The organism is Lacisediminihabitans changchengi, assembly GCF_016634425.1.
Lineage (GTDB): Bacteria > Actinomycetota > Actinomycetes > Actinomycetales > Microbacteriaceae > Lacisediminihabitans > Lacisediminihabitans changchengi.
Window position 1 is genome coordinate 56970 of record NZ_JAEPES010000006.1, and the last position, 55037, is coordinate 112006.

At 65.3% G+C, this 55037-nt stretch carries 58 protein-coding genes, 3 tRNA genes and 1 pseudogene (1 of these 62 only partly in view); 38 read left to right on the forward strand and 24 right to left on the reverse strand.

The features are described 5' to 3' along the window. Positions 1-202 precede the first annotated feature (202 nt). Both IV501_RS15220 and IV501_RS15225 read left to right on the forward strand, forming a co-directional pair. Complete coding sequence (locus IV501_RS15220; protein WP_200557185.1) at positions 203-1960, forward strand: AIPR family protein; 1758 nt, start codon at positions 203-205, stop codon at positions 1958-1960. Between the two features lie 304 nt (positions 1961-2264). Continuing rightward, complete coding sequence (locus IV501_RS15225) at positions 2265-2636, forward strand: GNAT family N-acetyltransferase (protein WP_307812341.1); 372 nt, start codon at positions 2265-2267, stop codon at positions 2634-2636. Between the two features lie 465 nt (positions 2637-3101). Here the strand turns inward: IV501_RS15225 and IV501_RS15230 are convergent, their stop codons facing one another. The 6 genes and pseudogenes from IV501_RS15230 to IV501_RS15250 form a co-directional block, all read right to left on the reverse strand. After that, positions 3102-3857 (reverse strand): hypothetical protein, encoded by a 756-nt coding sequence (locus tag IV501_RS15230; protein ID WP_200557186.1) that lies wholly within the window; start codon positions 3855-3857, stop codon positions 3102-3104. Further along, positions 3854-4429 carry an RNA polymerase sigma factor gene (locus IV501_RS16705; protein WP_372430759.1) on the reverse strand — a complete coding sequence of 192 codons (576 nt, stop codon included), beginning with the start codon at positions 4427-4429 and terminating at the stop codon, positions 3854-3856. Before IV501_RS16705 ends, IV501_RS15230 begins: the two co-directional genes overlap by 4 nt. A gap of 308 nt (positions 4430-4737) precedes the next feature. Continuing rightward, positions 4738-5286 carry a nucleoside/nucleotide kinase family protein gene (locus tag IV501_RS15240; protein ID WP_200557188.1) on the reverse strand — a complete coding sequence of 183 codons (549 nt, stop codon included), beginning with the start codon at positions 5284-5286 and terminating at the stop codon, positions 4738-4740. A 174-nt stretch (positions 5287-5460) separates the two neighbouring features. Further along, complete coding sequence (locus tag IV501_RS16710; RefSeq protein ID WP_372430760.1) at positions 5461-5643, reverse strand: HAD hydrolase-like protein; 183 nt, start codon at positions 5641-5643, stop codon at positions 5461-5463. After that, positions 5625-6170, reverse strand: a pseudogene (locus IV501_RS15245) (HAD family hydrolase); the annotation flags it as partial. The gene IV501_RS16710 and the pseudogene IV501_RS15245, both read right to left, overlap by 19 nt. Positions 6171-6492: 322 nt before the next feature. Continuing rightward, the gene (locus IV501_RS15250; protein ID WP_200557190.1) at positions 6493-7491 is read right to left on the reverse strand and encodes a LysR family transcriptional regulator; all 999 of its coding nucleotides are present in this window, start codon (positions 7489-7491) and stop codon (positions 6493-6495) included. Between the two features lie 77 nt (positions 7492-7568). On the opposite strand from IV501_RS15250, the gene IV501_RS15255 reads away from it, so the two are divergent. After that, entirely contained in the window at positions 7569-8660 is a 1092-nt protein-coding gene (locus IV501_RS15255; protein WP_200557191.1) for a 1-aminocyclopropane-1-carboxylate deaminase/D-cysteine desulfhydrase, read from the forward strand. Positions 8661-8953: 293 nt separating this feature from the next. On the opposite strand, the gene IV501_RS15260 is transcribed toward IV501_RS15255, so the two are convergent. Continuing rightward, positions 8954-9637, reverse strand: a complete 684-nt coding sequence (locus IV501_RS15260; RefSeq protein WP_200557192.1) for a DUF998 domain-containing protein — start codon at positions 9635-9637, stop codon at positions 8954-8956. Positions 9638-9696: 59 nt separating this feature from the next. On the opposite strand from IV501_RS15260, the gene IV501_RS15265 reads away from it, so the two are divergent. Beyond that, entirely contained in the window at positions 9697-10326 is a 630-nt protein-coding gene (locus IV501_RS15265; RefSeq protein ID WP_200557193.1) for a TetR/AcrR family transcriptional regulator, read from the forward strand. Between the two features lie 186 nt (positions 10327-10512). On the opposite strand, the gene IV501_RS16635 is transcribed toward IV501_RS15265, so the two are convergent. The 3 genes from IV501_RS16635 to upp form a co-directional block, all read right to left on the reverse strand. After that, on the reverse strand, positions 10513-11229 hold the full coding sequence (locus IV501_RS16635) for a 4'-phosphopantetheinyl transferase family protein (protein ID WP_200557194.1): 717 nt from the start codon (positions 11227-11229) through the stop codon (positions 10513-10515). Between the two features lie 63 nt (positions 11230-11292). Further along, positions 11293-12042, reverse strand: coding sequence for a winged helix-turn-helix domain-containing protein (locus tag IV501_RS15275; protein ID WP_200557195.1), 750 nt, complete (start codon positions 12040-12042; stop codon positions 11293-11295). A 324-nt stretch (positions 12043-12366) separates the two neighbouring features. Then, positions 12367-12999, reverse strand: a complete 633-nt coding sequence (gene upp, locus IV501_RS15280) for a uracil phosphoribosyltransferase (protein ID WP_200557196.1) — start codon at positions 12997-12999, stop codon at positions 12367-12369. A 64-nt stretch (positions 13000-13063) separates the two neighbouring features. Here upp and IV501_RS15285 point away from each other — a divergent pair, with 64 nt between their 5' ends. After that, positions 13064-13495 carry a nucleoside deaminase gene (locus tag IV501_RS15285; RefSeq protein ID WP_200557326.1) on the forward strand — a complete coding sequence of 144 codons (432 nt, stop codon included), beginning with the start codon at positions 13064-13066 and terminating at the stop codon, positions 13493-13495. On the opposite strand, the gene IV501_RS15290 is transcribed toward IV501_RS15285, so the two are convergent. After that, positions 13496-14458 carry a cation diffusion facilitator family transporter gene (locus IV501_RS15290; protein WP_200557197.1) on the reverse strand — a complete coding sequence of 321 codons (963 nt, stop codon included), beginning with the start codon at positions 14456-14458 and terminating at the stop codon, positions 13496-13498. Positions 14459-14499: 41 nt separating this feature from the next. On the opposite strand from IV501_RS15290, the gene proC reads away from it, so the two are divergent. Then, entirely contained in the window at positions 14500-15321 is an 822-nt protein-coding gene (proC, locus tag IV501_RS15295) for a pyrroline-5-carboxylate reductase (RefSeq protein WP_200557198.1), read from the forward strand. Between the two features lie 3 nt (positions 15322-15324). Here proC and IV501_RS15300 read toward each other — a convergent pair whose 3' ends face one another. Together IV501_RS15300 and IV501_RS15305 are read right to left on the reverse strand one after the other, a co-directional pair. Continuing rightward, positions 15325-15996, reverse strand: a complete 672-nt coding sequence (locus IV501_RS15300; RefSeq protein WP_200557199.1) for a potassium channel family protein — start codon at positions 15994-15996, stop codon at positions 15325-15327. Next, positions 15989-17407, reverse strand: a complete 1419-nt coding sequence (locus IV501_RS15305; protein ID WP_200557200.1) for a TrkH family potassium uptake protein — start codon at positions 17405-17407, stop codon at positions 15989-15991. The genes IV501_RS15300 and IV501_RS15305 overlap by 8 nt, the downstream gene beginning before the upstream one ends. 102 nt (positions 17408-17509) lie before the next feature. On the opposite strand from IV501_RS15305, the gene IV501_RS15310 reads away from it, so the two are divergent. From IV501_RS15310 to IV501_RS15330, 5 genes are all read left to right on the forward strand, one after another. Beyond that, positions 17510-18031 (forward strand): ArsR/SmtB family transcription factor, encoded by a 522-nt coding sequence (locus tag IV501_RS15310; RefSeq protein ID WP_200557201.1) that lies wholly within the window; start codon positions 17510-17512, stop codon positions 18029-18031. Positions 18032-18138: 107 nt separating this feature from the next. Continuing rightward, positions 18139-18333: a helix-turn-helix domain-containing protein gene (locus tag IV501_RS15315; RefSeq protein ID WP_200557202.1), complete on the forward strand. Its 195-nt coding sequence runs from the start codon at positions 18139-18141 to the stop codon at positions 18331-18333. 104 nt (positions 18334-18437) lie between these two features. Continuing rightward, a complete protein-coding gene (locus IV501_RS15320) occupies positions 18438-18536 on the forward strand; it encodes a 30S ribosomal protein bS22 (RefSeq protein ID WP_003792170.1) in 99 nt (32 codons plus the stop codon). Between the two features lie 12 nt (positions 18537-18548). Then, positions 18549-18812 carry a glutaredoxin family protein gene (locus IV501_RS15325; RefSeq protein ID WP_200557203.1) on the forward strand — a complete coding sequence of 88 codons (264 nt, stop codon included), beginning with the start codon at positions 18549-18551 and terminating at the stop codon, positions 18810-18812. After that, positions 18809-19108 carry a Dabb family protein gene (locus IV501_RS15330; RefSeq protein WP_200557204.1) on the forward strand — a complete coding sequence of 100 codons (300 nt, stop codon included), beginning with the start codon at positions 18809-18811 and terminating at the stop codon, positions 19106-19108. The genes IV501_RS15325 and IV501_RS15330 overlap by 4 nt, the downstream gene beginning before the upstream one ends. 65 nt (positions 19109-19173) lie before the next feature. On the opposite strand, the gene IV501_RS15335 is transcribed toward IV501_RS15330, so the two are convergent. Next, positions 19174-19737, reverse strand: a complete 564-nt coding sequence (locus IV501_RS15335; protein WP_200557205.1) for a hypothetical protein — start codon at positions 19735-19737, stop codon at positions 19174-19176. An 11-nt stretch (positions 19738-19748) separates the two neighbouring features. Then, positions 19749-21074: an aspartate--tRNA(Asn) ligase gene (aspS, locus tag IV501_RS15340; protein WP_307812342.1), complete on the reverse strand. Its 1326-nt coding sequence runs from the start codon at positions 21072-21074 to the stop codon at positions 19749-19751. A gap of 78 nt (positions 21075-21152) precedes the next feature. Here aspS and IV501_RS15345 point away from each other — a divergent pair, with 78 nt between their 5' ends. From IV501_RS15345 to ccsB, 5 genes are read left to right on the forward strand one after another with little or no spacing between them, the layout of a single operon-like run. Beyond that, complete coding sequence (locus tag IV501_RS15345; protein WP_200557207.1) at positions 21153-21791, forward strand: histidine phosphatase family protein; 639 nt, start codon at positions 21153-21155, stop codon at positions 21789-21791. Beyond that, a complete protein-coding gene (locus tag IV501_RS16280; protein WP_200557208.1) occupies positions 21788-22384 on the forward strand; it encodes a TlpA family protein disulfide reductase in 597 nt (198 codons plus the stop codon). Before IV501_RS15345 ends, IV501_RS16280 begins: the two co-directional genes overlap by 4 nt. Beyond that, the gene (locus IV501_RS15355) at positions 22381-23121 is read left to right on the forward strand and encodes a cytochrome c biogenesis CcdA family protein (protein WP_200557209.1); all 741 of its coding nucleotides are present in this window, start codon (positions 22381-22383) and stop codon (positions 23119-23121) included. Before IV501_RS16280 ends, IV501_RS15355 begins: the two co-directional genes overlap by 4 nt. Further along, complete coding sequence (gene resB, locus IV501_RS15360) at positions 23105-24796, forward strand: cytochrome c biogenesis protein ResB (protein WP_200557210.1); 1692 nt, start codon at positions 23105-23107, stop codon at positions 24794-24796. The genes IV501_RS15355 and resB overlap by 17 nt, the downstream gene beginning before the upstream one ends. After that, positions 24793-25773: a c-type cytochrome biogenesis protein CcsB gene (ccsB, locus tag IV501_RS15365; protein WP_372430761.1), complete on the forward strand. Its 981-nt coding sequence runs from the start codon at positions 24793-24795 to the stop codon at positions 25771-25773. The genes resB and ccsB overlap by 4 nt, the downstream gene beginning before the upstream one ends. 39 nt (positions 25774-25812) lie before the next feature. On the opposite strand, the gene IV501_RS15370 is transcribed toward ccsB, so the two are convergent. Next, positions 25813-26217 carry an LbetaH domain-containing protein gene (locus IV501_RS15370; protein WP_200557211.1) on the reverse strand — a complete coding sequence of 135 codons (405 nt, stop codon included), beginning with the start codon at positions 26215-26217 and terminating at the stop codon, positions 25813-25815. Between the two features lie 125 nt (positions 26218-26342). Continuing rightward, on the reverse strand, positions 26343-27371 hold the full coding sequence (locus IV501_RS15375; RefSeq protein ID WP_200557212.1) for an LLM class flavin-dependent oxidoreductase: 1029 nt from the start codon (positions 27369-27371) through the stop codon (positions 26343-26345). A gap of 26 nt (positions 27372-27397) precedes the next feature. Here IV501_RS15375 and IV501_RS15380 point away from each other — a divergent pair, with 26 nt between their 5' ends. Then, positions 27398-27739, forward strand: coding sequence for an ATP-binding cassette domain-containing protein (locus IV501_RS15380; RefSeq protein WP_200557213.1), 342 nt, complete (start codon positions 27398-27400; stop codon positions 27737-27739). Here the strand turns inward: IV501_RS15380 and IV501_RS15385 are convergent. Continuing rightward, complete coding sequence (locus IV501_RS15385; RefSeq protein ID WP_200557214.1) at positions 27691-28698, reverse strand: o-succinylbenzoate synthase; 1008 nt, start codon at positions 28696-28698, stop codon at positions 27691-27693. The genes IV501_RS15380 and IV501_RS15385 overlap by 49 nt on opposite strands. A gap of 51 nt (positions 28699-28749) precedes the next feature. Here IV501_RS15385 and IV501_RS15390 point away from each other — a divergent pair, with 51 nt between their 5' ends. Genes IV501_RS15390 through IV501_RS15405 form a run of 4 tightly spaced genes read left to right on the forward strand, consistent with a single transcriptional unit; the run spans position 28750 to position 32163 of the window. Then, positions 28750-29094: a hypothetical protein gene (locus IV501_RS15390; protein WP_200557215.1), complete on the forward strand. Its 345-nt coding sequence runs from the start codon at positions 28750-28752 to the stop codon at positions 29092-29094. Positions 29095-29116: 22 nt separating this feature from the next. After that, entirely contained in the window at positions 29117-30019 is a 903-nt protein-coding gene (locus IV501_RS15395) for a 1,4-dihydroxy-2-naphthoyl-CoA synthase (RefSeq protein ID WP_200557216.1), read from the forward strand. Then, a complete protein-coding gene (locus IV501_RS15400; protein WP_307812344.1) occupies positions 30007-31149 on the forward strand; it encodes an AMP-binding protein in 1143 nt (380 codons plus the stop codon). Before IV501_RS15395 ends, IV501_RS15400 begins: the two co-directional genes overlap by 13 nt. Positions 31150-31185: 36 nt before the next feature. After that, a complete protein-coding gene (locus IV501_RS15405; protein WP_372430762.1) occupies positions 31186-32163 on the forward strand; it encodes a 1,4-dihydroxy-2-naphthoate polyprenyltransferase in 978 nt (325 codons plus the stop codon). A gap of 30 nt (positions 32164-32193) precedes the next feature. Here the strand turns inward: IV501_RS15405 and IV501_RS15410 are convergent, their stop codons facing one another. Next, positions 32194-32472, reverse strand: a complete 279-nt coding sequence (locus tag IV501_RS15410) for a DUF4229 domain-containing protein (protein ID WP_200557217.1) — start codon at positions 32470-32472, stop codon at positions 32194-32196. 65 nt (positions 32473-32537) lie between these two features. Between IV501_RS15410 and IV501_RS15415 the strand changes: the two genes are divergently transcribed. From IV501_RS15415 to IV501_RS15425, 3 genes are all read left to right on the forward strand, one after another. Continuing rightward, entirely contained in the window at positions 32538-32873 is a 336-nt protein-coding gene (locus IV501_RS15415; protein ID WP_200557218.1) for a PLD nuclease N-terminal domain-containing protein, read from the forward strand. After that, a complete protein-coding gene (gene menD, locus IV501_RS15420) occupies positions 32873-34546 on the forward strand; it encodes a 2-succinyl-5-enolpyruvyl-6-hydroxy-3-cyclohexene-1-carboxylic-acid synthase (protein WP_200557219.1) in 1674 nt (557 codons plus the stop codon). Before IV501_RS15415 ends, menD begins: the two co-directional genes overlap by 1 nt. A gap of 64 nt (positions 34547-34610) precedes the next feature. Further along, positions 34611-35510 carry a PPK2 family polyphosphate kinase gene (locus IV501_RS15425; protein WP_200557220.1) on the forward strand — a complete coding sequence of 300 codons (900 nt, stop codon included), beginning with the start codon at positions 34611-34613 and terminating at the stop codon, positions 35508-35510. 119 nt (positions 35511-35629) lie between these two features. Here IV501_RS15425 and IV501_RS15430 read toward each other — a convergent pair whose 3' ends face one another. Further along, complete coding sequence (locus IV501_RS15430) at positions 35630-36805, reverse strand: isochorismate synthase (protein WP_200557330.1); 1176 nt, start codon at positions 36803-36805, stop codon at positions 35630-35632. A gap of 152 nt (positions 36806-36957) precedes the next feature. Between IV501_RS15430 and IV501_RS15435 the strand changes: the two genes are divergently transcribed. From IV501_RS15435 to IV501_RS15445, 3 genes are read left to right on the forward strand one after another with little or no spacing between them, the layout of a single operon-like run. Further along, positions 36958-37701, forward strand: a complete 744-nt coding sequence (locus IV501_RS15435) for a demethylmenaquinone methyltransferase (RefSeq protein WP_307812346.1) — start codon at positions 36958-36960, stop codon at positions 37699-37701. Then, positions 37698-38777 (forward strand): polyprenyl synthetase family protein, encoded by a 1080-nt coding sequence (locus IV501_RS15440; RefSeq protein WP_200557221.1) that lies wholly within the window; start codon positions 37698-37700, stop codon positions 38775-38777. The genes IV501_RS15435 and IV501_RS15440 overlap by 4 nt, the downstream gene beginning before the upstream one ends. A 51-nt stretch (positions 38778-38828) precedes the next feature. Then, complete coding sequence (locus tag IV501_RS15445; RefSeq protein WP_200557222.1) at positions 38829-40175, forward strand: FAD-dependent oxidoreductase; 1347 nt, start codon at positions 38829-38831, stop codon at positions 40173-40175. Between the two features lie 56 nt (positions 40176-40231). Here the strand turns inward: IV501_RS15445 and cls are convergent, their stop codons facing one another. Both cls and IV501_RS15455 read right to left on the reverse strand, forming a co-directional pair. Next, complete coding sequence (gene cls, locus IV501_RS15450) at positions 40232-41695, reverse strand: cardiolipin synthase (protein ID WP_200557223.1); 1464 nt, start codon at positions 41693-41695, stop codon at positions 40232-40234. A 28-nt stretch (positions 41696-41723) separates the two neighbouring features. Then, complete coding sequence (locus IV501_RS15455) at positions 41724-42212, reverse strand: YajQ family cyclic di-GMP-binding protein (RefSeq protein ID WP_200557224.1); 489 nt, start codon at positions 42210-42212, stop codon at positions 41724-41726. Positions 42213-42254: 42 nt separating this feature from the next. On the opposite strand from IV501_RS15455, the gene IV501_RS15460 reads away from it, so the two are divergent. From IV501_RS15460 to IV501_RS15480, 5 genes are all read left to right on the forward strand, one after another. Further along, positions 42255-43019 (forward strand): lytic transglycosylase domain-containing protein, encoded by a 765-nt coding sequence (locus tag IV501_RS15460; RefSeq protein WP_200557225.1) that lies wholly within the window; start codon positions 42255-42257, stop codon positions 43017-43019. An 84-nt stretch (positions 43020-43103) separates the two neighbouring features. After that, positions 43104-43188: transfer RNA gene (locus IV501_RS15465), tRNA-Tyr, on the forward strand. A gap of 79 nt (positions 43189-43267) precedes the next feature. Next, positions 43268-44095 (forward strand): inositol monophosphatase family protein, encoded by an 828-nt coding sequence (locus IV501_RS15470; RefSeq protein WP_200557226.1) that lies wholly within the window; start codon positions 43268-43270, stop codon positions 44093-44095. Positions 44096-44479: 384 nt separating this feature from the next. After that, positions 44480-45547, forward strand: a complete 1068-nt coding sequence (locus IV501_RS15475; RefSeq protein WP_200557227.1) for a peptidoglycan DD-metalloendopeptidase family protein — start codon at positions 44480-44482, stop codon at positions 45545-45547. A 230-nt stretch (positions 45548-45777) separates the two neighbouring features. Then, the gene (locus tag IV501_RS15480) at positions 45778-46611 is read left to right on the forward strand and encodes a M23 family metallopeptidase (protein ID WP_200557228.1); all 834 of its coding nucleotides are present in this window, start codon (positions 45778-45780) and stop codon (positions 46609-46611) included. A 60-nt stretch (positions 46612-46671) separates the two neighbouring features. Here the strand turns inward: IV501_RS15480 and IV501_RS15485 are convergent, their stop codons facing one another. Then, positions 46672-48348, reverse strand: a complete 1677-nt coding sequence (locus IV501_RS15485; RefSeq protein WP_200557229.1) for a glycoside hydrolase family 13 protein — start codon at positions 48346-48348, stop codon at positions 46672-46674. Between the two features lie 123 nt (positions 48349-48471). On the opposite strand from IV501_RS15485, the gene IV501_RS15490 reads away from it, so the two are divergent. From IV501_RS15490 to IV501_RS15500, 3 genes are all read left to right on the forward strand, one after another. After that, complete coding sequence (locus IV501_RS15490; RefSeq protein ID WP_200557230.1) at positions 48472-50349, forward strand: glycoside hydrolase family 13 protein; 1878 nt, start codon at positions 48472-48474, stop codon at positions 50347-50349. Positions 50350-50599: 250 nt separating this feature from the next. Next, positions 50600-50671, forward strand: a tRNA-Thr gene (locus tag IV501_RS15495). Positions 50672-50700: 29 nt separating this feature from the next. Then, positions 50701-50774, forward strand: a tRNA-Met gene (locus IV501_RS15500). Positions 50775-50976: 202 nt separating this feature from the next. On the opposite strand, the gene IV501_RS15505 is transcribed toward IV501_RS15500, so the two are convergent. Continuing rightward, positions 50977-51975 carry a LacI family DNA-binding transcriptional regulator gene (locus IV501_RS15505; protein WP_200557332.1) on the reverse strand — a complete coding sequence of 333 codons (999 nt, stop codon included), beginning with the start codon at positions 51973-51975 and terminating at the stop codon, positions 50977-50979. 167 nt (positions 51976-52142) lie between these two features. Between IV501_RS15505 and IV501_RS15510 the strand changes: the two genes are divergently transcribed. The 3 genes from IV501_RS15510 to IV501_RS15520 all read left to right on the forward strand — a co-directional run. Beyond that, on the forward strand, positions 52143-53249 hold the full coding sequence (locus IV501_RS15510; RefSeq protein ID WP_200557231.1) for a substrate-binding domain-containing protein: 1107 nt from the start codon (positions 52143-52145) through the stop codon (positions 53247-53249). Between the two features lie 84 nt (positions 53250-53333). Then, on the forward strand, positions 53334-54386 hold the full coding sequence (locus IV501_RS15515) for an ABC transporter permease (RefSeq protein ID WP_200557232.1): 1053 nt from the start codon (positions 53334-53336) through the stop codon (positions 54384-54386). 2 nt (positions 54387-54388) lie between these two features. After that, positions 54389-55037 carry the 5' portion of an ATP-binding cassette domain-containing protein gene (locus tag IV501_RS15520; protein WP_307812366.1) on the forward strand. Its footprint extends 146 nt past the window's final position, so only the first 649 of its 795 coding nucleotides appear in the window; the start codon lies at positions 54389-54391; the stop codon falls past the right edge of the window.

Consider the following 55037-nt stretch of genomic DNA (forward strand, 5'->3'; position numbering starts at 1 on the left):
AACTAGCAGTGAGTGCTGAAATTCAACCACATGGTTACGACACATAGTTACGAGAATCGTGGACCTGCCGAATTGCGGCAATTTGACCCGATGATTTTTGCGTGCGGTGAGACGTCTCGAAACCGTAGGGATACGAGGCCTCCACACATCCCGTGCATACGAGGTACCGATAGAGTCGAGATGAATTCACATCGGAGAAAAGATGAAAACTGCTCTGGACGTTCTAGCTGGCCGAAAGGATCTTCAGGCGTATGGGGACAATTCGATAATCCTGTTCGCTCTTGAATTGGCCACGGGAGTGGAGGACATTGACTCCGTCGCTTCGTCAGCGCTGACCGACCACAGCAACGACAAGTCTTGTGACCTGCTTTGGGTGGATACGGCGTCCGGGCGGGCGGTTTTAGCGCAAGGCTATTTCTCGCAAAAGTATGATCGGGCGCAGGCGCCCGCGAATAAAGCCGCTTCCCTTCATCAGGCCGTGGGGTGGATTCTGGGCCGAAACAAACAAGGAATTCCCGACCAATTACTATCCGCAGCTGAAGAGTTATGGACAGCTCTCGACGAGAACGAGGTCAACTCGCTCGAGATCTGGTACTGCCACAACTGCCCAGAATCGGCGAACGTCGGGGGCGAAATAAACTCGACGGTGAACACAGCCAAAGCTCTCTTGACCCAAAACTGGCCTTCGCTAGCCATAGATGTCTCTGGCAGAGAAATCGGGCAAACAAGACTTCAGGAAATGTTCGAAGCAACGCAACTAGAAATTGCGGTCCAAGACGAAATTCGATTTTCGGTACCGGGCGGCTTTGAGGATTCAGGCGACGACTGGTCAGCCTTTTGCACCACTATTTCAGCCGAAGAGCTGAAGTCGATGTTCGCCGAGCATGGCAACCTCTTGTTTGCCCTCAATGTCCGGGACTACCTCAGCCTGATCCGCAGCGACAAGAACATCAACCACAACATGCACCGAAGCATCGTGGACGAGCCAGGTCGGTTCTTCGCATACAACAACGGTCTGACGATCCTCACATCGGACTGGGACTACAAACCGGGCAAGGCGGGCAAACCGGGCGCTTTATCCGTCCAGGGCGTAGCCGTCGTGAACGGTGCTCAGACCACCGGCGTCATCGGTAATTTGCAGGATAACGAAACGCACGGACTTTCGCAGGCAAGGGTGCTCACTCGATTTGTCAAAAGCTCTAATCGGGAGGTGCTCGAATCGATCATCAAGTACAACAACAGCCAGAACCAGATCGAACCTTCAGATTTTCGATCAAACGACGAGATCCAGGACCGCCTTCGTCGAGAGTTCGGCGCGATACCGGACGCCGACTATCGAGGCGGCCGCCGCGGCGGCGAGACGGACATCATCGTCCGGCCTGCCAATCTGATTTCGACCAAGACCGCGGCGCAAGCGCTGTCCTGTTTTCATGGGGAGCCGACTGCGGCTTATCACGAGATCGCGAAGATCTGGTCCAACAACGATTACTACATCCGCACATTCGATCCGTCTGTCACCGCTCGCCACGTTCTTTTCTGTCACTCGCTCATCAAAGCCATTGAGCAATACAAGCTGAACTTGAACGAGCAAGACCAGGCAACTGCCCAAGATAATTCGATCCTCGAATTCCTTCGTTTACGTGGAGCCGGCTTTATGCTCGCTGCGGCGATTGCCGCGAACATCGAGCAGATCTGCGGCTTTGCCGCTCCAAGCTCTTGGGGTATTCGGTTTAAGGAAAATATCTCCCCGAATGCCGCCCGAGATCTCTGGCTCGAAATTATTCCATCTCTAGCTCAGTTCAGCGGACCACTGAACGGCGCCGTAACCCCGAATTTCCGAAGTGCCATTCGTCGCGATACTGCCTTAGAAAGCTACAGGGGCGTCTTGAGCGCAATTCTCGCTATGCAGCCCACGGTCTATAGGTCGTTCGCTGATCGAGTCGAATACGTCGCCGTTTAAATTCCTCGGCCCCGTTATCGGTCACGCCGCGTTTCAGTGTCTCAAAACCTAAGCGTGCCGTGACCCATGGGCTGCACCAGGCCGCGCCGAGCTGTCCGCCGTCGACCTAGGCTGGACGAGACGCGGCGTATCTCTAGGAATACGAGACGAAAAAGTCTGTTGAAGTTATCCCCTAGTCACCGTTAATCGTCACCGTACGGGGTAAACGCGCATCTTTATGCCTGCGGGCATCCGACTCGAGTGGGCAGCCAGGAACGAGCGGTAGCCGACCGGCTAACGGGCGTGCGCGTGAAACACTGGATTTATGATTTCGGGCCTGGACCTTCCCATCGCGTTGAAAACGTCGACGTCGATTCTCATGCTCCGACGCGCTCGTGTCGATGACCTTCCCGCATTGATGAAACTACTCGCCGACGATCCAGTCAGCGCTAGTCGTGGCGACCGATCTGACCCGGCTGATATGCCCGCCTACGAAAGGGCGCTTGCTGAACTGATCGCGGACTCGTCCAACGAGATCCTGATGGTCGTAAGCGACACAGACGATCCAGTAGCGACCATGCAGCTCACGAAAATTCCTAGGATGGCACGCCGCGGTTCCACACGGCTGCTCGTCGAAGCGGTGCGAGTCGCTAGTGAACATCGGTCGGGTGGGGTCGGCTCCGCAATGATGCGTTAGGTAGTTGAGTCGGCAGTTCAAGCTATTGGGGCGTCCCTCGTTCAGCTCACATCTGATGAAGCACGGGTTGATGCTCATCGCTTCTATGAGCGTCTGGGGTTCGTAGGATCCCACCGCGGATTCAAGTTTCGCGTCGAATAGGGTTACACCCCACGGCGCCCGCTGAGGGATCCCCTTCGTGCACCCCACGTGTCTCATAACCAGAGTGTGCCGAAACCCATGCGGTCCAAGACGGTTCTGCTCGGAGATACGACACAGAGCGATCACAGAACGCCGCCACCAAGCGATAAACTTCACAACCCTAGGGATGCGAGAGGCCAGCAAAGCCCCGCACTGCGCTGGAGCTCGTGCGCATGAGGCCCGAACATCGGGCTTAGTTTCGGGACACCTAAACGGCGATCCGCGAACAGTGTCAACAAGGTTCCTGCGAATAGGAAAATGTGCCCGCTGGCCGTCCGGCTCGCCTTACGGGGACGGTGTGCCGATTTGGAAACGTCCGATTACGGTTGTGCCGTCTGATTCGTAGACGGGTATGGATCCGCTTCCTCGCAGCGCATCCATCTGTTTGAGGAGTACGAACCCGGTTTTGTGGTTGGTGGCAAGGGCGCCTATCAGGTCAGGGCAGCCGTTGACGTTGCACTGCCCGAAGCTTTGTCCTTTGGCATTTTTGCCCCAAGGGGTCGTCTTCGAATTGGCATACTGTCCGGTCACCTTCCATCGAGTGCCCGGATCTGCGGTGATCGTGATCGAGGTGTTCCCTCTATCGGGTAGCGATGCATCGTTCATATGCCACGGGTGCACGATGCCGTGGGAGTTCACGCGCCCCCCGTCTTTGCAATAGAACGTACCAAGATCACCAATGTCGCCCGGATTTTGTGGGAGTGACGATATGGAGATTGATCCTTCCGAGTTGAGGCATTGGACGATGACGATGACGCGGGTCGCGCTGGCAGGTACAGGTCCCAGTTCGAGGGCACCGGTCCCTGTGTGCGTGGCGGAGTGGAGTCCGCCGAGAGGAGTCACGATCGTTGATCCGGGGAAGTAGTTGACGACGATCGCGGCGGCGGTCGATAGTCCCGCCGCGGCGATAAGGGCGAAGGTGACGGCCACTTGCCGAGCGCGGCGCTGATGGCGTTGGAGGCGGCTGTTCTTCGTACCGATCGCCAGAAGCTCGGCTCGCACAGCTTCAGCAACTGCAGGGTTCATTCCAACGGGTGTCATGAAACACTCCCTTCCATGGCGGGACGCGTATCGGGCTTGAGGTCGCCAAGTTCTGCTCGAAGTCGGGCCCGAGCGCGATGGAGGCGGACGCGCGCTGTCCCCGGCTTCAGGCCGATCGTTTGGGCGGCGTTGGCGACCGAGAGACCTTCGAGGGCTGTAAGAACGAAAAGCGCGGCGTCGTCTGGCGCGAGCCGCCCGAGAGACGACGCAAGCCTCAGGCTCGCTTCCCCTTGCTCCGCGTTATGTGCCAGGACAGGCTCCGGGTGTGGAAGGGACTGGAGTAGCCGTCGGTAGCGCGCGGTGCTCCGCCGGGCGTTTCGTGACAGGTTGACTGTGGCGACGAGGAGCCAGGGCCGGACTGAGCGGTCGACGAGGACCACGGTGCGGCGCTTGCGCCATAACTCGAAAAACGCTGCTGCGACAATTTCGTCGGCGTCATGCAAATTCCCCATGAGGGACAGTGCGTGCCCGTGGATCCGATCCCGGTGGAGGTCGAAGATCTGCGCGAACGCCCACCCATCGTCTTGGCGCGCTCGTTGCCAGAGTTCCGCCTCGTTGTCTATCACACCCATGAATGTCCGCTGTGGCCGTATCCGTTACATCAGGTTTCTTGAAGGGGCTGGTAGCGGCCAAATGGGCGACATGAAAGGCGCTTTGCGCCTCGACGCTCTCCTCAAGGCCTGACCGATCGACGCCGCCATCAGTGCGATCGTGACACCGCCTGTCATGCGACGCGGGTAAGCCACTGCGGCCCGCCGCGGTGAGTCTGATCCACGCGTCAGAAACGATGGGATTCGAGACACTTACGTTACGAGATATTTTGCTTGGGGCTTGCTGCGATTGAGTGCCCCTAAGACGATCCCGTTGGGTGCGGTGGCTTTCAGTCGGGGCGATCCTGCGTATCTAGCCACCGGGTGAGCGACACGAGATCGTGGGCAATCTCATTCACCGTCCGGCTGTCGGTGTTCACGCGATGAACGGCGGGGCCGGCCTCGGTCGCGAGTTGCCGGGCAGCAGCAGAGCTTCGCTGCACATGTTCGTCTAGTGCTGAACCGATTTCCCGCCGTGTGAGACGGGATCGCGCCGTCTCGTCGCTCGCCACTAGCAAGACACCCACCCCGCGGACCTTGCCACCGAGTGCCGCGACCAGTGGTCTCATTTGAAGGACGCTGACTGTGTTCGTGTAGATGAGCCGTCGGTACCCGGCGTTGCGGTAGTTCTTCCACATCGCTGCCAGATTCTGTTCGGCCAGGTCCACGCCCTCGCGCCACGGCTCCGGGTACGCCTGATCGAGGTTGTCGCCCTCGATCAGCGCATGATGGACCGTGTTGGAGGCGAGTAGATGCGACACCTCAGCCGCGACAGTCGACTTCCCCACCCCCGCTCTCCCGCCAATGAACAGCACATCAGTTGGCAGGTCAGCATCCACACCTCAAGCGTGACACACGCTTCGATCCGTTTACGCAACGCCATCCACCCGAACCGGTTCCACGACGCGGCCGCCCGCTGAGAGGTCGATCCGCGGGCGCGCTCGGAACGATGCAAGTTCTGCTTCCGCGTCGCATCAGCGCGAGCGTCTCGAGCAACGTCCGGAAACCGTTCCCTAAACGGCGTTTTCGAGGGCGGCCCTGAGGTCGACAGTTGGTGCTGCATATCGTTCCACTAAGCCCGCCCGCATTCCCGCGGCTCGTGCGCCAGCAATATCGTGGCTGGGGTGATCGCCGACGAACACAACTTCACCTGTGGCCCTACCGAGGCCGCGAGCGAGGGTTTCAAACGCTCGCACGTCGGGTTTCTGAAAGCCAGGGTTTCAAACGCTCGCACGTCGGGTTTCTGAAAGCCGATGTCTTCCGAGATGCAGACCACATGGAAGGCATCCGCAAGACCGATCGCTGCGAGTTTCTTCAACTGTTGCTCTCGCGTTCCGTTAGTAAGAACACCTACGGCGACACCACCATCTCGCAGCTTCTTTATCAGCTCTACGGCGTCGGGGAAGGCACGCCACCCCGATTCGTAGTCAGCAAAATATTGGTCAAAGATGCCGTCGAGGTCCCGAGTCGCAGGAGGGACGCTCACGCCGATTGCGGGAAGAAACGTTCGCATTCTGGCTTGCCGTTGCTCCGCGAAGCTCAGGCGTCCGGCTCGCCACTCTTCGTAAAAGCGGTCCTCGATATCGATCCAAAGCTCAATCGCGTTGGGTTCGGGTGCCGCACCCAACTGCCTCGTCAGCGCAGCCACCGCATCAGTCGCTGCACCCCGATGATCGAACAGGGTGCCATCCAGGTCAAAACCGACCGCCGCATAGTCACCCACCTGGCCAATTTATCGCGGGCAGCTCTGATCGCCACAGCAGGTTCCTCTTTCGGCGGCCGCGGCTCCATTCAGCTCGAATCGACACATTCCGATGTCTCATAACCGAAATGCCTCGTAACCCATGCGATGCAAAACGGCTCTGCCCGGAGATACGACACGGAGCGATCACAGAACGCTGCCACCAAGCAATCAACTCCACACCTCAGTGAGCCCGTTGCTGCCGATCTCGGCAATGTGTCAGCGAACGCGTGCCCGTAAAGGGTCTTATTGTGTGGCGCGGGTGTGGTTCGCGACCATGCTCCGGGCGAATGATCCCGGCCGTTTAGTCCCCCGCTGAAAGCTGCGGCAGTGGATCCGGGTAAGAATTCCGGAGTGTGGTTTCTGAATCCACCGACCGCCGTGAGTCGATGGTCTCGCGATACGTACGGGTCAACTCGGAGGCGACGTCGTGGAGATGTGACTCGAGCGTTAGCACTGCGGCGGGCGCCGTGTTGCTGTCAACTCGAGCCGTGTAGAGACGTCTCACGAGCCCGTCACCGGCCAACGGCCGAGCGACCGCGCCGGGAGGGGGAGCCTGAAAAGAGAGGCTAGGCGCCAGTGCGATTCCTAGCCCCGCGGAGACCATATTTAGCACCGTGCGAAAGTCCTGACCTTCAAAGTCGACGGTACGCGATGCATCGTTCGTCGCACCTGAGGTCAGTCCACCGACGTCGGCGCTCGTGTTAATCCATTCGTGTGCTTCGACATCGAGCGGGTCGATGGCTGCCTTGTCTGCCAACGCGTGCCCCGCGGGGAGAACGACGATGATCGGGTCGTCCATCAAGCGCTGCTGTCTCACCCCTCGCGGTGCCGCGACCGGCGCGTGCGCATAATCGAAAGTAATCGCGAGATCGACGTCTCCCCGCTGCACGGCAGAGTGAATGTCCGGTTGTGTCATTTCGTGAAGTGCGAGTCGCACGCCAGGGTGGGTGCTTCTTAGCCGGGCTAGCGCGACGGGAGCGAGGGTGCACGCAGCAGAGCTGAATGCACCAACGCGCACGACCCCCGTGGTGCCGTCAGAAAGCGCGGAGAGTTCCGCTGCGGCCGAAATCATTGAATTGCTGATCGCAGTCTCGGCATCGAGGAGCACTCTGCCCGCTGGGGTCAGTCGAACGGGTCGACGAGTCACGACCGATGAATGGACACGACGTTCAAGCTCGCTGAGCTGCTGCGACACTGCCGACTGCGTGTACCCAAGTTCCGTTGCCGCGGCCGAGAACGACCCGAGGCGTGCAATCGATTCAAGCGTTCGCAGATGCCGGGGGTCGAACTGCCATTGCATGGAGATAAGCGTAGCTAATAGATGAAATAGAAATGGCCATTTGTGCTGATGTCCCACCTCGACGCATTGTTGATGCCATGGAGAACAGGCTCGACACGACACGTTTCGACTCAGCGATTGACAGGCTCCCGCGATTTCGGGTCGGCTTCTACCCCACCCCATTTCATGAACTGCGCAACCTCTCTCGGACCCTCGGGATCAATCTGTACATGAAACGAGAGGACATGGCCGGGCCCAGTGCGATCAGCGGAAGCAAGATTCGACTGGCGGAATTCATCCTTGGCCGCGCACTGGAAGCGGGCGTGACGCACCTCATCACCCGAGGCGCCTACTTGACCAATTCCGGGCTGCAATTTGCCGCAGCCTGTCTGAGCGCCGGGATCACTCCGGTTCTGGTTCTCACTCGAAATATCGACCGCCACGGCAAACTCGGTGAGTCGCGCGGCAATTACCTTCTGAATCAGATCATGGGTGTCGAAACCCATGTGGTCGACGTCGAGGGGGACATCTGGGCCGACGCGGGAGCGACTGCGCAACTCGAGGGCATCATCGCCCGCCGCAAGGCCGAGCTTGAGTCCATGGGGCACACCGTCATGGTCGTCGGGGCTGGCGGCGCGCACCCAGACGGCTTCATTGCACACGCTCAAACGTTCAGGGAAATTCTGCGCCAGTCGGCAGACGCCGGGATGGAGCTGGACTTCATCTATCACACGATAGGCACCGGGACGGCGCTGCCCGGCATGCTCGCTGCGAAGCTGAGTCTTGGCCACCCGGTCAAGTTCAAATCGATCGCGATCGACCCATACGACGAGGACGGGTGGATCAACCCGAGCATCATCGTCGAGCGAACGCAGGCCGTGCTCGCGACCCTGGGAAGTTCGGTTCCCGATGACGCCACGATCCATCGAGAGCTCGACATCGATCGTCGTTTCATCGGGGAGGAGTATGCAGCCCCGTCGCCCGAGAGCACCGCAGCGATTCGTGAGCTGGCACGGGCCGAGGGGATCTTCGTTGGGCCTGTCTACACCGGCAAGGGGTTCGCAGGCCTCCTCGACCATGCCCGTACCGGGCGCATCCCCGCGGGCAGCAATGTCGCATTCCTCCATACCGGGGACACCGGAAACCTGTTCGAGATCCCCGAAGTCGTTGGCGCGCTTGTGGGTCATTAGCCCCGAGCACGCCCACTGCCGTGGTCTGCGCCGATGTTCCGTGGCATCCGCTTGTCTGCTCCAACAAAAGGTCGCGCGAAAGCCGCAATATCGCGATTTCCGACTGCCACCTGCTGGGATGACTGGCGATACTCGCCGGCAAAGCCGCCGGGCCAACTGTCGTGGACGAGAACGCGCCTTGCTGGCGTTAGGCGTTTGAATGCGCATTGCCGCCAACGTCGAAGCTCGACATTAGGCAGAGGGGTCTCGCTGACAATCGGACCGGTTGCGAGGGGGACCGGGTCAGCGCGCGATCAGGCGACCTCCTCGCGGCGCTGTGCGATCACTGGATGCGGTACCGCCCGGTAGGTCATGACAGAGGTGACGGCTAGCCACACCCACCCCGCCAGCACGGCGATCCAGAGCAGCGCGACGCCAGCAGGACCCTGCGAGAGAGCCCCGCCAGCACCGAAGCTGATGATGACCACGATGCCCGCGATGATGGACCACGCCCCGCGTGACGATCGGCGGCGATGCCAGCCGGCCGCGAGGATGGCCGCGACACCGAGCGAAAGAAAGCCGAAGCCTCCGAACGCGAGGTGAAGGAGACCGGAGACCGTCAAGACCCCGCGGCCGACATCCGGTGGGAAGTCGGCCGTCGCGTCCGGGGGAAACACCGCGCTCACTATCAGTGAGAGTCCGTAGATGCCAACGAGCGCGGCCGCCGGACGCGACCAGCGTGGAGTTCGGGCGAGCCCGATCGCGGCGACGATGGTCATCAGCCCGGCCAGAATGAGATTGACCGCCTGAGCCCAACCGCCCGATCCGAGGAGCAACAGACTGAGGGCATCACGGGTCAGGTCGAAGCCGGGCCGGTTCGCCGCGAGGATCAAGCCAAAAATCACGTAGAACGGTCCGGCGACCACGCCCCAACCGAGCATCGATCGAGTGACCGCCGCAGCTGAATCGAAGCCGCGTGCCTTGCCTTCTGACGACATGATGACCTCCGATTGAGCAATCGCGGGCACTATTGCACTGGTGAGTGCATGATTGCACCATGACAGCACAGACCGCAAGGGATGATCCCCGCCAGCGCCGTTCGAGACAGCTCATCCTCGACGCCGCGATGTCACATTTCGTGCGCCGAGGATATGTCGGCGGCAACATGGACGACCTCGCGATCGAGGCGGGCGTCGCGAAGCGGACCATTTACAACCACTTCGCAGGGAAGGACGAGCTGTTTCGTGCGGTAGTACGGCGGGCAATCGGTACCGCAGAGGCCTTCGTCGCCGAGCGGGTCGACACAGCGATCGGCGCTACGCCCGTCGAGGAGGAAATTAGCGCCTTTGCGGTGGCGCACGCCCGAGCTGTTCTCGCCCCATCGGTGATCTCCACGCGGCGGCTGCTGATCGGAGAGGTCGAGCGTTTCCCCGAGCTCGCCGCCGAGTATTACGAGCGCGTTCCGGCTCGAGTCATGCGCGCGATAGCCGCTCGGCTCAGGCGGTACCACGCGGCGAGACTCCTGACAGTGCCCGATTCAACGGTCGCCGCCGAGCACTTCGTCTACCTGGTATTGGGCGCTAGCCTCGACCATGCCCTCTTCGACTCGGCCGCGCTCGACTCAGTGACGGTCGAGCAGCGAGCGATCTCGGGTGCGTCGGCCTTCCTGCGGGGCTACCTCCCATAACCGGGCACGCCAGGCGCGGGTGCCTGTGGCTGTGGCTGTGGCTGTTGAAGAATACGCTCAGCCGGTCACGCATTCCGAGTGCTGCGCGCGGGCTTACAGGGAAGGGGCTCCTCTCGGTCAAACCACCATGCATGGCGCACGAGTGCGCCGTGAACGAAGATCAGGTCCATCGGGGTGCCCCTTGGCTCAGGAATCCGACGGTACCGCCTCAGCCTCGACCGTGTGGGTGATCGCGCTCAGAGCAAGAGCATGCTGGGTCACCACAGGGCTGCCGCCCAAGATCGCTACCGCGGCGGAATGGGTAGTCGAGCCCAGATCCCGGCCAGCGATCCTTCCTGCCGCCCAGCTCCGCACTCCGGTGGACGCAGGATGGATCTCGCTGAACCGCGCGGACATCCCCAGGCCTGTCGTCTTGGCGACGGCTTCCTTTCGAGCCCACAGGTCGTTCAACGCGATCGGGTCGTCAGACCATTCGTCGTGAGTGAAGACGTCGGAACGGATGCTCGCCCAGTCGGTTTCCGGCGACCGCAGTTGCACGTCCACCCCCACCGGCATCCCGGCGATCGCGATCGCGACCAGCTCCCCCGAGTGCGACAGCGAGAATTCGATGCCGTGCACGCCCGCGAGCGACGGCTTGCCGTGCTCGGTGCTGCCGCAGGCGGCGCAACTGCGCTCCAGGGTGATCGCTGCGGGCGGCACTGCCAGCCGCGGAGCGAGCAGGCGCCGTAGCCCGGCGTGTGCAGCCAGCGTCCGGTCCCGCTCGGGCTGGTGGTACCGCAGCACGCGCTGACGTGTGTCCGCGTCGACCAGGCTGAGGAGGTCATCCGTCGCCGCGGCAGTGAGAGGATGTGCTGGTAGCCGCACCAGCCAGACGTCGACGGCGTGATTCAGGAAGTCGCCCACGCGAGAACGCTACTCGGCATCACGGTCACAGCTAATGTGCAGCACCCATGAACATATTTCGTCCTAGAACAGGTCGGGGCTCGGCGTGGTCGTGTGGCGGATCGAGACATCGGCGTGGCGGTCGAAGCGGTAGCCGACGCCGCGCACCGTGCGCACGATCTCCTCGTATTCGCCGAGCTTGGAACGCAGACGACGCACGTGCACGTCGATGGTGCGCTCGTTCGGCACGTCCTCGTCGCCCACCGACCACAGCGACGAGATCAGCTCGGCGCGGTCGATGGTGCGGCCCTCGCGCAGCACCAGGTACTGAAGCAGCTCGAACTCCTTGTAGGTGAGCGGGGCGACCTGTTCGTCGAGGGTCACGCGCTTGCGGGACAGATCGACGACGATGCCCTGGCGAACGCTGGGCTCCTCCGGCTCGACCTGGCGGTGCTTGGCGAGCGCGGCCGGGTCTTGCAGGGCGAGGCGCACGACATCCACGTCGCGTCCGCCGGCGCCCTGCGGGGCCAGCGCCACGGCGGCGTAGGTGTCAGAGTCGGGAACGAGTTCGGCGGTGAGCTTCTTCAGCGCGGTGACGATGGCACCGAGGTCGGTGCCGGCGGCGAGGGCCTTGGCCTCATCGACGCCCACGTACAGCACGAAGCCGCGAGCCTCGGTGCCGGTGGGCACCGCGCGGATCTTCGCAGCCGCGGGGGCCTTCGGTGCCGAGACGGGCTGTGTACGCAGCGGCGGGGCAGCGTGGAGCGAAGTCTCACGTGCGGGGCGAACGGAGCGGGAAGTGGGTACGGCGATATCGATGGTTGCGAGCGACATGGGTCGAATTCCTTGGGTTCCGGGGTGAAGGGCCTCGTAATGATGGGGGTGTGATCCTTCGGGATACTTCGGTTGTGCGTCTGAGGAAGTCGCTCGTTATGAGGGGCGATCTTCCTGGGGGTCGCGGTACGCGAACCCGGCTAGGTGCTAGCTCTTAGGCACACATTCGACAACACATGACCGCGCTTGTCGGCAACATCATGCCGGCAGACCTTGACACCTCGAGGGTGGTCAGGGCGTGCGCGTTCACAGTCATGAGATAACTATTGGCTACTCGAGGGCGACGTGTCAACCCTCGAGTGCCGTGAATGACAAGAGCGGAAATCAGACCAGGCCGTACAGACGGTCGCCCGCATCCCCAAGCCCGGGGACGATGTAGCCGAGCTCGTTGAGCTTCTCGTCGAGGGCACCGAGCACGATGTGCACCTCGCGCCCTTCGGTCGCCTTGGCGACCGCGTCGAGGCCCTCGGGAGCGGCGATCAGGCAGATTGCGGTCACATCGACCGCACCACGCGCGAAGAGGTAGTCGATCGCCGCGATGAGCGAGCCACCGGTGGCGAGCATGGGGTCGAGAACGAAGCACTGGCGGTTGGACAGGTCGTCCGGCAGGCGCTCGGCGTAGACATCCGGCTGCAGCGTCTGCTCGTTTCGCACCATTCCGAGGAAGCCGACCTCGGCGGTCGGGACGAGCTTGACCATTCCCTCGAGCATGCCGAGGCCAGCGCGCAAGATCGGCACGACCAGCGGCCGCGGGTTGCTGATGGCAAGCCCGGTGGTGGGGCCGACCGGGGTGTCGATGTCGAGCGGCTCGGTGCGAACATCCCGTGTCGCCTCGTAGGCGAGCAGTGTCACGAGCTCCTCGGTGAGGGCGCGGAACGTGGGGGACGGGGTCGTCTTGTCCCGCAGCACGGTGAGCTTGTGGGTGACGAGGGGGTGGTCGGCTACGTGGACTCGCATAGGCTCAATCTATCCGAGGGAAGGGGTGCGCTTGACGGTCGTCTCGGCCCTCCACCGGCGACGGATGCTCGAAGCCGTCGCCAGCGCGCGGCTCGCCGCCGCACACGCCGACGTGCCCGTCGCCGCGCTCGTGCTCGACGCGGCGGGTGAGGTCATCGGCGAGGGACGCAACGAGCGCGAGCTGCGGCAGGACCCGACCGCGCACGCCGAGATCCTCGCGTTGCGCGCCGCGGCCGCCGCCAGGGGTGACTGGCACCTCACCGATACGACCCTCGTGGTGACTCTCGAGCCGTGCCCGATGTGCGCCGGCGCGATTCTCGCAGCACGGGTCGGCGTCGTCGTGTTCGGCGCCTGGGACGAGAAGGCGGGTGCCGCGGGGTCGATGTACGACATCCTGCGCGACCGGCGATTGCCGTACCGCGCCGAGGTCTACGGCGGTGTGGAGGAGGAGGCCTGTGCGGCCCCGCTGCTCGAGTTCTTCCGCGCGCACCGCTGATTAGTCGGCGGCCTTGATCACGATGGCGTCGGTCGACGGGTTCTCCGCGTTCGGCGGCAGGTAGATGTCCGGTTCGATGTAGATGACGCGGGCGATGGGCACGGCCTCGCGGATGCGTGCCTCCAGCGAATTGATGGCGGTAGCGACATCCGTCAACCGCATCGAGGCACCGAACGCGACCTTGGCGGCGACGAGCAATTCCTCCGGACCGAGGTACAGCGTCTTCATGTGGATGAGCGCGTCGACCGAGACTTCGGCGTTGATGGCGTCGCGGATGCGCACAGTGTCGGCGGGCGATGCACCCTCGCCGACGAGCAGGCTCTTGGTCTCGATGCCGAGCACGATCGCGACGATGACCAGAAGTACACCGATGGCCAGGGTGCCGATGCCGTCGAAGACGCCGTTGCCCGTGATGATCGTCAGGCCGACGCCGAGGAAGGCGAGCACGAGGCCGGTGAGGGCTGCAACATCCTCGAGCAGTACGACGGGGAGTTCTGGTGCCTTCGCGTGCCGGATGAACTGCAGCCAGGTGTCTTTGCCGCGGGTGTGGTTGGACTCCTTCACCGCGGTGCGGAGCGAGAAGCCTTCAAGAACCATGGCGATCAGTAGCACGGCGATCGGCAGCCACGGCACCTCGAGCGGATGTGGGTGCTCGATCTTGTCCACACCCTCGTAGATAGAGAACACACCGCCGACGCTGAACAGAATGATCGACACCACGAAGGCGTACACGTAGCGCTCGCGTCCGTGTCCGAATGGATGCTCGGCATCCGCCTTCTTGCGCGACACCGCGCCACCGCGCAGCAACAAAATCTGGTTGCCGGTGTCGGCGAGCGAGTGGACGCCCTCGCCAAGCATTGAGCTGGAACCGGAGAAGAAGAATGCGATGAACTTCGCCAGCGCGATGCCGAGATTGGCGAGCATCGCCGCAATGATCGCCCGGGTACTGCCCTCTGTGCTCATGGCCTCAATCCTAGGAGCGAGGGCGAATCTAGGATGGTCGGATGACGAGCCTTCCCACCATCGCGATTCTCGGAGCCGGATCAATGGGGGGCGCCATCCTCTCGGGCCTGCTGCAGCCCTCGGTTCGTACCGACGGAATTCGGGTCACCAACCGCACCCAGCACAAGGCCGATGCGCTGCGCTCCGACCGGGTGATCTCGCTCGCGCTCGATGCCGACCCGGAGGCCAATGCGATCGCGGTCGACGGCGCGAAGATCGTGATCGTCGGGGTGAAGCCGGCCATGGTCGCCGACCTGCTGCGCGAGCTCGCCCCGGCGCTTGCGGCCGATGCAATCGTGGTGAGCGTCGCGGCCGGAGTGACCATCGCGACCATGGAGGCGATCGTGCCGAACGTGGTCGTGCGCGCGATGCCGAACACTCCCGCGGTGGTGGGCAAGGGCGTCACCGGCGTGAGCGGCGGCTCCCGCGCGACGGACGCCGACGTGCAGCTTGTTCGGGACCTGTTCGAGACGGTCGGCGACGTGCTCGTCATTCCCGAGGCCAAGATCGATGCGCTGAGCACCATCTCCGGGTCGGGCCCGGCCTACGTCTTCTATCTGATCGAGCAGTTGACCCGTACCGCCCGCGGGCTCGGATTCACGGATGACGAGGCTCGCGTGATGGTCAACGGCACCTTCCTCGGCTCGGCCGACCTGCTCGTGTCATCGGGCGAGACCCCGCGGGAACTGCGTCGCCGCGTCACCAGCCCAAAAGGCACGACAGAACGGGCCGTCGCGGAGCTCGAGAAGGCGCACCTCAGCGACCTCTTCGATCGTGCCACCGCGGCTGCCCTGGCCCGGGCGAAGGAACTCGCCGCCGGTTGAGCGCTACGCGTAGAGCCCGGCGAAGCGCTCGATGTCGGCGGAACTACCGCTGACGATCACGATGTCGTCCGCATTCACCACCGTGGAGTTGGTCGCGTAGGCGAAAGCCTGACCATTCGCTTTCACCCCGATCACGGTGATTCCGTGCTTGCGCCGAATTCCGGTGTCGCCGAGCGCCTTACCCACGACCGCGGCCGGCGGGTGCATCTTCACGATCGCGAAGTCGTCGTCGAACTCGATGAAGTCGATCATGCTTCCCGAGACCAGGTGGGCGACGCGCTCGCCGGCCTCCGCCTCTGGGTAAATCACGTGGTGCGCTCCGATGCGCGCCAGGATCGTTCCGTGCGACTTGCTGACCGCCTTAGCCCAGATCTGGGTAATCCCGAGGTCGACGAGGTTCGCGGTGATGAGCACGCTGGCTTCTACCGATGACCCGACCGCGACTACCGCGATCGGAAACTCCTGAGCGCCGATCTGTCGCAGCGCCTCGAGGTCGCGCGCATCCGCTTGAACGGCGTGCGTGACGCGTTCCGACCACTTCTGCACCAGCCGGGCGTTCTCGTCGATGACGAGCACGTCGCGGTCGAGATCGCTGAGTTCGCCGGCGACGGCCTCGCCGAAGCGGCCGAGTCCGATGATGAGCACCGCGGCGTCGCGGGGGATGCGTTCAGCCAACGATCGGCCTCTCCTCTGCGCGGCGGAACAGCTGCCGCCTCGAACTCGCCGCGAGTGCCGCGGCGAGAGTAACCGTACCGACCCGTCCGAAGAACATGGTCGATGCGAGAACGTACACCCCGGCATCCGGCAGCTCGGCTGTCAGGCCAGTGCTCAGCCCGGAAGTGCCGAAGGCAGAGATCACGTCGAACAGCACGAAGTCGAGCGGCGCCCCGGTGAGCTGGAGAATGACGATGCTCGACATGGCCACGATGGTGGCGCCCCAGAGCACGACGCTGACACCGATTCGCAGCACGTCTCCCGGGATGCGGCGGTCGAAGGCCCCCATTTCCTCGTTGCCTCGCGCCTCGGCGAAGGCCGCGAGAAACAGTACGGCGAGCGTGGTGACCTTGATACCACCGGCCGTGGACGCGGAACCGCCGCCGATGAACATCAGCATGTCGGTGACCAACAGTGTCGATCCGTTGAGCTGGGAGACATCAACTGTCGAGAATCCGCCCGAGCGTGTCATCGTCGAATAGAAGACCGACTGGAGGGTGCGCTGCGCGGGATCGAGTTCGCCGAGGGAATGCGGGTTGGAGAACTCCAGCACGAAGAAGGCGATGGCCCCGGTGATGAGCAGTATCGCCGAGGTGACCAACGTGAGCTTCACGTGCAGGGGCCAACGTCGAGGGCGCCGAGGATTGCGGATGACGGCGTAGATCACCGGGAAACCAATGCTGCCGAGCACCACGCCCACCATGATCAAGCCAAGAAACCAGACGTCGTGCGAGTACGGGGTGAGGCCGCTCGCGGTCGGCACGAAGCCAGTGTTGGTGAACGCCATCGTGGCGAAGTAGAAGGACTGCCACAGTGAATCGGCGAGGGGGACGCCCTGGATCAACAGTCGGGGGAACAACAGGACGGCGACCGCAGTTTCGATCACCAGAGTGCTGATGGCGACGGTGGCAAGCAAACCGCCGATCTCGCCGAGCCGCACCGCCTGGCCTTCTGCCACGGGGCCCTTCTTGGTGCGCAACGGATTGCTGTCGCTCGCTGCTCGCAGGCGCGAGCGTAATCCGAGACGTCTCGAGATGATGAGACCGAGGATGGAGGCCAGCGTGAGGACCCCGATTCCGCCGATCTCCACACCGATCAGGATGAGTACATGGCCGAATCCCGACCAATGTGTTGCCATGTCCACCGTCGAGAGACCGGTGACGCAAATCACCGAAACAGCGCTGAAGAGGGAGTCGGCAAGCGGGGTGACCGCACCGTTCGCGCTGGATATCGGGAGCGAAAACAGCGCCGTGAACAGCAGGACCAACAGAGCGAAGACGGAGATCGCAAATCGCGGCGGGCTCGCGGCTGCGAAATCGTCGATCGCGCCGCGGAGAGCCTTGGCCGGCGAGCGGCGCATGGTGCTCAGCATCCGTCTCCCTGATGAATCGACCGGACCGAGTAGGTGACGCTCTCTCGGCGGTTGCGGTGAGTGCGATGCTACCGCGGGGAGGTACGCCGCTAGCCTGTCTGCATGGCTGACATCTTCGACGTGGTTGCCGACGCGACCCGACGGGACCTGCTGCAGGTCCTGCTTGCCCGGTACGTCTCGCCCGACTCCGAGCGCGGCGAAATCAGCGTGGGCGAGATCGTCGAGAAACTCGGGCTCAGCCAGCCGACGGTCTCGAAGCACCTCAAGGTGCTGCGCGACCACGGTCTCGTGACAGTGCGCGAGGAGGGGCAGCACCGCTACTACTGCATCGACACCAGCCCGCTCGAAGACCTCGAGGACTTTCTCATCCCCTTCCTCAGCGCAGACTTCGACAGCGATACGGATGCGTCCGGGTCCACCGTCTTCGCCGCGTGGTCGGGCATGCCGCTGCCGGAGCCGATTCGTCGCGCTGCCGAGACGCTGCAGCATCCCTCCGACGCGGGAACCGCGATCGGTCGCGCCGCCGCCGCCGCGTCGCACCGCATTCAGGGTGCATCGCACGAGGTGGAACGCCGCGTGGTCGACCCGCTCAAGCAGCGTCTCACCAAGAATTCGGATCGCTGAGAACTGCTCGCGCTCTATTGCTCAGGCGTCACAGCAACCCCTAGGGTTACCGATTAGCACTCCCGTAACATCCGCGGGCCAGTGACCCGAAAACCTGGAGGCATCGCGTGGCCCGTGACCTCGCCGAAGTGCGCTTTCTCACCGTCGCCGAAGTGGCGGACATGATGCGCGTCTCCAAGATGACCGTGTACCGAATGGTGCACGCGGGCGACCTGCCTGCCATCCGTTTCGGGCGCTCGTTCCGGGTTCCGGAGTCGGCTGTCGAGGCCGCGATCGACTCGCACGTCTCCGATACCGCCTAGGGCGGAGAAGATCCGCAGCGAAACGCGGGTAAGATAGCCCAGTTGCAATTTTCCGCGGTTCTGAACGGACCCGGTCGTCCGTTTCACGAACAGTTGAGGTAATCATGGGCTCAGTCATCAAGAAGCGCCGCAAGCGTATGGCGAAGAAGAAGCACCGCAAGCTGCTGCGCAAGACGCGTCACCAGCGTCGCAACAAGAAGTAGGTCAGCTTCGCCATGGTGATCACCCTCGTTACCAAACCGGGGTGTCACCTGTGCGATGCGGCGAGGGATGTCGTGGCCTCGGTGGTCGCAGACCTCGAGTCCGGGACATCCGTCGCTCCCATCGCGATCGAAGAAGTATCGATCCTCGACGACCCGGCACTGTTCGCCACGTATGCGGACGAGATCCCGGTCGTGCTGATCGACGGGCGTGTCCACAACATCTGGCGCGTCGATCCGGTGCGCCTTCGTACGGCTCTGCTGGAGGTCGCGCAGTGATCAGGCATGTCGTCTCATGGAAGCTTGCTGCGGAAGATACCGCGACGAAGGCCGAGCAGTCAGCGCAGATCGCTGCGGCGTTGCAGACTCTGCCGCCCGTGATCCCGGAGATCCAGTCGCTTACCGTCGCGTCCAACAGCGTCGACGTCGAGGGCAACTGGGATGTCGTGCTCATCGCTGACTACGCCGACGAGGCAGCCCTCCGCACCTACATCGACCACCCCGAGCACCAGAAGGTGGCGGGCTTCATCCGCACCCTGGTCGCCCAGCGCTCAAACGTCGACGTCACGCTCTAGCAGCCCGTCGGTCGAGTAGCGCGCGAGGAACGAGCCCGCGTATCGAGGCCCCCGCAGCGGCCCTGCTACCGGCGGGTCTTCGCTGCGGCCTCAGCCTCGGCGCGGGAGTCGTATACCGGCTCATCGAGCACGTGCTGCAGCTGCTCGCTCGGGTCGATGAGTAGCAGGTCGGTGGGCTCGTCGGCCTCGGCAAAGTCCGCCGCGACCAGCGGCTCGTCGTTGAGGTGCACCGTCAGCAGTCCGCTTCCGGTCTCGAGCGAGTCGACCTCAAGGGCGCTGAGCGGACGACCGCCGGCGCGCTGCAGCAACGCCTCGACGGCAGCTCCCACACCCTTGCCTGCGGAGAGGAATTCCTTCTCGTCGACGATCGTGTAGTCGTAGCGGGTGCGGACCGTGAAGGTGAGCTCGTCCGATTCCTCAGGCTCGTCGTCATCCTCGTCGTCGCCGTAGAGGTCGTCGAGCAGGTCGCCGTACTCGGCCACGCGCTCCCAGAGCTCACGGTCGACCTCGACCGCCGCCTCGTCTTCATCGTGACTGCTCTCGAGCAACTCGATGTGCTGGTCGAGGATGGCCTGGAGTGCGCGACCAGCGGCAACCGCCGCCTGTCGTGCTTCGCTTTCGGTCGGCATGTGCTGAGTCCTTAGGGGAGGAGGCGGGTGGGCCCGCGGAACAGGTAGGTGACCTCACGGAGGTTGGCCTGGTGCAGCAGCAGCATGATCACGCGGCTGAGACCCATGCCGAAGCCGCCATGCGGCGGGACGCCGTAGCGGAAGAAGTCGAGATAGAAATCGAGCTCTTCGGGGTCGAGACCCTTGTCTTTCGCCTGCGCGGTCAGCACGTCGATGCGGTGCTCGCGCTGGGCGCCGGTAGAGATCTCCACGCCGTTGAAGATGAGGTCGTAGCTCTTGGTGAGCGACGGGTCGTCATCGTGACGCATGTGATAGAACGGCCGGATGCTGGACGCATAGTCGGTGAGGAACACGAACTCGTGCCCATAGGTCTCGAGTGCGTATGCGGCAATCTGGCGCTCGCCCTCCGGGTCCATGTCGTCGTCCGCGCGGGGCACCTCGTAGCCGCGCTCGGCGACGATGCGCTTCGCTTCGGCGAGCGGGATGCGCGGGAACGGTGTGGTGGGAACCGTGACTTCGACATCGAAGAGGGCCTTGATCGCCTCGCCGTGCTTCTCCTTGATCGCCGTGAATCCGGCGACGATGAGGTTCTCGTGCAGCGTCATGACGTCTTCGTGGCTGTCGATCCAGCTGAACTCGGCGTCGACGCTGGTGAACTCGGTGGCGTGACGGCTGGTGAAGCTCGGGTCGGCGCGGAAGGCCGGGCCCACCTCGAAGATCTTGCCGAAGCCGGCTGGCTGTGCCATCTGCTTGAAGAACTGCGGGCTCTGCGACAGGTACGCCTTGCCTTCGAAGTAGTCCACCTCGAACAGTTCTGCCTTCGACTCGCTCGCGCTGGCCATGAGCTTCGGGGTGTGGATCTCGACGAAGTCGTTCTCGATCCAATAGCTGCGCAGCGCGTGCTCGAAGGTCGACTGCACCCGGGCGATCAGGTTCTGCTCGGGGCGGCGCAGGTCGATGAAGCGCCAGTCCATGCGCTTGTCGATGCCGGAATCGGCGGCGATCGGGATGTCCGCGGCGACGCTGGCGACATCCAGCGCGTCCAGCTTGATCTCCACGCCGCCGAGCTTGACGCGCTCGTCGTGCTTGAGTTCGCCTGTCGCGGTGAGGAAGCTTCCGACGGTGAGGGCGGAGATGGTGTCGGCCAGGGCATCCGGAGCGGCCGAACCGTCTTCCTCGAATGCCCGTGGGTGCACCAGCTGCACTGCGCCGCTCTCGTCGCGGAGCACGACGAACTGCACCTTCTTCTGATCGCGGACCGTCTCCACCCAACCGGATACGGAGATGGGGCCGTCAGCAGAGGCGGCAAGGTTCTTGATCAGGGTGCGTTCGCTCACGGTCCCCGAGTTTAGTCGGCCCCGGCGAGGGCGGGATTCTCGGGATTTTGGCAGCGACGTGAAACGTAGACTTACCCGGTGCCTGCATCCCAGATCCATCTCGTGCGCCACGGGGAGGTTTTCAACCCCGAGGGTGTGCTCTATGGACGTCTGCCGGGATTCCACCTTTCCGAGTTGGGCAAGGAAATGGCCGCCGCTGCCGCTGGCGAGTTGTCGGGACATCCGATCACCGCGCTCTATGCCAGCCCGTTGCTGCGCGCGCAGGAATCGGCGCAGCCCTGGTCGGAAGCCTTCGATCTTCCTATCCAGACGGATGACCGCCTGATCGAACCCACGAACAAGTTCGAGGGCGGCACGTACCAGTTCGGCCCCAAGGTGCTGCTGCACCCCACGATCTGGCCATGGATCGCGAATCCCCTCCGCCCCAGCTGGGGCGAGGCCTACACCGACGTGATCACCCGGATGTTTGCGGCCATCGATGACGCCTGGTCCGCGACCGAGAGCGGCGACGTCGTCATGGTCAGCCACCAGATGCCGATCGTCATGGTGCAGCGAGCCGTCGCCGGTAAGCGTCCGTTCCATGACCCGCGCAACCGTCGGTGCACACTGTCGAGCATCACCACGCTTGAACGCCGGGGTGACTCTTTCGTCGAGGTCGCCTACCGGGAGCCCGCGGCCGAGCTCCTTGCCGGCTCGATCGATACGGGGGCGGTGTGAGAAAGCCATACGCCATTGCCGGCGTCCTTCTGATCGGCGCTCTGGCCCTCACCGGCTGCAGCGGGCAGGACAAGCTCGCGTCCAGCTACTCGAGCAACAGCGGAACCGGATACACGGATGAGACGGGCGCCCCGGTTCTCATCAAGCCCGCTGATCGCAGCGCGCCACGCGACTTCACCTCGACCACCGAAGACGGCACTCCTTTCGCGCTGAAGGATTACCGCGGCAAGGTTGTCGTCGTGAACTTCTGGTACGCCACGTGCGTTCCCTGCCGTGTCGAAGCCCCGATCCTGCAGAGCCAGTACGAGAAGTATCAGGGCGAGGGTGTTTCGTTCGTCGGCGTCAACGTCGCCGACCAGCCAGACACGGCCATGGCATTCGAGAAGCGCTACGGCATCACGTATCCCTCTGTCATGGACGTGGATAAGGGCACCGCAGCGATCGCCTTCGCCGGCAGCGTCTCGGCGAGTGCCGTGCCGACCACCTTCGTACTCGACAAGCAGGGTCGCATCGCCGCGCGCATCTCGGGGCAACTGCAGTCGCAGTCCATCCTGAACACGCTGATCTCCGATACCCAGGCCGAGGCCAAGTGAATCCGATCACGGAGCTGATCACGAGCGGCAACCTCGTGGTTGCGTTGCCGATCGCGCTTCTCGCCGGTCTGGTCGCCTTCGTGTCGCCGTGCGTGCTGCCGCTTGTGCCCGGCTATCTCGGCTATATCGGCGGGTTCGCCTCACTGAACGAGCGCAAGGGCCGCGGTCGACTCGTTCTCGGAGTGCTGCTGTTCGTGCTCGGCTTCAGCCTGGTGTTCGTGCTGCTGCAGGTCGTGTTCTCGATCGCCGGAATCCTGCTCATCCCGTGGATCGATCTGATCACCCGCATCGTCGGCGCTCTCCTCATCGTGATGGGCCTGATCTTCATCGGACAGTTCAGCTTCCTCCAGCGCCAGTTCAAGCCGCAGTGGCGGGTGGCGACCGGCCTCGGCGGCGCTCCGGTGCTCGGCATCATCTTCGGTCTCGGCTGGACTCCCTGCCTCGGCCCGACGCTCGCGGCCGTCACCTCGATGAGCCTCGACGGCGGCAACCCGTGGCGGGGCGCGCTGATCGGACTGTTCTATTGCCTCGGCCTCGGCATCCCGTTTCTGCTTGTCGCACTCGGTCTCAACTGGGTCGGCGGGTCCATCGCCTGGATCAAGCGTCACATCCGGGTCATCAACATCATCGGCGGAGCCCTGCTCGTGCTGATCGGAGTCCTCATGGTCAGCGGCCTCTGGCGCATCATCATGTCGCACCTCGGGGCGGTGATCGGAGGCTTTGAGTCGCCCATCTGATCACTATGATTCCGCTGCGCCAGCCCCTAAGAGCAGCGGAGTAACCCAGCCGAAGCTCGGCATCGTCGGCACCCTGCGCTTCTTCTGGCGCCAGCTCACGAGCATGCGCACGGCGCTGTTCCTCCTGCTTCTGCTCGCCGTCGCCGCGGTGCCGGGTTCGCTCTTCTCGCAGCGCAGCTCCGACCCGAACGGCGTCACCCAGTACTTCCAGCAGAACCCGGATCTCGCGCCGATCCTCGACAAGTTCCAGCTGTTCGACGTCTACACCTCGGTGTGGTTCTCGGCGATCTATCTGCTGCTGTTCGTGTCGCTGATCGGATGCGTCGTGCCGCGAACGCTGCACCACGCGAGGGCCTTGCGCTCCCGCCCCCCGAAGACCCCGGCTCACCTTGAGCGGCTCGGCAGCTTCGCGGCCTTCGAGATCGCCCCGGGGCAGACGGATGCCGCAGGCGCCCCCATCACGCCCGCGACCGCGGTCGCCGCCGCCCGTGCGCTCCTCCGTCGCAGCGGATACCGCACGCAGCTGTTCGACGGCGCTGGCCGTTCGGGGTCGGGCCTGTCCGTGTCTGCCGAGCGTGGCTACCTGCGCGAGACCGGCAACCTGGTGTTCCACATGGCGCTCATCGGCATCCTGATCGCGGTGGGTGTCGGGGGCGGATTCGGATACACCGGCCAGAAGGTACTCGTCCCCGGTCAGGTCTTCGCCAACGTGCGACTTGCCTTCGACTCGTTCACCCCCGGCCGGTTCTTCACCGACTCGGCGCTCGCCCCGTACCGCATCAGGCTCGACAGCTTCACGGCGAAATACGAGACCGAGAATCTCAACGCCTTCGGCCAGCCGATCGACTACACCGCGAAGGTGACCACCTACCAGGGCGGCCAGAAGAAGGGCACCAAGGAGACCATCAAGGTCAACGACCCGCTCGCGATCGGCGGCAATCAGGTCTACCTGCTCGGCAACGGCTATGCCCCGAAGATCACGCTCCGCGACCCCGACGGAGCCGTCGTCTTCTCGGGCGCGACGCCCTTCCTTCCGCAGGACGCGAATCTCACCTCGCTCGGCGTTCTCAAGATTCCGGACGGCCTCAAGAAGCAACTCGGCATGCGCGGACTGTTCTATCCGACGGCGGCGCAAGACACCGCCGGAATCACCTCATCGACCAACCCCGATCTGCTGAATCCCGAGCTCGCCCTCGTGCTCTACACAGGTGATCTCGGCATCGACGCGGGGGAGCCGAAGTCGGTCTACTCGCTCGACACCACCAAGCTCACCGAGATCGCGGGGCCGGATGTCGACACCAAGTCGATCCACTTGGCGCCCGGGCAGACGGTGGACATCCCCGGCGGCCTCGGCACCATCACGTTCGACAACGTGTCACCGAAGGGGGCAACGAGTGAGCTGAAGAGCGTTCCGCGCTTCGCGTCGCTCGACATCCACCGCGATCCGACTCAGGGCTGGGTGCTGTTCTTCGCCATCCTGGTGCTGCTCGGGCTACTCACCGGACTGTTCGTGCCGCGCCGACGAGTGTGGGTCAAGGCGCTCGAGGGCGACGATGGCAGCATCCGTCTCGAATACGCCGGGCTCGCGCGCGGTGAAGACCCTGGCCTCGACGGTGCTGTGGCCGACATCGCGGCAAAGCATTCCCAGCAACTCGGGCTTAGGCTGACGTCGTGACTACCGCAACCCTGGCGTCGTACTCCCTCGTTCTCGTCTACTCGGCGATGGGGGTGTATCTGTTCGCATTCATCGCGTTCACGCTCGACCTCGCGAAGCGATCCTCCGAGTCGCCGGCCGCCGTCGCGGTGGCAGCGCCCCTCGCCCGGGTGGTCGGTCAACTTTCCAGCGCGTCCACTACCACCCTGCTCGAGCGAACGGCCACACCGCCGCCAGCACCGACGCGCAAGTCCAGCCGGTTCGAACGGGTAGCGTTCTCGCTCACCGTGCTCGCGTGGCTGCTGCACGTCGGCGGAACGGTGCTGCGCGGTGTTGCGGCGCACCGCGTGCCGTGGGCGAACATGTTCGAGTTCTCGCTTACGGCATCCGCCATCATCGTGGGCGTCTTCATCGTCGTGCAGCTCTGGCAGAACCTGAAGTTCTTGGGTGCCTACATCAGCGGCTTCGCTCTGATCGTGCTCGGTTTCGGCACGGTCGGGTTCTACGTGAACGTGGTTCCGCTGCCGCCCGCACTGCAGTCGTACTGGCTCATCATCCACGTCTTCGTCGCGACGCTCGGTACCGCGTTCTTCGCGATCGGTGCAGGCCTCTCGATAGCCCAGCTGATCCAGTCGCGTCGCGAGTCGAGCAAGATCGGTGGACTGGGGTTCCTTGCGACCTTCCCGGATGCGGTCAAGCTCGAGAATCTCGCCTACCGGGTCATCGTGGTCGGCTTCGTGTTCTGGACCTTCACCCTCATGGCCGGGGCCATCTGGGCCGAGCATGCCTGGGGTCGTTACTGGGGCTGGGACACCAAGGAGGTCTGGACCTTCATCATCTGGACCATCTTCGCCGGGTACATCCATGCCAGGGCCACCCGCGGATGGCGTGGCTCGCGCTCGTCGTGGCTCGCGATCGTCGGCTTCGCCGCGGTGATGTTCAACTTCACCATCGTGAACCTGTTCTTCAAAGGCCTGCACGCCTACAGCGGCCTGTAAACCGACGACCAGCGCTCGGGCGCTACTCGACTGACGTTTCTACGCCGCGCGGGCCAGGCCCGGACGGGGCGGGATGACCGCGTGCGAGGGGATGTGGCTGTCGCCATTGACCTTCGCGCCGTCGCCGACCCGAGCGTCAATGCCGATCTTGCTGTAGCTGCCGACCTGAGCTCCGACGCCGACCACGGCGCCCTCCGCGAGGTGGACGTTGCTGCCCAACACCGCGGCGGGGCCGACGATCGCGCCGTGCTCGATCCAGCATCCGGCGCCGATGTGGGCGCGCTTGCCGACCTGCACGTTCGACTCGATGTAGGTGTTCGCGTCGACGAAGGCGGTGGGGTCGACGGAAGCGCCGACCGCGATCATGCCGCGTCCGTTGGTGTGGCGACGGTAGCGCAGCACCTCGCCGCGGCCGTTCTCGATTTCTTCGATGACTCTGCTCATAGCTGTCCTTCCGCTGCGCCGTTCAACTCGGCGCGAGATCGTGAGAGTGGGCGCGAAACCCGCTCAGCCAGTTACAACACGTGCCGATTGGTTCCCATTCCCCGGTCAGCCGACGCCCAGGTCGACTAGTCGGCGAGCAGCTCGCGAACGCGCGGCGCCACCTGCGTGCCGTAGAGCTCGATGCTGGTCATGAGCTTCTCGTGCGCGAGCGTGCCGTTGCTGTACTTGAGGTCGAAACGGTCGAGACCGAGCGTCGTGGCCGTCTTCGCAATCTTCTGCGCGACGGTCTCGGGCGAGCCGACGTAAAGCGATCCGCTCTCGATTTCGTGCTCGAACGATTCGCGGCTCATCGGTCCCCAGCCGCGCTCCTTACCGAGGCGGTTCATCAGTGCGGAGTGGTGCGGCCACAGCTCTTCGCGGGCCTGCTCGTCGGTCGCGGCGATGTGACCGGGGGAGTGCACGCCGATCTTCGGCAGCGGCATCCCGAACTGAGCGATCGCGCGGTGGAACAGATCGACGTAGGGGGCGAAGCGCTCTGGTTCTCCACCGATGATGGCGAGCATCAGGTTGAAGCCGTACTTGGCGGTCCGGACCACCGACTCCGGGCTGCCGCCGACGCCGATCCAGGCGGGCAGAAGACCGTGCTCGACAGGCGGGTACACCGATTTGTCGACGACCGGGCCGCGCACGCTGCCCGACCAGGTCACCGGAGTCTGCTGACGAACGGCGGCGAACAGCTCGAGCTTCTCCTCGAACAGTTGCTCGTACTGGGCCAGGTCGAGGCCGAACAGCGGGAACGACTCGGTGAAGGAGCCGCGACCGAGGATGACCTCCGCGCGACCGCTGGAGATGCCGTCGAGCGTGGCGAAACGCTGGAACACCCGGATCGGGTCATCCGAGCTGAGCACGGTGACGGCGGTGCCCACGTGAATTCTCTCGGTCTGTGCGGCGATCGCCGCAAGCACGACCTCGGGTGCAGACACCGCGAAGTCCTCGCGGTGGTGCTCTCCGACGCCGATATAGTCCAGCCCCACCTGGTCGGCGAGCACGCCCTGGGCTACCAGGTTGCGCAGTACCTGCGCGTAGGGGATGGGGTTGCCGGCAGCGTCGTTGGTGACGTCCCCGAAGGTGTCGATTCCGAGTTCGAGGGTCATTCAGTGCCTCCTGGCAGTCAATGCAAATGTATAGAAGTTCCCAACGCGGCGGAGAGTCAGCCTATTCCGAGCGCTGGGAGCCGTCGACGGGTCTGGATGTTGCGGCTCGCGAACAGCTGCTTGCCACGGTCGACGAGCTCCGGTCGGTTCACCCCGGCCTGGCCTCGGTGCTGGTCACCCAGCACCTCGAGGAGTTGCCCAGCTCGACCACCCACGCGCTGCTGCTGCGCGGCGGTCATATCACGGCGTCAGGTGCGGCGACCGATGTGCTCACGACAACCCGCGTCACCGAGGCGTTCGACTACCCGATTGCGATCGACTACTCCGATGGGCGCTGGGCGGCCAGGGCGTCGTCGAGAAAGCGGTAGGAGTCGACGATCCGTCCGCGCCACCACGCCTCGCGCGCCGGCTCCGCCGCGAAGCGATCGAGCAGTTCGGGGTCGGGCACCACGCGCCGCACGTCGATCGTTCCGGCGTGGGGGAGCAGCGGCTCCGCCGTGATGTCGCTCGTCAGCAGGCTCACCGTGGCGAGCCCGCAGTCGTAGGGCAGCGTGTCGATCGCTGCCCCGAGATACGCGCCCATCGAGATGCCGACGGATGTCTCGAGCGCGCTGGAGACGACCACCGGCAGACCGGCCTCCTCGATCACGTCGAGCGCGCGGCGGATGCCGCCGAGCGGTTGCGCCTTCACCACCAGCAGGTCGGCCGCGCCGACGCGGGCCACCCGCGCCGGATCCTCGGCCTTGCGCACGCTTTCGTCGGCGGCGATCGGTACGCCCATGTAGGCCACGCGGGAACGGATGTCGGCGAGCTCCTCCACTGTCTCGCAGGGCTGTTCGACGTACTCGAGGTCGAACTCGGCGAGGGCGTGGATGGCGCGCTCGGCCTCGTCCACGGTCCAGAGCCCGTTCGCGTCGACGCGGATGCGACCCTCGGGACCCACATACTTGCGAACCGCGGCGACGCGAGCGACGTCATCCGTCAGCCCCTGGCCCGGGTCGGCAACCTTGATCTTGACGGTGCGGCAGCCCGGGAATCGCGCCAGCACCTCGGGCACGCGGGAGGAGTCGACCACCGGCATGGTGGCGTTCACGCGGATCGACGAGCGGAAGATGGCCGGGGTCTGCTGCCAGCCGAAGTCGAGCGCGGCGGTGAGCCAGGCGCTGGCCTCGGCCGTGTCGTATTCGACGAACGGCGAAAACTCCGTCCACCCGGCCGGTCCCTCGAACAATGCCACCTCGCGCACGTCGATGCCGCGGAAGCGGTGAGTCATGGGGAGGGAGACCACGCGGAGGGTCGACAGGATGTCGGGCAACGGTGGCAACATCCCCCCAGTCTGTACCCCCGGCCGTCTGTCGTGCGTGGTTACAATCCAGCCATGACCGATCCCCAGCCAGAGGCCGCCGTATTGCCTGACGCGGAGCTCGGTCCGACCGCACCGCAGCGACGGATGATCTCCCTCGGCGCCATCGCGCTCACCGCCGTCGCCGCGCTCGCGGTGGTCGAGATCGTCGCGATCATCATCGGCACGGCGGGCGAGTGGGCAATCGCGGATGCGCTGGGGAAGGCCGTCATCGTGCTGACTGTGGCGACGCTGCTGCTCGGGATCGTTGCCGCGGTGCGGAGGCGCGGCGGGCGGCTCGGCGCGGTGGCGGCGGTGGTCAGCATCCTGATCAATCCGCTGGTGCTGATCGGGCTGCTGCACGCACTCGGCGGGTCGTAGTCACCACTCGTAGGCTGGGGTCATGATCTCGGAGCTGTTCGACCCGACCCGCTGGACCACCGTTGAGGGCTTCGACGGCCTGACCGACATCACCTACCACCACGATCTCAGCGGGCGCATCGCCCGGATCGCGTTCAACCGGCCCGAGGTGCGCAACGCGTTCCGGCCGCAGACCGTCGACGAGCTCGCCCGCACGCTCACCGACGCGCACCTCAACTCCACGATCGGCGTCGTGCTGCTGACCGGCAACGGGCCGAGCCCGAAGGACGGCGGCTGGGCGTTCTGCTCGGGCGGCGACCAGCGCATCCGCGGGCGTAACGGCTATCAGTACGCCGACCCGTCGACAAGCTCAGGGCAAGCGGCAAGTAGCAGTGGTCGCCTGCACATACTCGAGGTGCAGCGCATCATCCGCTTCATGCCCAAGGTCGTCATCGCGGTCATCCCGGGCTGGGCGGCCGGCGGTGGGCACTCGCTCCACGTCGTCTGCGACCTCTCCATCGCCAGCGCCGAGCATGGAAAATTCAAGCAGACGGATGCCGACGTCGGCTCGTTCGACGGAGGCTACGGCAGCGCATACTTCGCCCGCCAGATCGGGCAGAAGAACGCGCGCGAGGTCTTCTTCCTCGCTCGGGAGTACAGCGCCCAGCGCGCCTACGAGATGGGGGCGGTGAACGCTGTGGTGCCGCACGCCGAGCTGGAGAATGTCGCCATCGAGTGGGCCGAAGAGATCCTCGGCAAGTCGCCGACGGCGATCCGCATGCTCAAGTTCGCCTTCAACGCTGTTGATGACGGGATGGTCGGCCAGCAGGTCTTCGCCGGGGAAGCCACCCGGCTGGCCTACGGCACCGACGAGGCGGTCGAGGGGCGCGATGCCTTCCTGGAGAAGCGCGACCCCGACTGGGCGCCATTCCCGTGGCAGTTCTAGTGCGCTCGGTTCGAGCCGCACCGAGCGATCCCGCCGAGATGCTTCTCGCCCTGCGCAATGCTCTCGAGGGCGGGGATGCCCTGCTTGCGAGCGGAGGTGCGGACACCGCCGAGAACGAAACGGCGCGCGAGACCGTTCCGCAACACACCGCCCTGGTCATCCAGACCAGCGGCTCGACGGGAACTCCGAAGCGGGTCGCTCTCAGCGCGGACGCGGTGCTCGCCAGCGCCGCGGCCTCGGACGCCGCGCTCGGCGGCCCGGGCCAGTGGCTGCTCGCCCTGCCCACCCACTACATCGCGGGCATCAACGTGCTCGTCCGCTCGATCGCCGCGGGCACGGAGCCGGTGCTTCTCGCGCCGGGCCATTTCGAGCCATCGGAGTTCGCCGCCGCCGCTCTCCGAATGGACCAGCCGCTGCGCTACACCTCGCTCGTCCCGGCCCAGCTGGCCTCGCTGGTGGAGGCGGCCGGGGAGGACCTCGACCTGCTGGAGGTGTACCGACGGTTCGACTGCATCCTGGTCGGCGGTCAGGCGACCCCGCCCGAGCTTCTCGAGCGGTGCCTCGAGTTCGGGCTCGCCGTGACCCGCACCTACGGTTCGAGCGAGACCTCTGGGGGCTGCGTCTACGACGGGGTACCGATCGGCACCGCCCAGGCCCAGGTCGTCGACGGGCAGATAGAGATCGCGGGCCCGATGCTCGCCGATGGCTACCTCGGCGACGAGGAGCGCACCGCCGCGACCTTCGTCATGCGTGACGGGCTGCGCTGGTACCGCACCGGCGACACCGGCGAGATCGTCGACGGGGTGCTGCGCGTCACCGGCCGACTCGACGGCGTGATCATCTCCGGCGGCATCAAGGTGTCACTCGACGCGGTCGAGCGGTTCGTGCGCTCCACCGGGATCACGGATGCCGTGGCCGTTCGCGCGCCGAGCGCGCGCTGGGGAGAGGTCCCCGTCATCGTCACCACACAGACGGCGGATCTCGCAGCGGTCCGCGCGGACGTCGGCGCCGCGCTCGGGGTAGCTGCCGCACCGGCCGCGGTGATCACGGTCGAACACCTGCCCCTCCTCAGCAGCGGCAAGCCGGACCGGATCGCACTCACCCGGCTGGCGCAGGTCACCGACAGCTGAGATCCGCCCACCGCGACGCTCAGTAGGATTCTCTCCGTGGCTAAACCGAAGAGACCGTCCCAGCGTCGTATCGATCCCGCTCGCACGAAGGGCCGCTCCGGACATCCCGCAGGCCGCAAGCCCGGGGTCGTTGTGCGCAAGGCGACCGCGCGCGACTGGATCGGCGGAGCGCGTCTGCGCACCCTCCCGCTCGCCATCGCACCGGTGCTGCTCGGAACCGGTTCCGCCTTCCTCGTCTCCTCACCCGGCTGGCATTGGGTGCGGGCGCTGCTGGCGCTCGCCGTCGCCCTCGCCCTGCAGATCGGCGTCAACTACGCCAACGACTACTCCGACGGCGTGCGCGGTACCGACAAGTACCGGGTCGGCCCGTCGCGACTGACCGGGTCGGGCGCCGCCAAGCCGAAGACCGTGCGCACCGTCGCTTTCGTGTTCTTCGGACTGGGCGCCGTCGCCGGCCTGATTCTGGTCATCCTCACCCAGCTCTGGTGGCTGCTGATCGTCGGCGCGGTCGCCATCGTCGCTGCGTACTTCTACACCGGGGGTAAGAAGCCCTACGGGTATTACGGGCTGGGCGAGGTCTTCGTCTTCGTCTTCTTCGGGCTGGTCGCCACCGCCGGCACGACCTACACGCAGGTCGGGACGGTCAACGTCGAGAGCTGGCTCTCGGGTGTCGCCATCGGATTCCTCGCCTGCGCGGTGCTGATGGTCAACAACATCCGGGACATCCAGCAGGACAAGCTGGCGGGCAAGCGCACCCTCGCGGTGCTGCTCGGCGACCGGGCGAGCCGCATCATGTTCGCGGTGTTCGCGCTGCTGCCGTTCGTGATCCTGATCTTCTTCGTGCTGTTCTACCCGCTCGCTCCGTTGGTGTACTTCGTTTTGCTCGCCGCGATTCCGGCGGTGATCATCACCCTGACGGCGAAGACGCCGCCGGAGCTGATCATCGCGCTGCAGCTCACCAGCCTGACCGCGTTGCTCTACGGTGCCGGGCTCGGAGCCGCGCTCGCGTTCTAACGCTATTCGACCAGCGGGCAGCGCCTACAGCTAGTCGAGCTTGCGGTTCTCCAGGCGGTCGATGGCCTCGTTCTCGAGGTCGTTGTCGAGATCGGTGCTCGTCTTCTTGGAGCGGATGGTGACGACCGAGCGGGCCACGGCATCCCGCTGCTTGGTCAGGAAGATGTACGAGAGGCAGAAACTGATCGCGGCCGAACCGATGGCGGCGAAGATCGGGTTCACTCCGACGACGACCAGAATCGCCAGGATCAGGGCGAAGATGCCCAGCCGAATGGCGGAGTAGACGATCCATTGGCGCGACGGTTTCACGCCCATCAGTCTAGGCAGCTGCACCTGGGGGCAAGCTCCAAGCAGAGCGGCTTACAATCTGGTGCATGGTCAGGCTCGGAATCATCCTCGGTCTGGCGGCGTTCGCCTTCTATGTCTTCACGCTCGTGAACGTGATCGTGACGCCGCCGTCACGGGTTCGCGCCCTGCCGAAGCCCGCCTGGGTTCTCATCTGCTTGATTCCGATCATCGGCGGCATCCTCTGGTTCATTTTCGGCAAGAGCCGTCCCGGTGCCGAGGTGCGTCTGACGCGCGCCCCAGATGACGACCCCGACTTTCTGCGCTCTCTCGGCGAGGAGAAGGCGCGCGAGAAGCGCATCCGCGACATCGAGGCGCAGCTGTCAGAGCTCGACGATCCCGACGACACTCCCACTACGAAGTAGTGCCGAATTCTTCGACCGCCTTCGCGGTCTCCGTTCTAGCCGAGCTCGTGGCCCGCGGGGTGCGCGACGTCGTGTTGTGCCCCGGCTCGCGGTCGCAGGCGTTGGCGCTGGCTGCGGCGGAATTCGAGCGGGCGGGGCTGATTCGACTTCGAGTGCGCATCGACGAACGGGTGGCCGGCTTCTTGGCGCTCGGGCTCGCCGTGGAGACGAGGGTGCCGGTCGTCGTCATCACCACCTCCGGCACCGCGGTGGCGAACCTGCACCCCGCAGTGCTGGAGGCGCACCATTCTGGAGTCCCGCTCGTCCTGATCACGGCCGATCGACCGGGTGAGCTTCGGGGCATCGGCTCGAACCAGACCACCGACCAGGTGAGCATCTTCGGGTCTGCGATTCGTTGGATGCGGGATGTCGACGCCCCGAGCGAGCACGGTTTCGACCCTGAACTGCCGGGCGAGCTCGCCCACGAGGCGTACTCCGCCGCGGCGGGCAATTCCGGCACGCGAACCGGATCGCTGGATGTCGTGCCCGCGACCCCCGGACCGGTTCAGCTGAACCTCGCCTTTCGTGAGCCGCTCTCCGGGCCGGTGGAGCAACTGCCGTCCATCGAGCGCCGCGAATGGCTCGCACACCCGCGCCAGGGAACGTCGTTGCCCGCGGCGCCGCAGACCGTCGTGATCGCCGGCGACGGGGCAGGCCCTGAGGCCGAGCAGCTCGCCCACGAGCTCGGTGTGCCGCTGCTGGCCGAGGTGTCGAGTGGCTCGCGCTTTGGGCGCAACGTCGTGGTCGGATACCGGCGCCTGCTGCAGCAGCTGGAGGGTGAGGTGCGGCGCGCGATCGTGTTCGGACATCCGACCCTCAGCCGCGAGATCCCGGCTCTGCTTCAGCGCGACGATGTCGAGGCGATCGTCGTGCGTGGCACCGGCGCCGAGGCGTACAACCCCGGGCATCGCGCGCGCATCGTGGCAGGTCCGATCAGCATCGCCGGTGCGGTCGAGATCGACCGCGAGTGGCTGGGGACCTGGCTGCGCGCGGATCGCGCACTCATCGAGCCGGCATCCGTGACCCCCCATGGTGACGGCGCGGGGGCGCTGGCGCGGGAGCAGCTCGCCGCCTACCGCGAGCCGATCACCCGACAGTCGCTGGTGGGAGCGGTGTGGGCGGCGACCTGGCCGCACGACCGTCTCGTACTCGGGGCGTCGCGCCTGATTCGGGAAGCGGATGCCTCGGTGCCGGGCAAAAAGATCTCGGTTCATGCGAACCGCGGCCTCGCCGGCATCGACGGAACCATCGCGACCGGGATCGGCATCGCCCTCGCCAGCCAAGACGCCCCCGGGTCGAGCGCGGCTGGCATCACGCGCGTCTTGCTCGGTGACCTGGCCACGCTGTACGACGCGGGCGCGCTTCTCTTCGGCGGGGGAGAGTCTCGCCCCCGCATCCAGGTGATCGTGGGAAACGACGGCGGCGGAACGATTTTCGACAGCCTCGAGGTGGCGGCGACCGCGGCCCCCGAGCCGTTCGACCGCGTGCAGTTCACGCCGCAGAACGTGGACCTGAAGGCACTCGCCGCCGCATACGGCTGGGAGTATCGCCGGGCCACCAACCGCGGCGAGCTCGACGAGGCGCTGTCTCCCGGCGCGGCTCCCGTGCTGGTCGAGGTGCCGCTGCCCCGCTGAACGGCCTCCCCCGCTGAACGGCCGTCCGAATGATCGGATCGGTGCCGCGGAGTACCCTCGCGGCATGAGCAAAGCGGATAGCGCTAAGAACACGGCGACAGGCTGGAGCGCGGATGTCCGCGAGCTGCTGAGGGTCGGCCCCGGATTCGACCTGACCGCCGTCGACCCCGACAGCGCGCCCGGCTTCGAGCTGGGCAAGCGCGGCGGAACGGCAGAGGGGGCGGAGGAGCTCGCCCGCAACGCTCAGGAGCTCAATGATCTGCAAGAGCGGCTCTTCGCCAACAGTCGCTACGGCGGCACGCGCTCGCTGCTGCTGATCGTGCAGGCCATGGATACGGCCGGCAAGGGGGGAATCGTCGAGCACGTCGTCGGCGAAATCAGTCCGGAGGGGCTGAGCGTGTATGCCTTCAAGAAGCCGACACCGGAGGAGCTCGAACACGACTTCCTCTGGCGGGTGCGGCGGCGCACTCCCGCTGCTGGCATGGTCGGCGTTTTCGATCGCTCGCACTACGAGGACGTGCTTATCGGTCGGGTGCGCGCACTCGCCCCCGCCGAGCAGATCGAGCAGCGGTATGGGCAGATCCTCGAGTTCGAGCGTGAACTTGTCGCTGCGGGCACCACCATCGTCAAGGTGATGCTGCACATCAGTGCCGATGAGCAGAAGAAGCGCCTGGCCGATCGTCTCGACCGCCCGGACAAGGTGTGGAAATACAATCCGTCAGACGTGGATGAACGCGCGCTCTGGCCGCAGTATCAGCAGGCCTATCAGCTGGCGCTCGAACGGACATCGACGACGGATGCCCCGTGGTTCGTGGTTCCCGCAAACCACAAGTGGTACGCGCGCATCGCCGTCCAGCAATTGTTGCTCGGGGCGCTCCGCGGGCTCGACCTGCAGTGGCCGGCGGTCGACTTCGACGTGGGGGCGGAGAAGACGCGGCTGGCGACGTCGAACCCCGCTGGTTGAGGAGCGCCCGTTTCGTTGGTTGAGTAGGCCGCGACGAAGGAGCAGCCGTATCGAAACCTTGTGGTGGGTCTCGATACGCGTCCTTGTTCCTTGGCAGCTACTCGACCGGCGGAAGACTGCTACTCGATCGGGGCGAGGGCCTCGACGATCGGGCGGAACTTCATCCGGGTTTCCAGTAGTTCACGCTGCGGTACTGACTCGCTCACTATGCCCGCGCCGGCATATGCCGTGATCGTGCCGTCGCGCACCTGGGCGCTGCGCAGCGCAACGGCCCATTCGCCGTCACCATCCGCGCCGATCCAACCCACCGGGCCCGCGTACCGACCGCGGTCGAACGGCTCGAGCTCCTCGATCAGGGCCAGCGCCGTCTTCGTCGGGGTGCCGGCGACCGCGGCCGTCGGGTGCAGGGCGCGCACCAGGTCGAGCGAGGTGGAGCCGTCGGTCAGTTCGCCCTCGATGTCGCTGGCGAGGTGCCAGAGATTGGGGAGCTTGAGGGTGAAGGGCTGCTCGCTCGCGGTGACGTCGGCGCTGTGAGCGCGAAGGGAGGCCAGCACGTTCTGTACCGCGAACTCGTGTTCGTCCTGATCCTTCTGCGAGGTGGCGAGCGCGACGGCCGCAGCCTGGTCGCTCTCGGCATCCGTTCCCCTCGCGGCGCTGCCGGCCAGCACCCGCGCGGAGACCGAGCCGCCGTCGACGCTCACGAGGGTTTCGGGGCTCGCGCCGAGGAAGCCGTCGACACAGAACGTCCAGCAGTCGGGATAGCGGGTACCGAGCGCGTCGATCACCCGACGGATGTCCCCGCCCGCTGGCAGCGTCCCCACCAGTTCCCGGGCCAGCACCACCTTGCTGAGCTCGTGGTCGTGGATCCGCGACACCGCCGCGGTCACCGCCGCGACGTAGCCGTTGGCGTCCAGCGACCCGGGGCGGAGCGTCACCTCGATGTCGTCACCGAATGGAACAGCGGGCGGCACCGCAGGCGGAGGAGCGGGATACCCGGCGCCGACCCGCGTGACCCAGCTCTGATCGACGTCGCGTCCGACGATCAGCTCGGGCACGATCAGCACGCTGGTCTCGGCCGAGTGGTCAGAGAAGGCGAACGATCCGAGGGCAATCAGCCCGGTGCCGGTGCGGCGGAGCGGGTCGGTGATCGTGGCGGCCGCCACCAGCGTGCGCCACGCGGACGCGGCATCCGCAAACCTGGTCGGGCCGCAGAATTCGAGTCGCACCGCCTCGCCGATTCCCACCAGACCGAAGCCGCGCCGCGACCAGAGCAGCGGATGCCGCCGGTCGAGCATCGGGACGAGAGGCCCCGGATCAGCGATCTCGGTTGTCGTGACGCGAAGCTGAGGAACGCTGGAGGGTGCGGGTGAGGTCGCCACAAGGCAACCCTAATCCTGGTCTCCTGAAGGCCCGGTGACGCCCAGGTTGCCTCAACTAGACTTGTGGAGTGGCCAAGGCAGATCTGAGCAAGCAACCCGGCGAGGTAGCAGCGATGTTTGATGGGGTCGCGAAGCACTACGACCGCACCAACGGAGTCCTCTCGATGGGCAACTCCCCGATCTGGCGTTCTGCCACGGTGCGGGCGGTCGCCCCGAAGCCGGGTGAACAGATCCTCGACATCGCGGCCGGCACCGGTACTAGTTCCGCCGCGCTGGCGAAGTCGGGGGCGGATGTCACGGCAGCCGATTTCTCCCCGGGCATGATCGAGGTCGGGCGCCGTCGTCATCCGAAGCTCACCTTCGTTCAGGCTGACGCGATGGCGCTTCCCTTCGAAGACAACTCTTTCGATGCGGTCACCATCTCCTTCGGACTGCGCAACATCGAAGACCCGAAGAAGGCCCTGAGCGAGATGTTCCGGGTGATGAAGCCCGGCGGGCGCCTCGTCATCTGCGAATTCTCCAAGCCGTCCCGTGCGATCTTCCGCGCCGGGTATACCGCCTACATGCGTTTCGTCATGCCGCGCATCGTCGGTGCAACGAGTTCGAACCCCGAGGCCTACACGTACCTCGCCGATTCGATCCGTGACTGGCCCGACCAGCAGACCCTCAGCCAGTGGATTCGTGGGGCCGGGTTCACTCGCGTCGCCTACCGCAACCTCACCTTCGGTGTCGTCGCCCTGCACCGCGGACACAAGCCGGCCAAGTCCGCCGTCAAGCGCACCCGTAAGCCGAAAGAGACGACAACACAGTGACTCCGAGCGTGCCCACCGCCCGCCGCAGCAGCCTCAGCTCGGCGCTCGGTCTCGGCGAAAAGCTCTTCTCTTCCGCCAGCGAGCGGCGTTTTGCGCGGGCCATCGAGACCGGCCTGGTCGCCGTAGAAGAGGGGCTCTCGCACGAGATGTCGTTCGCCGACAATCTTGCGGATGTCACCAGCCGCTACCTGCTCGACGCCGGCGGCAAGCGCGTGCGACCGACACTCACCCTCCTCACCGCCCAACTCGGCGAAGGAAATAGCGCGTCGGTGATCTCTGCGGCGGAGGCGGTGGAGATCACTCATCTCGCCTCGCTGTACCACGACGACGTCATGGACGAAGCAAACATGCGACGCGGCGTCCCCACCGCGCAGGTGGTCTGGGGCAACTCGGTCGCCATCCTCACCGGCGACCTGCTGTTCGCCCGTGCCAGCAAGCTGGTGGCGAGCCTTGGTGAGGCCGCGATCACGCTACAGGCCGACACGTTCGAGCGGCTCTGCATCGGCCAGCTTCACGAGACTGTTGGACCGCGCGAGGGCGAAGACCCGATCGAGCACTACATCCAGGTGCTGTCGGACAAGACCGGCTCGCTCATTGCGGCAGCAGCCCAGATGGGAATCATCTTCGGCAACGCTCCGGTCGAGTTCCGTGTGCCGGTCACCGTCTTCGGCGAGAAGATCGGCATCGCGTTCCAGCTCATCGACGACGTGATCGACCTCTCCGCCGAAGGGGAGGAGACCGGCAAGACCCCGGGAACCGACCTTCGCTCGGGTGTCGCGACCCTGCCGCTGCTCTACCTGCGTGAACTCGCCCAGACCGACGCGACTGCCGCTGCCCTACTCGAGCGCATCGAGCGCGACGTGACCGCCGCCCAGTCGCCGGGGGAGTCGGAGCGCGAGGCAGAAATCGCCGCCGCAATCGCCGAACTTCGCGACCACGAGGTCACCGCCCGCACGCTGGCCGAGGCACATCGCTGGGCACGAGAGGCCGTCGAAGCGCTCGCGCCGCTGCCCGATGGCCCGGTCAAGAAGGCCCTCACGCGCTTCGCCGACACGATCGTCGACCGCTCGCACTAGCTCCCAGTCCGCCGGCCGAACCCGCTTCGGCCTCCGCTACGAAGGACCACCATGACCAAACTCAGACTCGCCATCGTCGGCGCCGGTCCCGCCGGAATCTATGCCGCGGACATCCTCACCAAGACCGAGAAGCACTTCGACGTGTCGATCGACCTGTTCGAGCAGCTGCCGGCACCGTATGGCCTCGTGCGGTATGGCGTCGCGCCCGATCACCCGCGTATCAAGGGAATCATCACGGCGCTGCGGGATGTTCTCGACTCCGGCCACATCCGCTTGTTCGGCAACGTCGACTTCGGTCGCGACATCACCCTCGCCGATCTGAAGAAGCACTACAACGCCGTCATCTTCTCCACCGGGGCGATTCGTGATGCGCCCCTGATGATTCCTGGTATCGACCTTGAGGGCAGCTACGGCGCCGCCGACTTCGTCAGCTGGTACGACGGGCACCCGGATGTCGCGCGCACCTGGCCGCTCGATGCGGCCGAGGTCGGTGTGCTCGGCAACGGCAATGTGGCGCTCGACGTGGCGCGCATCCTCGCCAAGCACGCTGAAGATCTGCTGCCGACCGAGATCCCCGACAACGTGTTCGAGGGCCTCAAGCATTCGCCGGTTACCGACGTGCACGTCTTCGGTCGCCGCGGGCCAGCCCAGGTCAAGTTCTCTCCGCTCGAACTTCGGGAACTCGGCGAACTGCGCGATGTCGACATGGTGCTCTACGACGAGGACTTCGATTACGACGAGGCGTCCAAGGCGGCTGTCGCCAGCAACAAGCAGGTTTTCGTCATCGACAAGGTGCTGAATCAGTGGCGCGCCCGCGAGACCGGCACGGCCTCTCGCCGCCTGCACTTCCACTTCTTCGCCAACCCGGTGGAATTGGTCGGAACGGATGCCGTGGAGGCCATCCGCTACGAGCGCACCGTTCCCGACGGGGAGGGCGGCGTCGTCGGCACCGGGGAGATCCGCGAGATCCCGATCCAGGCCTTCTATCGCGCGGTCGGATATTTCGGTTCGCCGCTGGACGGCATCCCGTTCGATGAGAAGCGCGGCGTCATCCCCAACCGCGAGGGCCAGGTGCTGAGCGACTCCGGTGAGCAGGTGCACGGCGTCTATGCCACCGGGTGGATCAAGCGCGGCCCGGTAGGCCTGATCGGTCACACCAAGAGCGATGCGATGGAGACTATCAAGCACGTCATCAACGACGAGGCCAGCTGGTGGAGTCCCGCCGAACCCGACGAGGCGGCCATCGTGGCTCTGCTCGAGAGTCGCGGCATCGAGTTCACGACACTCGACGGATGGCACAAGCTGGACGAGCACGAGCTCGCTCTGGGAGCCGCAGCCGAGCGCACCCGCATCAAGGTAGTTCCCCGCGACGACATGGTCGAGATCTCGAACGCCTGACCTCGTCGGTCGAGTAGCGCCCGAGGAACGAGGACGCGTATCGAGACCCCGGTCTGCTACTGCACCGCGGCGGTCAGCCGCGCGGTGTTGTCGAGCACCTTCGAGCGCAGCGGCCGCGTGAGCCATTCGTCGAGGGTGACCTCGGTGCTGTTCTGCCGGTAGCTCTCTTCGATCTCGCGCAGGCGGTTCACCGCGTCACGTCCGTGCAGCATGATCGAGATCTCGAAGTCGAGGCTGAACGAGCGCATGTCCATGTTGCTCGACCCCACGACTGCCACATCGTCGTCGATGGTGAAGTGCTTGGCGTGCAGCAGCGTCGGCGAACGGAACAGCCAAATCCGCACGCCCGCGCGCAGCAGAGCCTCGTAATAGCTGCGCTGCGCGTGATACACGACCGCCTGGTCGGCGATCTCCGAGGCGAACAGCTGAACGTCGAGCCCGCGATAGGCGGCGTTCGTGATGGCGTAGAGCATCGAATCGTCTGGCACGAAGTATGGACTCGTGATGATCACCTTGCGCTGCGCGCTGTACAGCAGCGAATCGAACAGACGTAGGTTGTTTTCCAGGTCGAATCCTGGCCCGCTCGGCACGACCTGGGCATCCAGGGCATGGGGCAGCTTCGGCCGGGCCCTCGTCGGCGTCTCGCGGAGCAGCAGTTCGTTAGTCTCGCTGTACCAGTCGGTGACGAAGAGCGCGTTGATGCCGGCGACGATCGGTCCCTCGAAGCGCACCATGAGGTCTTTCCAGTGCAGACCGCGACGGATGTTGGCGCGCTTGTTGTAGCTGGAATCGACGAGGTTCTGCGACCCCGTGAAGGCCTCCTCACCGTCGATCACGACGAGCTTGCGGTGATTGCGCAGGTCGGGACGCTGGTACTTGCCCTTGAGCGGCTGCACCGGGAGCATCAGCCGCCACTGGGCGCCGATCGCGGTGAGTTTCTTGATCGTGCGGCGGTAGTGCGGCGAGCGAACGGAGGCGATGTGGTCGAGCAGCACCCGCACCGTGACCCCGCGCCGCACGGCCGCCTCCATCGCGTCGAAGAACGGGGCGGTGGTCGCATCCCAGGAGACCAGGTAGAACTCGACGTGTACGTAGCGTTCGGCGGTGCCGATCGCCTCGGTCATCGCCGCGAGCGACTCCTCGTATTCGGTGTAGAACTTGGCCGTGTTGCCCCCGACGAGCGGCATCGAGCCGAGAGTGCGGTTGAGTTCGACGATGGGCTGCAGCCAGCTCGGGAAGGTCGCGTCGTGGGTGACCCGATCCATCCCCTCGGTGGTCTCGAGAATGTAGGCGTTGATCTCCCGCTGCTTCTCGCGCCGCCTCTTGGGCAGCTTGCTGCTGCCGATCAGCAGAAACAGGATGATGCCGGCGTATGGGATCAGGAAGATGGCGAGCAGCCACGCGGTAGCCGTCTGCGGCTTGCGGTTCTGCGGCACGTAGATCACCGCGACCACCCGGATGAGGATGTCGACGACGAGCACCACGATCGCGTAGGTCGCGTCGAACCCTTCGCTGCTCACGCGCTAGCCCGCCCCCGGCCCGCGCTGTTCATCGGAAGTTGACGAACTGCAGGTCCACATCGATGTCGGCGCCCTTGAGCAGCGTCATGGTCGCCTGCAGGTCGTCGCGGCTCTTCGAGGTGACCCGCAGCTCGTCGCCCTGAATCTGCGACTTCACGCTCTTTGGCCCCTCGTCGCGGATGATCTTGGAGATCTTCTTCGCGTCTTCTGACGAGATGCCGTTCTTCAGGGCGATCTCGATGCGGTACTCCTTGCCGGAGGCGAATGGCTCACCGGCGTCGAGGCTGCGCAGACTGATACCACGCTTGATGAATTTGGCCTCGAGCACCTCGAGCACCGCCTTCACGCGGTCTTCAGAAGACGCCTTGAGCAGCAGTTTTTCGCCGCTCCAGTCGACCTCCGCGCCGACATTCTTGAAGTCGTATCGCTGAGCGATCTCCTTCTGCGCCTGGTGGAGCGCGTTGTCGGCCTCCATCTTGTCGACCTTGCTCACGATGTCAAAGGTTGGATCAGCCATGCGAGCAGTTTAAGGGGGGCGGCCAGGCATGATGGGGGAACCATGCGAAAAGCCGGCCGGGTCATCCTCATCGTCGTGGCGTCAGCGCTCGGCCTGGCCATCGTGGCCGTGATCGTCTATCTCGCGCTGCCGACCGATACGTGGCAGCGGATAACGGATGTCGCGGGCCCGCAGCATCCCGCAGAACGTTACGCCACCGCGGCTCCCGTGACCGCCGCGGCCACCCCGACCGGGCCGGGGATCGCCGGGCTGGCCGACCCGACCTGGCTTGCCGACACGGCGACGGCCACTGGCATCCCGCGCCGTGCGCTTGCCGCGTACGCAGGGGCGGCGCTGAACATCGCGCAGGCGAATCCGCGCTGCGGCATCGGCTGGAACACCCTCGCCGGCGTCGGCGAGATCGAGTCACGTCACGGCACCATCTTCGGTGGCTCCATCACCGCGAACGGCGACGCTGTGCCCGCGATCTTCGGGGTCAGCCTCGACGGTGTCGGCACCGCGCACGTGCCCGATTCCGACGGCGGGGCAATCGACGGCGACGCCGAGGGTGATAGGGCGGTCGGGCCCATGCAGCTCATCCCGGAGGCCTGGCGCAACTGGCATGTCGACGGCGGCGCCGACGGCGTCGAGAGCCCGCAGAACATCGATGACGCCACGCTGGCGGCCGCGCACTATCTCTGCCGCGCGGGCGGCGACCTCAGCACGGAGAGCGGATGGCGGGCCGCCGTGCTCGCCTACAACGGCTCGGAGCAGTATCTCGCCGACGTCATCCGCTACTCCGTCGGCTACGCGCGGGATTCCCGCTGATCCTGGCGTTCAAATCTGGCCCGCGAAACCTGTATCCTTGAAACCGCGCGTTCGCGGGGTTGCTCCGTCGATCGTGCGGCAGATGGCAAGTTACCCAAGCGGCCAAAGGGATCTGACTGTAAATCAGACTGCTACGCATTCGGGGGTTCGAATCCCTCACTTGCCACCACAACGAGGGCTCGGTCACGCACCGGGCCCTCGTTCGTTAACGCAGCGTTCGAAAGCGACATCGTCGTCAGGAGCACAGGATGACCGCACACCCCCGCACCGACTCGGCAGAGCCCGACGAGCTGCTGGCCATCGCACTCGCGATCGCCCTGGAGGCCGGAGAGTTGGCGAGCGCGCGCCGGGCTGAGGGTGTCGAGGTGGCCGCGAGCAAATCATCCGTCGAAGACATCGTGACGGCGGCCGACCGTGAGACTGAGGCGCTCATTCGAGCACGGCTGCGGGAGCAGCGCCCCGACGACGGCTTCTTCGGCGAGGAGAGTGGGGCGGAGCAGGGCACGAGCGGACTGACCTGGGTGGTCGACCCGATCGACGGCACCGTCAACTTTCTGTACGGGTTTCCGCAGTACGCGGTGAGCATCGCCGTAGTGGCCGGCGACCCTGACCCCGCGACCTGGACGGCGCTCGCCGGAGTCGTGCTCAACCCGGCAAGCGGCGAAATCTATACGGCGACGGCCGGTGGCGGCGCGTACCTCGGCGAACAGCGGCTGAGCGTGGCCGCTCCGGTCGAGCTCTCCCAGGCACTCGTCGGCACAGGTTTCTCATACCGTGCTGCCGTTCGGCTGGAGCAGGCGGCGGTGATCGCGGGACTGATCGGCGAGGTGCGGGATATCCGGCGCATGGGGTCGGCAGCGCTCGACCTCTGTGCGGTGGCGAGCGGGCGCCTCAACGCGTACTACGAGCGATTGCTGAACCCGTGGGACCAGGCTGCCGGGGCGCTCATCGCCACCGAAGCCGGCGCCGTTGTCACGGGGCTGCGCGGCGCGCCACCCACCTCGGAATTCCTGCTCGCGGGCGAGCCCTCGGTCGCCGCGCAGCTCGAGAGCGCCCTCCTCCGCAACGGCGCCTGAGGCTGGCAATTTCATACAAAGCCATAATCTGGGTTTGCCGAAGTGGGTCATCTGACTTAGCCTTTATGAGTTCGTTATAAAGACTCACGCTGATCCTCACCGATGTTCCACTGTCGGACGGTTGGGATTCACTGCTCGCCGTCCACGAAGGAACCCTGTGATTTTTGCTTCATCGCTCGCCTGCGCTCTGCGCCAGACGACCCCGATCGGAGTGAAGTAGCCATGGCCTTCGACTGGAATCTGGATTCGAACTACAACACGGCTGGTGCCCCGGCGCCGCTGCCGACCCGTCGTTCGTTGCACCAAGCGGCAGCTGCACAGTCGGCAGCAGCACCGTCAGCGCCCAAGATCGTCCGGGCCTCGCGTCCGGTTCCGGAGCCAGTCATGGCGCAGGATTCGGTCAGCGTCGAGACCGTGCCAGATACCGTGTCTACGGCGACAGACATCCTCGCCGTGCTCACCGCGCCCGCGACCGAGCCTGTCGCCCAGACGCCTGTCGCGGGCACTGCTTCTGTCGCTCCCGAGCAGCCGCTGAGCCGCCGCGCGGCCCGTATGGCCGCGCTGAACGCCGCAGCTCCCGCCGTTCCCCGTTCCGCTGAGCGCGCCGCGCCCCTCGTGACCGAGCCTGTGCAGCCCGTGGCCGCGCCCGCGTCGTCGCGGAGGGCGCAGTCATCCGCCCGCCCGGCTCGCGCCGTTGCCCGACCAGCCGGCCGAACCTCAACGCGCACGGCCCAGCGCCCCCGCCTGCGCCGGGTCGTCCCCAAGATCATCAGCGTCAGTGCCGCGCTCGGCGCCCTCGGGCTGCTCGTCGCGACGTCGCTTCCGGCCAATGCGTTCATGACGAGCTCTGCAGATCTCGAGCAGACCTCCGTGACATCCACCGCCGGCGTGCAGAAGATGGCGACCGTCGATGCCAAGGCCGTCGCCGACGAGGCACCGACCCGCGACAACTACACGGTGCAGACCTCTACCGACCGTTTCCGCACCAGCAGCTCGACCGACTGGTCGTACACCAACGACCCGAACGGCACGATCCAGTGGCCGTTCCCGGTGCAGGTGCCGATCGCCACCGGCTTCGGCCCGCGTCACGTCATCGGCTGTGGCTTCTGTTCCACCTTCCACCTCGGCGTCGACTTCGACCCGGGCCTTGGCGCACCGGTTGGGGCGATCGCCGATGGCGTCGTCACCGAGGTCGACCTGCAGCCCAGCTCACCGCTCGGCAACCACGTCACCATCGAACACACCATCAACGGGCAGAAGATCGAAAGCGTCTACGGGCACATGATCACGGGCTCCGTTCGCGTCGTTGTCGGGCAGGCCGTGAAGGTCACCGACATCGTCGGAGAGACCGGAAGTACGGGGCATTCGACCGGCGCACACCTGCACCTCGAGGTGCACGTGAACGGCGTTCCCGTCGATCCGTTCGCCTGGCTGAAGGCCAACGCGAACTGACGTCCGCGCCTGGACGTTTCCATGCGAAAGTAGCTATTCCGCTCGATGGTCGCTAGCCTTTATGAATCTGTTACCTGGCCCACGCCGGTAGCCGCGCAGATCGCCGAAGAATAAAGGCCCCCTTCCCTTAAGGGTGGCCGATCGCCTGAGGAGCACCCGTCATGTCCGATTACGCCTGTGACGCTGCGTGCACCCCGCGGCTTTTCCCGTCCGCCGGAGCGCGGTAGACGGTGGGGCGCGCAGACATAGGTTCCGGCCCAGACGAGCAGGCACAACTCTCCAGACGCGAGGCGCGTCTCCAGCACGCTGCGACATCCGCTGCTCCCCGTCGTCGTCCGTCGGTGCGCGGCCTGTTCGCGAAGCTGGTGCCCGTGGCAGCGATGCTGTTCGTCGGCGGTCTGATGGTCTCGACCTCCATCCCCGCGAGTGCCGTCTTCACCGCCGATAACTCGGCGTTGCAGGTCGAGCAGCGCGCCGTTGCTGCTCCCGTGCAGGAGATGGATGTCGCCGACGCTGTCGTTCCCGCGACCGCCGCACGCGACTCGTACACCGTCGAGTTGCCGAAGCCGAAGATCGTCCCCGTTCTGGCGGCGAGCCGCGCTGCCGTCGGAATCGCCGGTGGTTCGTATACGAACGACCCGAACGGCACGATCCAGTGGCCGTTCCCGGTCACCGTGCCGATCGCCAGCGGATTCGGGGCCCGCCAGGTGTCGAACTGTGGCTACTGCACCACTTTCCACGAGGGCCTCGACTTCACGCCGGGTAGCGGCGTCGAGATTCAGGCCATCGCCGACGGCGTCGTAGCGAAGGTCGGCTCCGGCGACAGCTACGGCAACAGCGTCTGGATCGACCACGTCATCAACGGCCAGCACATCGTCAGCGGTTACGCGCACATGCTCTCGGGCTCCGTGCGTGTCTCACCCGGTCAGGCCGTCACCGTGGGAACGATCCTCGGCCAGGTCGGCAGCACAGGAGCCTCGACCGGCGCGCACCTGCACCTCGAGATCCACCTCGACGGCACTCCGATAGACCCGTACGCCTGGCTGAAGGCCAACGCGAACTAGTCTCCGTCGCGGCCCCTGAGCTTGTCCAAGGGTGCCTTTCGACAAGCTCAGGCACCGCTCTTACGGTCGCAGCCAGACGGTGACGTCGGCGGGCAGCTGGTCGCCGTCGAACGACTCCGACTCCAGCAGACGGATGCCAGCGGGCAACGCCACCGGCGCGGTGCCAGCATTGGCGATCACTGAGACCCCATTGCTGCGGAACGCGACCACGTCATCCGGGTATCCCTCGAGCCACTCGAGCGTTCCAAAACCGAGGTCGTGTTCGCGACGGAGGCGGAGCGCCAGCTTGTACATCTCGAGGGTCGAGCCGGGGACATCCCTCTGGCGGTCCCGGGCGTATTCGGCCCAGTCTGCTGGCTGTGGCAACCAGCTGTTCGCTCCGGTGCTGAACCCGTAGGAGGGCGCCGCGGACTCCCAGGGGATCGGCACGCGACACCCGTCGCGGCCGTAGCGCTCGCCCGCGGTGCGGCGCCAGGTCGGATCCTGCCGCGAGTGGTCGGGAAGCTCGATGACCTCGGGGAGGCCGAGCTCCTCGCCCTGATAGACGTAGGCGCTGCCGGGCAGGGCCAGCATGAGGGCCGTTGCGGCGCGGGCCCGGCGCAGGCCGAAGGCGCGATCGGGGATGCCCACCGAGCGCGCGCCGAGGCCGTGCCCCTGCGGGTTCTCTGCGGTGAGTGACAGACGGGTCGCATGCCGCACGACGTCGTGGTTCGACAGAACCCAGGTGCTCGGGGCGCCCACGCTGGCGAAGGCGTCGATCGAGGTATCGACGACCTGGCGGATGGCCGGGCCGTTCCAGGGCGTCTCCAGGTAGGAGAAGTTGAAGGCCTGCTGCATCTCGTCCGGCCGCACCCAGCGGGCCAGCTTTCGCAGCGGCTCCACCCAGGCCTCGGCGCACAGCACGCGGTCGCCCGGGTACTCCTCGAGCACGTGGTGCCAATCGCGGTAGATCTCGTGCACGCTGTCTTGCGCCCAGTACGGCGCGGTGACGGGGTCGTTCTCGTCGACGATGAGGTCGAGCGGCATTCCGGCTCCGCCCATGCTTCCGCCGTCGGCGGGCGGCGTGTAGTCGGGCAGCCCGGGCGCCTTCATGAGGCCGTGCGCGACATCCACTCGGAAGCCGTCGACGCCGCGGTCGAGCCAGAACCGCAGGATCCCACGGAATTGCTCGCGCACCCACGGGTCGGTCCAGTCGAGGTCTGGCTGCGAGCTGTCGAACAGGTGAAGGTACCACTGGCCGGGCGTGCCGTCTGGCTCGATCACGCGGGTCCAGGCCGGACCCCCGAAGACCGACTCCCAGTTGTTCGGTGGCAGGTCGCCGCCGGCGCCCTTGCCGTCGCGGAACATGTAGTGTCCACGCTCGACGCTGCCCACGGGCGAGGCCAGCGCGGCCTGGAACCAGTGGTGCTGGTTGGAGGTGTGATTGGGCACGAGGTCGACGATGACCTTCAGGCCGAGCTCATGCGCCTTCCGCTCGAAGATGTCGAAGTCATCGAGTGTTCCGAACAGCGGGTCGACGTCGCAGTAGTCAGAGACGTCGTAGCCGGCGTCCTTCTGCGGGCTGGAGAAGAAGGGGGACAGCCAGACGGCATCCACCCCCAGTTCCTTCAAGGCGGGCAGCCGGGTGGTGATCCCCGGGAGGTCGCCGATGCCATCGTCGTTCAGAGCGTCGGAAAATGAGCGGGGGTAGATCTGGTAGATGACGGCGGAACGCCACCACTCGCTGCCTGTAGCCATTAGAAAACCCTATGGCATGACCCGCGCGAGAATGACAGCGGTTGCACGCCCGCATGCGGGCTACGATCTAACCGCTCTGGACGCGGATGTCCGCGAGCTTCCCGACGACAAGGAGACTCGCGGATGTCCCTGGCCCCGCACCACGACGGCTCGCCCCTCTACGTGTCCGAGGCCGCCCCGGCCCTGGGCGATCGCGTGAGGGTGCGTGTGCGCATCCCCTCGGACTTCGGACCGGTCGCGACCGTGCACACCCGCTCCAACCCCGACCATGAACCGCGGTTTCAGGTCGCCACCAAGGTCGCGATCGCAGACGGCTGGGACTGGTGGGAGGCGGAGATCGAGATCGAGAATCCGGTGCACCGCTACCGGTTTCTGCTGACGCTCGAGGGCGGGAAGTCGCTCTGGCTGAACGCGACCGGCCTGCATTCCATCGAGACGGTGGATGTCGAAGACTTTCGTCTGGTCACCTGGGCGGCACCGCCGGAGTGGGCGACCTCCACCGTGATGTACCAGATCTTCCCGGACCGCTTCGCCCGCTCTGCCGCGGCCGACGCGCGTGAGCTGCCGGAGTGGGCGACGCCGGCGAAATGGACCGACGACGTGATCTACATCGGGGCAGACACCCCGCGGCAGTTCTACGGCGGCGACCTGCTCGGCATCGAGGAGCACCTCGATCACCTGATCTCGCTCGGCGTCACGATGATCTACCTGACGCCCGTGTTTCCCGCGCAGTCGAACCACAGGTACGACGCTCTCTCGTTCGACGAGGTAGACCCGCTGCTCGGCGGCAACGAGGCGCTGGTGAGCCTGGTCGAGGCGGCGCACGAGCGCGGCCTGCGCGTGATCGGAGACCTCACCTCCAACCACAGCGGGGACGCGCACGAATGGTTTCGGGCATCCCATCTGAGCCCTGGAGCGCCGGAGAGCGAGTTCTACTACTGGCTCGACGCCGAGCAGGCGCACTACGTGTCCTGGCTCGGGGTGCCGAGCCTGCCGAAGTTCAACTGGAACTCGTACGAGCTGCGCAGGCGCTTCATCCACGGCCACGACTCGGTGGTGTCGCGGTGGCTGCGCCCGCCGTTCTCGCTCGACGGTTGGCGGGTCGACGTGTCGAACATGACCGGTCGCTACCAGGAGCAGGACCTCAATCAGCAGGTGCGGCGGATAATCCGCGACACGATGGTCGACGCGAACCCCGACACGATCTTGTTGGGGGAGTCGACCAACGATGCGGCGCCCGACTTCGACGGCGACTCCTGGCACGGCGCGATGACCTACGCCAACTTCACCCGTCCCCTCTGGGCCTGGCTGTCGGAGCCGGGCAGCCCAGCGCCCGGCGGCATCGGCATGGCGCTCGGCCGCGTGCCGACCTACACGGGCCAAGAGTTCTACCAGGCGCACGAGCGCTTCACCGCCGCCTTCCCGTGGCGGGTGCGGCTGCACAACATGAATGCGCTCGACACGCACGATACGCCGCGCTTCCGCACCCACGCGCTGCCCGGCACCGTTCCGGTCGCCTTCGGACTCGCGGTCACGCTGCCCGGCATCCCCGTCGTCTTCGCCGGCGACGAGTTCGGGCTCACCGGCGTCGATGGCGAACACTCGCGCACCCCGATTCCCTGGGGGCAGACGGATGCCGCGGCCGAGACCATCACGGAGTACACCGAGCTCATTCACCTCCGCACCGGGCATCCGGCACTGAACGGGGGCGGCGTCCGCTGGCTGCACGTGGGGGAGGACGTGCTGGTCTTCGTACGCGAGGCCGCGGAGGAGTCGGTGCTGGTGGTCGCGGCGCGTGCCGCCGTCGAGGTGACGCTGGCGACGGATGCCGTGGCCGGGAGCCCCGCGACGCTCTATGGATCTGTGACGGCCTCGACATCCGCCGGCCGCCTGCACCTGTCGACCTCCGGCCCGGCGTTCGGAGCCTTCGCGCTGCCGGGGGTATCGCTGCCTGACTTCGCCGACCCGGGGACGATCCTCGCGCTCGACCCGCCCGCGTGACCTGCCCCACACCCTCGTGAGTTGCATGTTTTGGCTGTTCTGAGCGCGTGAGAACAGCCAAAACGCGCAACTCAACCGCAAGTTATCGCTCACCCATCCGAGTTGCATGTTCGGGTGGTTCTGACGCGCGAATAACCACTCGAACGTGCACCTGACGAGCGTGTGGCCGCCGACGTCGGGATGACCCCTCGGCAGATGCTATTCTCTAACGGTGCCAAAATGGCCGCGGGGAAACTTGCGTGCTGATTTTGCCCCCTTAGCTCATTGGTAGAGCACTTCCTTGGTAAGGAAGAGGTAGTGGGTCCGATTCCCACAGGGGGCTCTCGTATCCCGGTTCGCCGGATGCGTCCCGGCGGGGTAGCTCAGGTGGTTAGAGCACACGGCTCATAATCGTGGTGTCGCGGGTTCGAGTCCCGCCCTCGCTACATTCTTTGCGTGCCGGGCTCATGAGTTGTCCGGTCGCTCCCAAGCTCAGGCTCGATATCAATCCGGCCAAAGACGAAGCTTTCGCCGGGGTGATATTCGCTGAAAGTGGGCGTGAACTCGAAGACGAAAGCGATGCGTCGGTAGCTGCGAACCGCGGGGCTCCGATCGCATCGAAGCCCCTGCTTTCGATGACGCGTCCGTTCAGGCGGGGGGAAGAATCTCTCCCGAACCGCGGGCGATGAACTGTGTGGGCACGACGATCTTGCGAATCGGCCCGCGATCACCATCGAGTCGAGCGAACAGCTGGCGTGCGGCGGCGTCTCCAATCCCGGACGGGTTCTGGCTCACGACCGAGATGCCGGGCTCCAAAAGATCTGCCATCGGCAGATCGTCGAAGCCGACCAAGGCGACTCGGCGCTGTAACTCGAGGACGCGAAGAGCCCGGATAGCGCCGATGGTGATCAGGTTCTGACTGCTGAAGATCGCTGTCGGGGGCTGCTCCCGCCGCAGCAGGGCTAGCACCGCCTCGCTTGCCGTCGTCTCATCCTCGAGATTCTCTACGATGGCCGTTTCCCGCGTACTGATGCCCGCCTGGCCGATCTCCCGCAAGAAACCCTCGCGCCGCTGTCCCGCGGTCCAAATGTCAGCCCGGTCTCCGAGAAATGCGATTCGCTGATGCCCCCGGTCGATTAGGTGGCGTGTCGCGAGGGCCGCGCCCTCGACGTTGTCCGATAAAACGGAGTCCGTGTCTATACCCGCTGCCGGTCGGTCGACGAAGACCATCGGCAGCCCACGCTCAATCTCGGGGAGCAGATACGCCTGGCTTGAGCTGGCGCGCGTCAGGATGACCCCGTCTACCCGGCGACGAATGAAAGCCGACACAGCATTGCGCTCGCGCGACGGATCCTCATCGAGGCTCGACGCGAATACCGCGAAGCCCCTCTCGATTGCCCGGTCTTCGACGGCGCGATGGATAGAACCCGCGAACGGGTTCGCGACGCTACCGACGAGAAGCCCTATCGTGCGGGTGACGCCACCCCGACGACGAAGGCTTCCGGCATGGATGTCCGGTTCGTAGTTTAAGTGAGCAATTGCATCGTTCACACGAGCCAGGGTCGCGGCGGATACGTTCGGCTCGGCGTTTATCACACGAGAAACCGTTTTGGTGCCCACGCCCGCGAGACGGGCTACATCTCGCATCGTCGAGCGGCGCGATGACGTTGAGTTGCTATCGGTCAATTGACACCTGTGTCACATTACTAAAACTTCTGCCAGGACGCGCTTGACTCTATCGCCAAAAGGGAATAGAAAAGTGTATTGACACCGATGTCAACGGCCGCGGCCGCCCTCCCAAGAAGGATCATTCAATGTTGAATCGCAGTCCTATGCCCCGCAGAGGCATCCGGATCGCCGCAGTCGTCGCAGCAACGACACTTGCAGCCATCTCACTTACGGCATGTCAAGAGAGCTCCGGCGGTACCGGCGGCGCTAGCGGCAAGGTGGGCGTCGCGCTCATCGTCAAGACCACAACCAACCCGTACTTCGTGGCAATGGAAGACGCGGCGAAAGCGGACGCCTCGAAGGACGGGGTCTCGCTGACTCTCGCCGCTGGCAAGAAAGATGGCGACGCCACCACCCAGATCCAAGCCATCGAGGACTCGATCTCGCGCGGTGACAAAGGAATCCTCATCACCCCGACCGACTCGACCGTCAACACGGCCATCGCGAAGGCACGTAAGGCCGGCATCTACGTCATCGCGCTCGATACCGCGCCCGACCCCGCCAAAGCCGTCGACATCACCTACGCGACCGACAACTTCGCCGCCGGCGAGGCGATCGGCAAGTGGGCCGCCGCACAGCTCAATGGCAAGCCCGCGGTGATCGGTCTGGTCGATCTGTTCAGCGACCAGGTCGCATCCGTCGACTACGACCGCGACCAAGGCTTCCTGACCGGCATGGGCATTCCCACCGCCGACAAGCAGAAGAACGGTGACGAGGCGCCGACCGGCAGTTACACCGGCGGAAAGGGCGGCACCTACAAGATCGCCGGCAACCAAGCTTCGAACGGCGACCAGGCCGACGGTCGCACCGCCATGGAGACCCTGCTGTCGAAGAACTCAGACATCAACGTCGTCTACGCGATCAACGAACCCGCGGCGTACGGCGCCTACCAGGCCCTCAAGGCAGCGGGCAAGGAGAAGACGACGCTGCTCGTCGCGATCGACGGCGGCTGCACCGGCGTCAAGCAGGTCGGGCAAGGAATTATCGGCGCGACGAGCCAGCAGTACCCGTCCAAGATGGCGCAGCTCGGCATGGAGGCGATCGTCAAGCTCGCGAAGAGCGGCAAGAAGCCTTCCGTCTCGGCGGGTCTCGACTTCTTCAACACTGGCTCGAAGCTCGTGACCGACAAGGCAGTGCCCGGGTTGAACAGCATTTCGAGCGCTGACGGCGCCAAGAGCTGCTGGGGCAACTAGCTCGCGCTGTATTCCGGGGTCGGACGCACCGAACACGCGTCCGACCCCTTCCGTTCCTGCGTACAACCCAATTAGGAGTCTTCCGTGACTACTGAAACCGCTCAAACCAGCCCGTCACCGGGCGCGAAGCCCACCGACCTGGCCTCTGAGTTCCTCGACCGCAGCACTCCCCTGAGCAAGCTGCGCAACATCCTGCACCGCTACCCGGCCCTGAGCCCGGCGATCGTTCTCGTTGTCGCCATCGTCATCTTCGGCGTGATCAGTCCGCGCTTCTTCTTCGTCAACAACCTCTCGCTGATCACCCAGCAGGTCGCCGTCGTCGGAACGCTCGCCATCGCCCAGACCCTCGTCATCCTCACCGCCGGTATCGACCTGTCAGTCGGGGCCATCATGACCCTGGTCTCGCTCGTCATCGCACAGACCGCGAGCCAGAACCATGTGCCAGCCCCGATCGCACTCCTGCTCGGACTCATCGTCGGACTGCTCGCCGGGGCTCTCAATGGCGTGCTGGTCACCCGACTCAAGCTCCCGCCGTTCATCGTGACGCTAGGCACGCTGAGCATCTTCGTCGCACTCTCGCTCCTGTACTCGAACAGCGCATCCGTCGTGGGGACCGACATCCCCGCCCTCATCACCGCGACGGGAAAGACCTTCCAGCTGTTCGGGGTCGGCATTACCTACGGCGTCGTCGGCATGCTGGTGCTCTACGTCGTGATGGCTCTCGTTCTCGGGCGAACGGCTTGGGGCAAGCACGTCTACGCGGTCGGGGATGACAAGGAGGCAGCACGTCTCGCCGGCATCAGTGTCAATCGAGTGCTCCTCAGCGTCTACGTCGTCGCCGGCGCCATTCTCGCCGTTGCGGCGTGGATACAGATTGGGCGAGCGGATGCCGCGAGCCCGAACGCTGGCGCAGACCTCAACCTCGACTCAATCACCGCCGTCGTCATCGGCGGCACCAGCCTCTTCGGCGGCCGCGGACAGCTCTGGGGCTCACTTCTCGGCGCGCTCATCGTCGGCGTCTTCCGCAACGGGCTCGCGCTCGCGGGCCTCGACGTGCTCTACCAAACACTTGCCGTCGGCGTTCTCGTCATCGTCGCTGTCGCACTCGACCAGTGGATTCGAAAGGTACGCAGTTGACCATCACCGATAACTCACGACCGGAGTCGGCGCTGCCGTTCACGCAGCCCGTGCTCAAAGCCACCGGACTCGTCAAGACGTACGGCAGGGTCGTCGGCCTCGACGGCGTCGACCTCGAGTTGTACCAGGGCGAAGTGCTCGCCGTCATCGGGGACAACGGCGCGGGCAAGTCGACGCTCATCAAGTGCCTGACCGGAGCCGAAGTGCCAAACGGAGGCGAGATCATCCTGAACGGGAGGGTGATGAACTTCCGTCGGCCGCAAGACGCCAAGCAATACGGGATCGAGACCGTCTACCAGGGGTTGGCAGTCTCGCCAGCCCTCGACATCGCATCCAATCTCTACCTCGGTCGCGAGTTGCGTAAGCCGGGCCTCCTGGGCAGTGTCTTCCGCGTGCTCGACACGAAGCTCATGCGCCAGAACGCCAAGGCAGAGCTCGACCGGCTTGGCATCTCGACACTGCAGGATGTGACGGTGGCCATCGAGAACCTCTCCGGTGGTCAACGCCAGGCCGTCGCGGTGGCGCGAGCTGCCGCCTTCGGGTCGAAGGTCGTGGTGCTGGACGAGCCGACGGCTGCGCTGGGTGTCCGCGAGACCAACCAGGTGCTCGACCTCATTCGTCGGCTGAGGGACGAGGGGATTCCCGTGATCC

What these genes read in the sequence shown, in the direction of transcription:
- IV501_RS15220 (WP_200557185.1), top strand. Translation starts at nt 203, where the DNA reads ATGAAAACTGCTCTGGACGTTCTAGCTGGCCGAAAGGATCTTCAGGCG.
- IV501_RS15225 (WP_307812341.1), top strand. Translation starts at nt 2,265, where the DNA reads ATGATTTCGGGCCTGGACCTTCCCATCGCGTTGAAAACGTCGACGTCG.
- IV501_RS15230 (WP_200557186.1), bottom strand. Translation starts at nt 3,857, where the DNA reads ATGACACCCGTTGGAATGAACCCTGCAGTTGCTGAAGCTGTGCGAGCC.
- IV501_RS16705 (WP_372430759.1), bottom strand. Translation starts at nt 4,429, where the DNA reads ATGGGTGTGATAGACAACGAGGCGGAACTCTGGCAACGAGCGCGCCAA.
- IV501_RS15250 (WP_200557190.1), bottom strand. Translation starts at nt 7,491, where the DNA reads ATGCAATGGCAGTTCGACCCCCGGCATCTGCGAACGCTTGAATCGATT.
- IV501_RS15255 (WP_200557191.1), top strand. Translation starts at nt 7,569, where the DNA reads ATGGAGAACAGGCTCGACACGACACGTTTCGACTCAGCGATTGACAGG.
- IV501_RS15260 (WP_200557192.1), bottom strand. Translation starts at nt 9,637, where the DNA reads ATGTCGTCAGAAGGCAAGGCACGCGGCTTCGATTCAGCTGCGGCGGTC.
- IV501_RS15265 (WP_200557193.1), top strand. Translation starts at nt 9,697, where the DNA reads ATGACAGCACAGACCGCAAGGGATGATCCCCGCCAGCGCCGTTCGAGA.
- IV501_RS15275 (WP_200557195.1), bottom strand. Translation starts at nt 12,042, where the DNA reads ATGTCGCTCGCAACCATCGATATCGCCGTACCCACTTCCCGCTCCGTT.
- upp (WP_200557196.1), bottom strand. Translation starts at nt 12,999, where the DNA reads ATGCGAGTCCACGTAGCCGACCACCCCCTCGTCACCCACAAGCTCACC.
- IV501_RS15285 (WP_200557326.1), top strand. Translation starts at nt 13,064, where the DNA reads ATGCTCGAAGCCGTCGCCAGCGCGCGGCTCGCCGCCGCACACGCCGAC.
- IV501_RS15290 (WP_200557197.1), bottom strand. Translation starts at nt 14,458, where the DNA reads ATGAGCACAGAGGGCAGTACCCGGGCGATCATTGCGGCGATGCTCGCC.
- proC (WP_200557198.1), top strand. Translation starts at nt 14,500, where the DNA reads ATGACGAGCCTTCCCACCATCGCGATTCTCGGAGCCGGATCAATGGGG.
- IV501_RS15305 (WP_200557200.1), bottom strand. Translation starts at nt 17,407, where the DNA reads ATGCTGAGCACCATGCGCCGCTCGCCGGCCAAGGCTCTCCGCGGCGCG.
- IV501_RS15310 (WP_200557201.1), top strand. Translation starts at nt 17,510, where the DNA reads ATGGCTGACATCTTCGACGTGGTTGCCGACGCGACCCGACGGGACCTG.
- IV501_RS15320 (WP_003792170.1), top strand. Translation starts at nt 18,438, where the DNA reads ATGGGCTCAGTCATCAAGAAGCGCCGCAAGCGTATGGCGAAGAAGAAG.
- IV501_RS15325 (WP_200557203.1), top strand. Translation starts at nt 18,549, where the DNA reads ATGGTGATCACCCTCGTTACCAAACCGGGGTGTCACCTGTGCGATGCG.
- IV501_RS15335 (WP_200557205.1), bottom strand. Translation starts at nt 19,737, where the DNA reads ATGCCGACCGAAAGCGAAGCACGACAGGCGGCGGTTGCCGCTGGTCGC.
- IV501_RS15370 (WP_200557211.1), bottom strand. Translation starts at nt 26,217, where the DNA reads ATGAGCAGAGTCATCGAAGAAATCGAGAACGGCCGCGGCGAGGTGCTG.
- IV501_RS15375 (WP_200557212.1), bottom strand. Translation starts at nt 27,371, where the DNA reads ATGACCCTCGAACTCGGAATCGACACCTTCGGGGACGTCACCAACGAC.
- IV501_RS15380 (WP_200557213.1), top strand. Translation starts at nt 27,398, where the DNA reads ATGTATAGAAGTTCCCAACGCGGCGGAGAGTCAGCCTATTCCGAGCGC.
- IV501_RS15385 (WP_200557214.1), bottom strand. Translation starts at nt 28,698, where the DNA reads ATGTTGCCACCGTTGCCCGACATCCTGTCGACCCTCCGCGTGGTCTCC.
- IV501_RS15390 (WP_200557215.1), top strand. Translation starts at nt 28,750, where the DNA reads ATGACCGATCCCCAGCCAGAGGCCGCCGTATTGCCTGACGCGGAGCTC.
- IV501_RS15395 (WP_200557216.1), top strand. Translation starts at nt 29,117, where the DNA reads ATGATCTCGGAGCTGTTCGACCCGACCCGCTGGACCACCGTTGAGGGC.
- IV501_RS15415 (WP_200557218.1), top strand. Translation starts at nt 32,538, where the DNA reads ATGGTCAGGCTCGGAATCATCCTCGGTCTGGCGGCGTTCGCCTTCTAT.
- IV501_RS15425 (WP_200557220.1), top strand. Translation starts at nt 34,611, where the DNA reads ATGAGCAAAGCGGATAGCGCTAAGAACACGGCGACAGGCTGGAGCGCG.
- IV501_RS15430 (WP_200557330.1), bottom strand. Translation starts at nt 36,805, where the DNA reads ATGCTCGACCGGCGGCATCCGCTGCTCTGGTCGCGGCGCGGCTTCGGT.
- IV501_RS15445 (WP_200557222.1), top strand. Translation starts at nt 38,829, where the DNA reads ATGACCAAACTCAGACTCGCCATCGTCGGCGCCGGTCCCGCCGGAATC.
- IV501_RS15455 (WP_200557224.1), bottom strand. Translation starts at nt 42,212, where the DNA reads ATGGCTGATCCAACCTTTGACATCGTGAGCAAGGTCGACAAGATGGAG.
- IV501_RS15460 (WP_200557225.1), top strand. Translation starts at nt 42,255, where the DNA reads ATGCGAAAAGCCGGCCGGGTCATCCTCATCGTCGTGGCGTCAGCGCTC.
- IV501_RS15470 (WP_200557226.1), top strand. Translation starts at nt 43,268, where the DNA reads ATGACCGCACACCCCCGCACCGACTCGGCAGAGCCCGACGAGCTGCTG.
- IV501_RS15475 (WP_200557227.1), top strand. Translation starts at nt 44,480, where the DNA reads ATGGCGCAGGATTCGGTCAGCGTCGAGACCGTGCCAGATACCGTGTCT.
- IV501_RS15485 (WP_200557229.1), bottom strand. Translation starts at nt 48,348, where the DNA reads ATGGCTACAGGCAGCGAGTGGTGGCGTTCCGCCGTCATCTACCAGATC.
- IV501_RS15490 (WP_200557230.1), top strand. Translation starts at nt 48,472, where the DNA reads ATGTCCCTGGCCCCGCACCACGACGGCTCGCCCCTCTACGTGTCCGAG.
- IV501_RS15505 (WP_200557332.1), bottom strand. Translation starts at nt 51,975, where the DNA reads ATGCGAGATGTAGCCCGTCTCGCGGGCGTGGGCACCAAAACGGTTTCT.
- IV501_RS15510 (WP_200557231.1), top strand. Translation starts at nt 52,143, where the DNA reads ATGTTGAATCGCAGTCCTATGCCCCGCAGAGGCATCCGGATCGCCGCA.